The organism is Diplocloster hominis, assembly GCF_032380655.1.
Taxonomy (GTDB): domain Bacteria; phylum Bacillota; class Clostridia; order Lachnospirales; family Lachnospiraceae; genus Diplocloster; species Diplocloster hominis.
Window position 1 is genome coordinate 1 of sequence record NZ_JAWDIY010000015.1, and the last position, 57,671, is coordinate 57,671.

Sequence of the window (57,671 nt, forward strand, 5' to 3'; positions counted from 1 at the left end):
ATAAGCCAACATCCGGGGACAGGCCCCTTTCTCCACGCAGTTACTTAAAAATTTAGCTTTCCTACCGAAAGGTGCCAGTCCCCTCTCAAAATCCCCATTTACCAAAGTTGGCCGTGAATAGTAACATATAAAAGTGTTAAATAATAAACGATACTTGACAGAATATACAATTGTGGATATACTCTTAGTTAGAAAGTACATAGAGGTTATTTATAAATCGTTACGAGACACGGGACTCGTAAATAATGGATGCAAGGTGGAATTAACCATGACGTTAAAAGAGCTTGCATTGGAGATCGGGTGCTCTCGGGCTACACTGGACCGGGTGATTAATAATCGGGAAGGCGTAGGCGAGGAGAGAAGAAAAGAGATACTGAAGCAGATCGAGGAACGCGGATACAGACCGAATGTAGTGGGCAAGATGCTGGCGATACAGCACAGGACCGTGATCGGAGTTATTTTATGTGCAGATATTACTCCGGTTGAAAATCCTTTATTTCATGAGATCTACGCAGGAATGCTGAGGGCAGTGGGAATTCTGGAGAAGACAGGTGTTTCCTTTATGTTCCGCCATATGAAGAGCGGGAAGGCGTCAGAGCAGATCGCGGTGATCAACGAGCTGGTTGAGGAACACCGGGTGTCCGGTATCGCCATCTCCCTGGAAGAAAAATCAGAGGATCTGTTTGAGACGATCCGTGTTCATATGAATAATGGAGTAAAATTCATTTCTTATTTTAATATAAACGGAGCTCAGAATACGGAGTTTCAATTCCCTTACGAGATCGGCATTAATCAGAAAAGAGAAGGTAACGTGGCCGCCGGTTTGATGGGAAAATTCTTAAGAGGAAAAGGAAAGGTTGCATTGCTCAGCGGCCTGGAGAAGAATCTGGTCCACCAGATCAGAATCGACTCGGCGAAAGAGCATCTGGAAGAAGCATATCCTGGTGTCCAGGTGGTGGAAGTGGGACGTAATACCTATCCGGAAGACATCGCGATGGCCAAAGTGGAACGGCTGTTGAAGGAGTATCCGGATCTGGACGGTATTATCGTGAGCTGTGGTTCCGCCGGGTATATCGTGGAGATGGTGCAGAAGCTGCAGAAAAAAGATCAGCTTTCTATTATTGCATTTGATTTTACCAGACAGATGGAAAAGGATCTGCGGCTGGGATATTTTGATGCGCTGATCGGCGTGAATTTGGAACGGCTGGGATACACGACCATTTACGCGATTTACGATTATGTTTTCCAGAATGAGATTACGGACGATACTTTATACGTGGCTTTACAGATAAAATTAAAAGAGACGGTTACACCTTTGTAACCAGGTTTCGGCGATAGTTCAGGGGTGTTTTTTTAGGATTTACGAGGCACGTACCTCGTAACATTTTTGATATCATTTACGAGGCACGTGACTCGTATAAGATAAATAAAAAAAAGAGAGGGTATGTTATGAGAAAGCATGTAGCAATGGTATTGGGTTTGATTCTTTTGGCATCCACGTTGTACGGCTGTGGTCAAAAAACGGAGGAATCCGCACCGGCTTCTGATTCCGGTAAAGCAAAGGCCCCCGCACAGACAGAGGAAAAAGGGACAGATGACAGCGCGCAAGCGGTGGATAAGCCCTATGAGGGAACCGAGATCAGGGTAATCTTTGCCAACCACAACTGGACAGATGCCGTGACTGCGCATTTGGACGAATTTACCGAGAAAACCGGAATTGTCGTCAAAGCTGAGAATTACGCGGAAGATCAGTTAAGTGAAAAACTGGCGATCGAATTGACCTCCGGATCTTCGGGACTGGATGTCATGATGACAAGGCCCTTACAGGAAATCAAAATGTTTATCCAGAACGGCTGGGTCTATGACTTAAGCGCCCTGAAAGACGACCCGGAGGTAGATGCGGCTGATTTTATCCCGTCCGCTCTTGCGTCCTATGAGGATACATCCGGTGCCTGTTATGGGTTACCGCTGGTAACTGAGCGGCAGATTCTGTACTACCGGACAGATTTATTTGAAAAAGCGGGACTCGAGGTCCCGAAGACGATGGATGAACTGATGGCTGCCGCGGAGAAGTTAAATGATCCCGACAACGAAGTCTATGGAATCGTGTCCCGCGGCCTGACAGCAGCGGCGGTCACTCAGTTTTCCGGTTACCTGTATGGCTGCGGCGGCAATTGGGTGGACAATGACGGCAATGCCGCGTTAAATACGCCGGAAGCGGTGAAGGCCTTTACCTTCTATGGCGATATGCTGAGAAAATACGGCCCTCCCGGAGTCCTGAACATGCACTGGCAGCAGGCGGCGGCTCTGTATTCCCAGGGCAATGCGGCGATGTATACGGATGCGGATTCCCTGTATAATTCCGCATGCGGTCCGGACAGCACGGTATCGGATGTGACAGGATACGCGGTTATGCCTACAGGCGCTGTCTACAATATCTGTTCCTGGGGAATGTCCATAGCTGCAAACACGAAGAATCCGGAAGCGTCCATGGAATTCGTGAAGTGGGCTACCAGCAAAGAAGTGTCTACTATGGCCCAGAGTGCCGGAAATTCCGGAGCCCGTACTTCCGTGTGGGATGACCCGGATGCCAATAAGAACTTCCCGCCGGAACTGGTCAAGGTGATCCTGGCGTCCGGTGATATCGGAGTGGAGACTGACAGACCGCAGGTGATCTCGGTAGGGCGCGCAAGGGACGCCATCGGGGAAGTGATCGTAACGGCCATCAATGGTGGGGACGTACAGGCAGCTGCGGATAAGGCAAATGCCACATTCCAGTCCATCATTGACGAAGATTTCGGAACCAAGTGAGAATCCCCGCCCGGAAGGTAATGAGAAGGCAATGAGGTGAAAAACAGGGCTGTTGTTAAAAAACAGCCCTTTGTGTTCAAAAAAGTTCCTTCTTTAAACTAACAGGCATCTTTTGATGGAGAAGGGAGACATAGTAAGAAATGTCAAAATGGATTGATAAACATTTAAAAGTTATTTTCATGGCTCCGGTCATCATCTTCGTACTGGTTATGATCGTAGCACCGATGTTATATACCATTGGGCTTAGTTTTTGTGACTGGAGTATGTCCAACATTAAACCGCCGGAATTCGTGGGCGTTTCCAACTATATCGATTTGTTCCACGATGACCGGTTCTGGGGAGCGGTGCTTCGCACCTTTTTATTTGTAATCGGCGCCATTGTGGTTGAGACCTTGCTGGGAATCGGGATCGCGGTGCTGATCAACCGGAAGTTTTTTGCCACAAATGTCGTCAAAACCGTCTTTATCCTGCCGGTGGTAGCCACTCCGGTAGCGGTGGGGATGGTGTGGAAGCTGATCCTGGAGCCTACGATCGGGTATGCGAATGTACTGGTCAGCGCGTTTGGGCTGCCGAAACAGCAGTTTTTGGCTTCCGCGTCCCAGGTTCTGCCGTCCCTCATTATGATTGACGTCTGGGAATGGACGCCTATGGTTATGCTGATGGTCCTGGCCGGTTTGATGACCATACCGGGGGAAATGTATGAGTCGGCCAAAGTAGACGGGGCTTCCCCGGTACAGCGGTTCTTCCACATTACGATCCCGCTGGCCAGCCCGGCTATATTATCAGCCATCCTGCTGAGGCTGATTGACGTCATTAAGACCTTTGACATTATTTACGCCACCACCCAGGGCGGACCGGGCTACGCATCGGAAACCATCAATATTCTGGCCACAGTGACCAGTTTCCAGTACTTCCAGTTCGGAGATGCCTCTGCGATCACGGTCATGTTCTTCCTGGTGGTTATTCTGATCGCCTGTATCTTCATGTTCATTAAAAAGAAGGTGGAGGTGGATTATTAGTGAATAAAAAAATTACACGGTTTGTCTCGGCATTTGGAAAGTACATCCTCATATACGGTCTGGCGTTTATTTCATTTTTCCCTATGCTTTGGATGGTTCTGGCATCATTGCAGCAGCAAAAGGATATTCTGAATGCCAGCAAAGGATTATTCTCCTTTTTGCCGACCCTGATGAACTATTCCAATGTGATTTATCAATATGACTTTATAAAACCGATGATCAACAGTTTTATCATAGCGCTGGTATCCACTGTTTTTGCATTGGTCCTGTCGCTGCCGGCAGCCTATGCGATCGCCAGATATAAGCTGCGGAAAATGAGCCTGATCATCCTGGTGGTGCGTATGATACCCGGTATTTCGTTTCTGGTTCCCTGGTTTACGATTTTTGCGAAGATGCAGCTGACGGATTCCTATACGGCACTGATCCTGACCCATATGCTGGTTGCGCTGCCGCTCATCGTCTGGATTATGACGCCGTTTTTTGAATCGATTCCCATGGAATTGGAGATGGCGGCCTGGGTGGACGGTTCCACTAAGTTCCGGACCTTTTTCGGGATCGTGCTGCCCTTGTGCAGGGCCGGTATTTTGACGGCGTCTTTGCTGGCATTCATCTTTTCCTGGAATAACTTTATGTTTGCCCTTGTCTTAAGCGGCAGAAAGACGATCACGCTGCCGGTGGCGATCTTCAGCTTTGTGTCTTATGCTGCGGTGGACTGGGGCGGACTGATGGCGGCGTCCGTACTGATCACGCTTCCCATCTGTATTATTTCCATCTTTTTACAGAAATACATTATAGGCGGCCTGACGGCAGGAGCCGTAAAGGGCTGAGAAGGAGAGCGCAATGAAAGTAGCTGTGTTGAAAGAACCCGAAGTCATTCAACTGGAAAACATTAAAAAACCGGAGGCGGATAACGACTACCTGGTCGTGGAGGTCAAGGCCTGCGGTATCTGCGGCAGCGATGTCCGATATTATAAGGGGGAAAATCCCTGGGCCTTACATACACTGGGCAAGAACCTGCCGAACCCGCCGAATATCATATTAGGCCACGAGTGGGGCGGGATCGTACATGAGGTGAAGAATCCGGAATTCAAGCATCTGCTGGGAAAACGGGTGGCGGTTCTGGCATATAACACCTGCGGTGTCTGTGAATATTGCAGAAACGGGAATTATAACCTGTGCAAAAAGACGATGCATATCGGCCACGGGGCCGGCTGGGGCACTATGGATTATTATCCGGGCGGAATGGCCGAATATTGCCAGATCTGGAACACCCATGTGTGCGAAATCCCGGATTCCATGTCCTTCGAGGAAGCCACACTGTTAGACCCTGTCTCCGTGGGCATCCATGCGATCACAAAATCGGATATCAGGCCCGGTGAGGATGTGGTAGTGCTGGGAACAGGAGCGGTGGGCTTAAGTATCGTACAGGCGGTGAAGGCGTTCGGGGCTGACCGGGTTATCTGTACAGACGTCTATGAGGGAGCGCTTGAGATCGCCAGGGATGTGGGTGTGACCAGGGCTGTGAATGTCCGGCAGGAATCCCTGGAAGACGCCATGGGGGAGATCGGGATGAACGGTGCGAACGTTGTCTTTGACACGGTGGGAACCGCCGACACCCAGAAGCAGGCGCTGCACATCTTAAGAGAGAGCGGCACCCTTGTGAACCTGGTGGCGAATATGACGCAGGCTTCCTATGAGCTGATGGACCTGGCCGGTGAAAAAAGGTTAATCACTTCGGCCAACAACAACAGTTCGGATTTCCTGCTGGGAATCAAACTCATAGAGAATGGGACGATCCAGGCGAAAAAAATGATTACCCATGTGCTGCCCCTTGACGAAGTGCAGACCGGGTTTGACATCATGCTGAATAAAGAACAGGAAAAAGTTATGAAAGTGGTGTTGGTGCCTTAAAAGCTGAAAACATGCTGAGAAAGGCATCATGCATTTCCTTTGAGAGGTGGCAGTATATGAAAGAATACAGGATGAACACAGGAACTCACGAGATATCGTTTCAGCTGGATGAGAGGCAGGTAATATACTATGCGGCTCTGGCGGAGCTTCCGAAGAAGCAGGAGGAAGCGCGTCTGATCGAGGAAGCGCTGGATCATCCCTACGGGGCTGAAAAACTGGAGGACGCGGTGCCAAAAGACGGGAAAGTAGTGATTATCGTGGATGACGCTACCAGACCTACACCCTGCGCCAGGATTCTTCCCCATCTTCTGGCACGGATCGAACAAAAGACAAAAGATATCTGCATCATGACAGCGCCGGGAACGCACAGGCCCATGAGCGAAAAAGAGCTGGACGAGAAGATCGGCAGAGAGATACTGGACCGGTATCCGCTGTTAAATGTGGACTATACCAAAGAAGAGGATTACGAATATGTCCTCACTACCGAATTAGGGACTCCGGTGGATTTACATAAAGAAGTGCTCAAAGCGGACTTCGTACTGGCGGTCGGCAATATCGTTCCCCATGTGGTGGTGGGCTGGAGCGGCGGCGCGAAAACGATCCAGCCGGGAGTCAGCGCCAGGAGAACCACGGACTACACCCACTGGATCGGAGCGGTCAGGGCCAACACGATGGATATCGTGGGGACACTGGATAATATATGCAGGAAGGAAATCGACTATATCGGCACCCAGGTCAATTTATCTTATATCGTAAACACCGTGCTGAATGAAAAAAAGGAAATCCAGGGCCTGTTCTGCGGCCATTTTATCGAGGCACACCGGGCGGGGGTGAAGCTGGCCGAACAGCTGCTGTGTCCGGTCATCGATCACCGGGCGGATATCGTGATCGCCAATGCGGCCCCCTGCTGCTTTGATTTCTGGCAGGCGTTCAAACCCTATGCCTTCGCGCAGTTCGGGGTGAAGGAGGGCGGCACCATCATCTTTCTCTTCGAGGCATCGGAGGGATTGTGCGGGAATGCGCCGTTCCATCTTCCGGCACTGAAAAAATACATGCCCATGACCCTGGATGAAATCCTGAAAGAAGCGGAAGAGGGAAAGATCGAAGACGAGGTGGGAGCGACCAACGCCATCAATCACCACAAGCTGATCAACCACGCGGAAATCATCTGTGTATCCGACGGTTTGGCGGACGAGGACTATGAGCTCCTGCAGTTCCAAAAAGCGTCCACGGTGGAAGAGGCGGTGGAAATGGCAAAGGCCCGTTTGGGAGAAAATGCCGAAATCGGTATGATCCCGTTCTGCGGAGAAACGCTGGTCAAGGTGAAAGATGAAAAATAACAGGCGGTTAGAGGAGGAAAACACGTGAAAGCAGTAGTACTGAAAACGGACAATCAGATTCATTACATGGATGCGCCGAAACCGGCTCTATGCTCCGGCGAAGTCCTGGTACGGGTAAAAGCCTGCGGTATCTGCGGAAGTGATATCAGATATCTGGAAGGTGAGAATCCGTGGTCCCAGCAGACTTTAGGCTATGTCACCCAGAACCCCGACAATATGATCCTGGGGCATGAATTTGCAGGTGAAGTCGTGGAGGTAAAGGACAAAAAAGATGAGTATCTGCTGGGGAAAAAAGTGGGAATTATCGTTTACAACACCTGCAAAAGCTGTGAGTTCTGCCGCACCGGCCGGATGAACCTCTGTAAGAATACGAAACATATCGGGCACGGGGCCGGATGGGGGGAGATGGAATTCTACCCCGGCGGCATGGCGGAGTACTGCCAGGTGTGGAGTGACCACGTATATCCGTTCGAAAACGCCACCTTTGAGGAAGTCTCCACCCTGGATTTTGTGGCCGTCGGACTGGCCGCGGTGTCGAAGATTAAGAAAGTATTCGCGGAGGACGCCGTAATCATCGGAACCGGTCCGGTGGGCCTGTCCATCATCCAGCTGTTGAAATTAAAGGGCGCCAGAAGGGTATATTGTGTGGATATCCTGGACTATGCCTTCGAGGTGGCCAAAGAAGTGGGAGCGGATGATGTGTTTAATTCCGCAGAGGCGGATGTGGCGCCCGAGATCCTGAACAGAACAGACGGACTGGGGGCCGCCATGGTGTTCGATACGGTGGGAACGGAAGAAACCCAGAAGTTGGCGCTGGCAGTCTGCAAGGGGGAAGGAACGGTCGTGAATCTGGTCTGCAACACAACGAAGGTGCAGTACCAGTTAAAAGATTTCAGCAGTGAGAGAAGTATCGTATCTATAGCAAACGCCAGCGACGACTTATATTATGACTGTCTGAAGATGCTGGAAGCTGGAAGATTAAACGTAAAACCGCTGATCACGGATGTTCTGCCGCTGGAGAAGGCCCGGGAAGGCTTCGAGCGGCTGATGAACCGGGAAGAGACAGGAGCGATCAAAGTGATCCTGAAGCCATGAGTCTAATGAGAGAAAGTCTTAACAGGAACGGCAAAAAGGATAACAGGTATGACAAAAGTAATAACAGAAAAGACAAGGTGTGAACAATCAGGAACAGATAAGACATAATTGGATAGCGCAGAAACTGCGATATTGGAGGAAATAAATGAAAGCGGTTGTAAAATATGAGGAAAAACCAAAGGCAACCAGATTAATGGAGATCGACAAGCCGGTATGCGGGGAGGACCAGGTTCTGTTAAAAGTGATGGCAGCCGGCGTCTGCGGAAGTGATGTGGATATATGGAACCAGAACATCGGCTTTAAGATCAAGCCGCCGGTGGTACAGGGGCATGAATTTTGCGGCGTTATCGTGGAAAAAGGGGAACGGGTGAAACATTTTCAGGTAAACGACCGGGTCGTCTGTGAGACGGCGGCACAGATCTGCGGTGAATGTGTCTACTGCAGAACCGGCAATTATAACCAATGTCCGAGCAGATGCGGCTATGGCGCGCTGATCGACGGCGCCTTCTCGGAATACGTGGCGGTGCCGGAGCGAATCCTGCACCACATGCCGGATACCCTCTCATTCGAGCGGGCCGCCCTTACGGAACCCTGCTGCGTCGCGTACAACGCCATGATCGTGAAGACACAGATACAACCGGGCAAGCCGGCTGTTATCATAGGGCCGGGAACCATCGGGCTCTTATGTATAATCATGGCAAAACTGGCCGGCGCGTATCCGGTCATCGCTGTAGGCAGAAGTTCCTCCGAGAACCGGATGGAGATCGCCGGGCAGCTGGGAGCGGATGTTCTGATCTATTCGGACAGAGAAGAACCACGGGATGTGATCCGTGAACTGACAGGCGGGATCGGTGCTCCGGTCGTCTGCGACTGCGCGGGCAGCACTTCCACTTTTAAGCTGTCCATGGACATCGTGGCGCCCAACGGACAGATCACTAAGGTTGGCTGGGGGCCGGCGCCCATCGACGTTTCCATCGATCCGATTGTACAGAAAGGGGCCTGCATCCAGGGGTCTTTCAGCCACACCTGGGATACCTGGGAGACCGTGATCCGTCTGATCGACGGGGGCAGGATTAACCTGGAGCCATTTTCCAGATTCATCTTCGGTATCGATGAATGGGAAAAGGCGTTCGAAGCGATGGACAGCCGCCAGGCGGTAAAATCGGTCATTCTGCCGAATGCATAGGGGAGGGAAGAAGAAAATGAAGGCGCTGGTATATTACGGACCGTCCGATATGAAGCTTGCGGAGTATGAGAAGCCGGTCCCGAAAAAAGGGGAAGTATTATTAAAATCAAAAGCGGTAGGAATCTGCGGTTCCGATGTCCACGGATATCTGGGACTGACCGGACGGAGAATCCCGCCGATGATCATGGGCCATGAGGTGGTGGCCCTGGTGGAGGAAACCACGCTGGAGAACAGCCGTTACCAAAAGGGGGATCTGGTATTTGTGGATCCGATCATAACCTGTAAGACCTGTGAAAACTGTCAGGAGGGCTATTACAGCATCTGCCTGAATAAGAGCAACATCGGCGTTCTGGAGGTGGACGGAGCGTTCTGCGAATACTTTACCATGGTGGAAGAAAACCTGATCCCCATGCCGGACGGAGTAAGGGCGGAGGTTGGCGTCCTGGCGGAACCTTTTTCCGTGGCGCTGCACGCGGTAAAGCAGCTTACCATGCCGGCCGGTAAAGTGAAAACCATAGCGGTCATCGGAGCCGGCGTGATCGGTATGTGTACGGCCGCCGTGGCAAAAGACATCTATCGGGATGCAAAGATCGTGATTATGGATGTTGCGAAAAAACGCCTGGACCGCTGCCAAAAGATTCTGGGAGCTGCGGTCGAAACACAAGACCTGACGGCGAAGAGCTACGAAGACATCCGGGAAGCATACACACCCAGCGGATTTGACGTCGTACTGGAGGCGGTCGGTGTCGGCCCCACCGTAAACGGAAGTCTCACGCTGGTAAAAAGCAAGGGAGAAGTAGTTCTGATCGGAAATAACCAGAAGGATATCAACCTGTACTACCAGCAGATCGTGACCAGAGAGCTGCGGGTTTACGGGACTTACGGATTCACGCACCGGGATCTGGAAGAATCCATTCTGAAATTCAAAGACCGTCCTTACGCTGCTTCTATGGTAGACAAAATCGTTCCGCTGGAGGAAGCGGTCTCGTACTTTGATGAGCTGGCCAATCCGGACAACGACTATCTGAAAATCATCGTGGACCCGACGCTGTAAGGCAGGAGGAGAAACCAATATGGAGCTTAAATCAAATGGTAAATACGATTTGGTCGTGGTAAGCAGCATGGGTGTCAGAATCACGCCTGCAAACCGTCAGCCCGTCGGTATGAGCAGCCTGTATGAGATGCAGGCGACCAGCGCCGAGAGCAATGTGGGAAATATCAGCGCAGCCCTTGGAAAGCGGGTCAAGGTACTGACCAAATTCGTAAAGGACAGCGCGATCGCGGAGTTCATAAAGGCAGAGCTCCGCAAAAGGAACCTGGAGTATGAGGGCCCTGAGATCCCTCAGGGCGGGCCTTTCGGCTACCGGCACCAATTCAACATCGCCGACAGCGGATACGGAAGAAGAAGGCCGGTGGTTCAGAACGACCGGGCGGGGGAGGTGGCCTGCACCCTTTCTGCGCAGGATTTTGACCTGGAACGGATCTTTCACGAGGAAGGCTGCCGTATCCTGCATTTCTCCGGGCTGGTCGCGTCCCTCTCCAAAGAAAGCGGCCGGTGCTGCCTTGAGATAGCCAGAACGGCTAAAAAATATGGCACGGTCATCTCCTTTGATATGAACTACCGGGCCAGTTTCTGGAAAGGGCGGGAAGAGGAACTGCGTCCGGTATTCCGGGAACTGGCGGGGCTGTCCGACATCCTGATCGGGAATGAAGAAGATTTCCAGCTGGCATTGGGAATACAGGGACCAAAAGCCGGAGGCCTTGAGGTCTCGGAAAAGACAGACGGATTCAAAGAGATGATCGGGCGGCTCAGGGAGAGCTATCCCGGGGCATCCGTCTTTGCCACCACCCTGCGCACGGTCATCGACGCGAATTCCCATCTGTGGGGAGCGATCCTGTACGCAGAGGATCAGTGGTTCGTGGAAGAACAGCGGGAAATCGCCGTGTATGACCGGATCGGAGGCGGAGACAGCTTCGTGGGAGGCATGCTCTATGCGATGCTGTCCGGATATCCGCCGGCAGAATGGATCCGATACGGCTGGGCCTGCGGCGCTTTAACTGCGACCCTGGCCACCGATTACGGCCAGCCGGTGAGCGAAGAAGAGATCCGAAGCATCTATGAAGGCAATGCGAGAGTAAAAAGATAGGAGGAAGCGAAATGGGAATATCCGATATCGGTCTGATCGGCCTGGCCGTCATGGGGGAAAATCTGGTGGTCAACATGGAAAACCACGGATTTACGGTAAGTGTCTATAACCGGACCACCCAAAGAGTTACAGATTTTACGGAAGGGAGGGCGAAGGGGAAACATATTATCCCCGCCTATTCCCTGGAAGAATTCATAAGCCAGCTGAAACCCCCGAGAAAAGTCATGCTGATGGTAAAAGCCGGAGCGCCGGTCGACAGCTTCATTGACGCGCTGATCCCCCTGCTGGAGCCCGGGGATATCATTATCGACGGCGGCAACTCCCATTTCCCGGATACCATCAAAAGAACCGCCTACGTGGAAAGCAAAGGCCTTCTCTATATCGGATGCGGGGTCTCAGGCGGGGAAGAAGGGGCCTTGCACGGCCCGTCCATGATGCCCGGCGGCTCCCGTAAAGCATGGGAGAGCGTAAAGCCCATCTTCCAGGCCATCGCCGCCAAAGCAGACGGTGTCCCCTGCTGTGAGTGGATCGGGGACAACGGAGCCGGCCATTTCGTGAAAATGGTCCATAACGGCATTGAATACGGAGACATGCAGCTCATCTGCGAAGCCTACCAGATCATGAGGGATTATCTGAACATGAGCGCAGACGAGATGCAGGAAGTCTTCGGCAAATGGCAGACAGAAGAGCTGGACAGCTATCTGATCGAAATCACAAGAGACATCCTAAAGGTCCAGGATACGGACGGCGCCCCCATCCTGGACAAAATCCTGGACACCGCGGGACAGAAAGGAACCGGCAAATGGACCGGCATCGCCGCCCTGGATGAGGGGGTGCCTCTGACCCTGATCGCGGAAGCCGTATTCAGCCGCTGCCTCTCCGCTTCCAAAGAAGAGCGGGTCCACGCCTCCCGTATCCTCACAGGCCCCGCCGTCGTATTCGAGGACGGCCGGGAAGCCTTCCTGGAGGACTTAAAATCCGCCCTCTACGCCTCAAAAATCGTATCCTACGCCCAGGGCTATGCCCTCATGAAATCAGCGGCCAAAACCTACGGCTGGGACTTAAACTACGGAGAGATTGCCATGATCTGGCGGGGAGGCTGCATCATCCGAAGCGTTTTCCTGGAAAATATCAAAGAAGCCTACGACCGGAACCCGGATCTGGAAAACCTGATGTTAGACGGCTACTTCAGAGAAGTCATGTCAAACAGCCAGCAGGGTTGGAGATACATCTGCGCCTCCGCCCTTTTAAACGGAATCCCGGCCCCGGCCATGACCAGCGCCCTGTCCTACTACGACGGTTACCGCTGTGCCCGGCTTCCGGCCAATCTCCTTCAGGCCCAGAGAGACTACTTCGGCGCCCACACCTACGAGCGCACCGACCGTCCCCGGGGGGAATTCTTCCACACCAACTGGACCGGCGAAGGCGGCAGCACTGTATCAGGAACCTACAACGCTTAGGCATCAAATCAGAAAAATTCCTTGCCAACCCACTCCAAAGAGGTTACAATAAAACCGACAATTGCATAATGGGAGAATCTTAAAAGGAAAGAGGATTCATTTTATGAACAGGAAAAGCTTACTCAGGCACCTTACCGTGCTTGGCGTACTGACCCTCACTATTGCACTGGGCGGATGCTCAGGCGATAAGACCGAGAAAGGAAGCGAAGCGGTTCCCGGCAAAGAATCCAGCCAAGTTTCTTCCGGTGAGCCTTCTATGGGAGGCTCCATCGTAGTAGGAATTCCTCAGGATCTGGAGGATAGTCTTGACCCTCACAAAATGGTAGCGGCAGGAACGAAAGAAGTCCTATTTAACATTTATGAAGGCTTAGTAAAGCCTGATTCAGATGGTAATTTAATCGAAGCTGTCGCCAGCCATTATGATATTTCAGAGGATGGAAAGACCTATACCTTCACGCTGAGGGATGGGGTGAAGTTCCACAATGGGAACCCGGTGACAGTGGATGATGTGATCTATTCAATCGAACGCTGCGCCGATGCCACGGGAGGAGAACCGCTGGTACCGGCGTATTCTAATATTGAGAGCATCCAGGCTGACGGGAACCAAGTGGTGATTACATTAAAAGAACCCAACACGGAGTTTTTGGCCTACATGACTACTGCGATCATACCGAAGGACTATGCTGAGCTGGATACACAGCCGGTAGGTACCGGACCGTTCCGGTACGTGTCCAGATCCCCCCAGGAAAATATCGTGATCGAAAAGTTCGCGGATTATTGGGGAGAACCGGCATATCTGGATAAAGTCGAATTCAAGATCGTGGCGGATGCCGACACCATCGTCATGAGCTTAAAGGGCGGTTCCATCGACATGTACGCGAGACTCACGTCCTCGCAGGCGGCGGAACTGAAGGATGACTTTAATATCGAGGAGGGAACCATGAACCTGGTGCAGGCGCTGTATCTGAACCACGCGGCAGCCCCCTTTGACAACAAGCTGGTCCGCCAGGCCATGTGCTACGCTGTGGACCCCCAGGAGGTCATGATGATGATCGCCGACGGCAAGGGAACCGAGATCGGCAGCAGTATGTTCCCGGCTTTTGGGAAATACTATGTGGATGACCTGAAGAACATGTACACGCAGGATGTGAATAAGGCTAAGGAGCTGCTTACCGAGGCCGGATATCCGGATGGATTTGATATGACCATCACGGTGCCGTCCAACTATCAGCCCCATATCGACACGGCCCAGGTGCTGGTCGAGCAGTTAAAGCAGGTGGGCATCAACGCCACGATCCAGATGATCGAATGGGACAGCTGGCTGTCGGATGTCTATGCAGACCACAATTACCAGAGTACGGTCGTCGGAGTGGATGCGTCGGCGCTGACGGCAAGGGCATTGCTGGAACGGTTTACCACCGGGAATTCCGGCAACTTTATCAATTACAGCAACCCCGAATACGACAGCCTGTTCCAGCAGGCGGCCTCCACAGCGGATGACGCCAAACAGGTGGAGCTCTATAAGCAGATGGAGACCCTGCTGGCCGAGGACGCGGCCAACGTGTATATCCAGGATCTGGCCGATCTGGTAGCGCTGAATAAGAAGTACGGCGGCTATACATTCTACCCGCTGTATGTACAGGATATGAGCAAAATATATCTGATCGGGCAGTAAAGCAGACAGCACTATGTACAGAAGTTCAGCACAGTTGGATAAAGAGTAAAGAGGCCGCAGGGAGGTGTGGAAATGAAATTTTATATAAAAAAAATAATCACTCTCATGATTACATTGCTAATTGTCTCATTTCTGACCTTCCTGGCCTTTGACCTGATATCCGGGGACCCGGCTACCTCAAAGCTGGGAACCCAGGCAACGCCCGAAAAAGTGGAAGCACTGCGGGAAGAGATGGGACTGAACGATCCTCTGCCCATCCGCTATGCCCGCTGGATCGCAGGATTCGCCACCGGGGATCTGGGAGAATCCTACAGCTATCATCTGCCGGTTGGGCAGATGCTGTTGGAAAAATTACCGGTCACCCTGACTATGATGGGGATGTCCTTCGTCATGATCCTGCTGCTTGGAATCCCCCTGGGGATTCTGTGCGCCAGACATGAAAATGGCATAGTGGATCACATCCTGAGCGTACTGAATCAGATCGCCATGTCGATACCGCCTTTTTTCCTGGGTGTTTTGCTCACCTTTTTCTTTGGGCTGGTATTAAAGCTGTTCACTCCGGGAGGCTATGTGCCGTACCAGGACAGTGCCGCCGGATTCCTGGGATATCTGATTCTGCCTTCCTTTGCCATCGCCCTGCCAAAGAGCGCCATGACGGTGAAGCTGCTTCGAAGCTCTGTGCTGGGTCAGCTCAGGCAGGACTATGTAAAGACGGCTCACAGCCGGGGAAATACGAAAAACGGCGTGCTGTACCGGCACGTACTGCGCAACGCCTGTATTCCCGTTCTGACTTTCCTGGGAATGGCCCTGGCCGATATGCTGGCGTCCAGTATTATCATCGAGCAGGTATTCGGTATCCCTGGCCTTGGACGGATGCTGGTCAGTTCCATATCGGGACGGGATTATCCGGTGGTGCAGGCCATTATCACATTCCTGGCAGCTTTTGTTGTGATTGTAAATTTTCTGGTGGATATGGGATACCGGTGGCTGGATCCCAGAGTCCGGCTGGGCGGGGGCGGGAACGAATGAAAAAAGACGGACGGAACCTGAACTTCATACTGGGCTGTGTGATATGCGCCGTTATGGTAATCCTGATTATCGCCGGTTTCTTTTATACGCCCTACGGGCCGGATACCATGAGCGGGCCGGATAAATTTGCCGCCCCTTCCCTTCGCCATCTGATGGGGGCAGATCAGTTCGGGCGGGATATTTTCAGCCGGGTCTTAAAAGGCCTGGGCACGACAGGCTGGATCTCTTTGGTGACTGTGGTCATAGGCGGACTGACCGGAACACTGGTGGGTGCCCTGACCGGGTATTGCGGAGGAATCCTGGATGAAATATTGATGAGAATAAACGACATTGTGACGGCATTTCCGAGCTTTTTGCTGGCGCTTGTTTTCATCAGTGTTTTAGGACCGGGAACAGGGAATCTGATCCTGGCGCTGTCCATCGCCTTTATCCCAAGCTTCGCCCGGGTGGTGAGAGGGGAATTCCTCCTCTATAGGGACCGGGATTATGTGAAAAGTGCGAGACTGTGGGGAGCTTCAGGCGCCCGCATCATGTTCGTTCATATCCTTCCCAATGCGCTTCCTGTAATCTTGTCCAGTGCCGCCATTGGCTTTAACAATGCAGTGCTGGCGGAAGCCAGCTTAAGTTATCTGGGAATCGGTGTACAGCCCCCGGACGCCAGCCTGGGACGCATGATATCAGAGGCTTCGACCTATCTGTTCTCAGCACCCTGGTGCGCGGTATTTCCCGGCGTCATGATTATCCTGCTGATCCTGGGCTTTGGGATGATCAGCGACGGATTGAAACGGTAGGAGGGAATCATATGCTGGAAGTTAAGAATCTTTCCATAGAATTTCTGGACCGGTCGTCACCGGAACGGGTGCTCAATCATTTTAACCTGCGTATGGAGCAAGCACAGATCGTGGGCCTGGTAGGAGAATCCGGTTCCGGCAAGACCATGACAGCCCAGGCCATCGCGGGCCTGCTTCCTGGCCATGCCGTGATAAAAAGCGGGGAGATCCGGCTGGACGGTCAGGATCTGCTCCACTGCACCAGCAGGGAACTGCGTACTCTCCAGGGAAAAGAGATTTCCATGATATTCCAGGAACCCATGACCTCCCTGAATCCGGTCATGAAGATCGGCAGGCAGGTGGAAGAAAGCCTGCGGCTTCACACGGATCTGCCGGCAGCCGAACGAAAAGAACGGGCTGTAAAGGCCATGCTGGACGCCGAACTCCCAAACCCGGAGGAACTGTATCACAAATATCCCCATCAGCTGTCCGGAGGCATGAGGCAGCGGGTGATGATCGCTTCCGCCATTATCTGCCATCCCAAACTGCTGATCGCGGACGAACCAACCACAGCGCTGGACGTGACCATCCAGGCGCAGATCGTGCGTCTCCTCCAAAAAATCAACCGCAAATACGGGACGGCCATCCTGTTCATATCCCATGATCTGGGGCTGGTGCGCAAGCTGTGCAGCCGGGTCATCGTGCTATGCGACGGTGATATGATAGAAGAGGGAAGTATGGAAGACATCTTCCGGAATCCAAAACAGGACTATACCAGACAACTGATCGCATCGGTTCCGTCCAGGACCGGAATTCCTTTAAGGAGGCAGCTGCATGAGTGACAGAAAAAAAGTTTTGGAAGTCCGGGGAGTCAACGCCTATTATGAAAAACAAGTATTATATGGCATCAATTTCTGTGTCTATGAAAATGAGATCATGGGATTAGTCGGCGAGAGCGGCTGCGGCAAATCCACCCTGTCCAGAGCAATCCTGGGCCTGGGAGAGCACACCGAGGGACAAATTGTCCACCACACCAGCCGCCCCCAAATGATCTTCCAGGACCCTTACGCCTCCTTAAACCCGGTAAAAAAGGTAGGCTGGATACTGGAAGAGCCCTTAAGACTAAAAGGCGGCACGTCCAAAAGCCAGCGCCGGGAAGCCGTCCTGGACATATTAAAGAAAGTGGGCCTTGAAGAAAAAATCGCCTCCAGGCTGCCCAGGGAGCTAAGCGGCGGGCAGCGGCAGCGGGTCAGCATCGCCGCCTCCTTAATTGGCGGCTCCCGGTTTATCATCGCCGACGAACCAGTCTCCGCGCTGGACGTCACAGTTCAGGCCCAGATCATGGAACTCCTCCTGAAGCTGGCAGATGAGTTCAAACTATCCTACCTCTTCATCTCCCACGACCTAAACGTCATCTACCAAATGTGCGACCGTCTGATCGTCATGAAAGAAGGACGAATCGTAGAAGAAGGCACCATAGACCAGGTATTCACCCACCCCCAAAACCCATATACAAGACAACTATTAGAGCTCGAAAAATAAAACCTAACCTGCATAATCAGCCTGATACAAAAGCAGGAACAAAAAAAGGAGTATCAAAAAATGAATTACAAAATGACACTGGAATATGACGGCACTTCCTATAACGGCTGGCAGAGACAGGGGAATACCGAACGCACGATACAGGGGAAGCTGGAAGAACTGCTGAAGAAAATGACAGGGGAGGACACGGAGGTGTCAGGCTCGGGGCGCACCGATGCCGGTGTGCACGCGCTGGGACAGGTGGCAAATTTCCGGCTGACCAAGTACCGGGAGCCGGAGGAACTCTTAGAAGAGATGAACCGGTACCTTCCGCAGGATATCCGTGTGCTTGAGCTTAAGACGGCTTCGGACCGGTTCCACAGCAGATGGAATGCGCTTAAGAAGACATATGTATATCGGATCGACCGGGGGGACAAGCCATCTGTCTTTTACCGGAAATACCGGCTTTCTTACAGCGGGCCGCTTAATGTGGAGCGCATGAGAGAGGCGGCGTCCTGCCTTTTGGGTACCCATGATTTTAAGAGCTTTTGCGCAAATAAACGGATGAAAAAGTCCACGGTGCGCTGTATTCATGATATACGGATCGAAGAGCAGCAGGAGGTAATGTCTGTCTATATTACCGGAAATGGATTTTTGCATCATATGGTCCGCATTATTGTGGGGACGCTGCTGGAGGTGGGGAGCGCTGAGAGGCCCGCAGCGTCCATGCGGGACGTGCTGGAAAAATGCGACCGGTCGGCTGCCGGACAGACCGCTCCTCCGCATGGCTTGTTCCTTCTTGGGGTAGAATATTAAACCCGAATATTAAATCTTTATAAACTCATTGTTTTGTACGAATAAAACTGATATGATGTATACTGTTAAAACTTTGACGGGAACAAAGGAGGAGCTACTATGAAAAAGCCAACAAAAGTGATTCTGGCAGTGCTGGCACTTTTGATCATCGGTTTTCTTTACTATTATGTGTCATTACCTGCGATTAATATCCATGCCGGAGGATTCTGGACATTCCTGATCGTGCTGCTGGCAGTTTTGGTCGGATTTTACCTTTTATCCAGGCTGAAAAAGGGAGAAAATATTAAAGATGTAAAGAAAAATAAAATATTCAAAGTCGGAATCGGAGCGATTCTGCTGGTTGTTGTTGTTTATCTGGTAGGGAGCCTTCTGTCCTCTCCGATTGTCAACGCCAAGAAGTATCAGCAGCTGCTGACGGTGAAGGACGGGGAATTTACCGAGGATATCGATCAGGTATCCTTCGACCAGATTCCGCTGCTGGACCGGGATTCCGCCACACTGTTGGGGAACCGGAAGATGGGAAGCCTGGTGGAGATGGTCTCTCAGTTCGAGGTGAGCCCCCTGTATACGCAGATTAATTACAAAGGACGGCCGGTTCGGGTATCCCCGCTTCAGTACGCAAGCCCGATCAAATGGCTGACGAACCAGAAAGAGGGAATACCGGCCTACATGATGATAGATATGGCCAATCAGGATACGGAATGTGTGAAGCTTAGCCAGGGGATCAAGTACAGCCCTTCCGAATACTTTAACCGGAACATCTACCGGCATCTGCGGTTTAACTATCCGACTTATATTTTTGATGAGATCAGTTTTGAGCTGGATGAAGAGGGAACCCCCTACTGGGTATGTCCGGTGAAAAAATACAGCATCGGCCTTTTCGGCGGGCAGGTGATCGGCAGAGTTGTACTTTGTAATGCGATCACAGGTGAAACCATGGATTATCCCATCGAGGACGTGCCGTCCTGGATCGACCGGGCCTATTCGGCGGATCTGCTGGTACAGCTGTTCGATTACTACGGAACGTTAAAGCACGGTTATTTCAACAGCATTCTGGGACAAAAGGACTGCCTGCAGACCACCAACGGATATAATTTTATTGCCCAGGATGATGATGTGTGGGTCTATACCGGTGTGACCAGCGTGACTGCGGATCAGTCAAACGTCGGTTTTGTGCTGATGAACCAGAGGACGATGGAAACGAAATTTTATAAGATAGAGGGCGCGGTGGAGGTCTCCGCTATGTCATCCGCCGAAGGACAGGTGCAGAACCTGGGATACCGGGCTACCTTCCCGCTTCTTTTGAATATAGCCAACGAACCCACCTATTTTATCGCATTAAAGGACGATGCCGGTTTGGTTAAAAAATATGCCATGGTAAATGTCCAGAAATACCAGCTGGTAGCCATCGGCGATACGGTCCAGCAATGCGAGAAGCAGTATATCGCACTCCTGAATACGAGCGGTATCTCCGCGGACGCGACAGCTGCCGCTACCCAGAGCAAGACAGGAGTCATAGCCAAGATTGCCCAGGGGGTTGTAGAGGGAAATTCCCATTACTATCTGATGTTAGAAGGTTCCGACGAGATCTTCGACATATCCGTGGTGGAGTTTTTAGATATTATCCGCTATAATGTCGGAGACCGCATTACGATTGAATACACGCCGGGCGCTAACGCGAATGTCGCGCTTGGTATCAGCAAAGAATAGCAGGATGGATTGACCTGTTCCCAAAAGGTGGATCGGGCAGTTGTGAGGGACAGACTCCAAAGACGGAGGCTGTCCTTTCCTCTGTCCGTTCTTTTTATAAACTGATGGACAAACGAAAACAAAAAATTATATAATAGAATAAGATGAGTACGCATTTTTGGGTTTGCGGGTTCGCAGACGGGAGGGTATGATGAAAACACACAGAAGGAAAGCGATACTTTTTTGGATATGTACAGGCCTGCTGGTAATCCTGCTGTGCGGCAGTGTATGGGCGGATGAAGGACAGCCGCCCTGCATTGCCAGCACGAATCCAGGGTCCGGCGATGTGATCGGAGCGCAGGACACGGTTACCGTGGTATTTTCGGAGCCGGTATCCGGCGATGCTTCCGTATCCTTTTCTCCGGCACACGGAGGAGAGCATGTGGATACACAGCTGTCAGGAGACGGAAAGTCTCTGAGCATGTCGCTGTCGGGGTTTCAGGAAGGCGAGAGCTATGGATTTACGATACAGGGCCTGGCGGACGCCTACGGTCACCCTCTGGATTCCGGATTGATCGGGTTTACCGTGCGGCAGACGTCGGATGGCAGCACAGATGGTGATGTGACTTATGTCTATGAGACGGTGGTCGAGACGGCGGAACCAAATGTGATATACAGAGGATCTACGGTAACAAACGGGACGCAGAATGCGGCAGGCACACAAAAGGATTCGGCTTCTGGTACGGCAGGGCAGGCGGAAGAAACACCGGGTCCCAGCCCAACTCCTGACGCAAGCCCGGAACCTGCGGCGACGCCGGACACCTCCGGTGACGAAAAAGATGGGAATCCACAGCTTCTGAAACCGGAAGAGAAATCCTCTGACGGTGTAAAAACTGCCGGTTCCCAACAGAATCAACTGGTCTGGATCATTGTATGTGCGGTTGGCGGAGCCGCTGTACTGGCAGAGATTATTTATCTGGCCGTCCACACCATAAGGAAGAAAAAACGCCAAAAAGAGGAACAGCTATAATTACTGGATCAGCTTGCTTTCGATCTCCATCTCCACATTCGTATGTTTGTGCTGCTGATAATAGCGGTCACAAATGCGGTTGATGGCGATCCGGCTGCCGTTCTCGTTGGCTACAGTCAGAATCAGAGAAAACTGCGCGGGGCTGGATTGGGTGAATACGTCATTGCTGCGCAGGTTTTTGGCCAGAATCTGATGAAGCGTTTCCATGTCTGCCTTGATATCGGTGGTGACTATATCGGGAAAGTTACGGTCAGTAAGGGTAAATAAGGTCAGGTACCGCTTGCTCTGTGAGCGCCTGACGGACCTGAGGTTAATCTGGTAGATGTTTTTGAATATGTCAAAATTGCAGTAGAAGGTACCGGTGTCATTTTTCTTCGTCCGGAGATTCTCTTCCAATTTGGCGATATTCAGCTGATGGTTTGGCAGACGCTTTACGATTTCCCCATAGATATCGTGCATGGAACTGCTTAGGTCTACCCCATATTTCTGGGAGAAGAGATCCGAGACGGAATAGTAGTAGTCCAGGGCCTGGGATACGGCATCACTGTTTAGGTAGGCATTTATTTTTTCTTTGTGGAGATCCTCGTTTAACTGGTCTCCCATACTGGAGGCATTGCACAGGGCGATCACTTCCTCATACCGGCCCATAGAGTTCAGATAGCGGCACATTTCCACGGTACAGCTGGTGTAAAGGTTTTTATAATAGACACTACGAAAAACCACCCATTCCTCCGAGGACTGTGCGCTCAGGAAATCTCCCACATAAAGATCATGCATTTTCTCAAAGTATTCAAACTGTACCCCGGGATCGGATTCCTTTTTTGCCAGATTCGAATACTGTTCGAACTGATAAATATCAATTTCACAGGGAATGTCGGGATTCCACAGATAAGCGTTGTTTGTGAAAAGAATGCACTCCGGCCTGGGTGTGTCCGCAGGATAAAAATCAGCTAATACCTGTCTTGCCCGGTAGACCAGATTACGGAGCGCTCCGGCAGGATTATGGCAATCTTCATTTTCGCTCCAGAGGATATCTGTGAGCTTATCTTTGGATACGGGAATTTCTTTATTGGCCAGCAGATAGGTGATCAGACGGGTCACCTGAAGGCTGCGGTTATTCGTGGGCGTGAATTTGTAATATTCATTGGAAATGGTAAAAGTACCGAACATTTTGATATGTAGTGTTAGGTCCATGTGGTTTTCCTCCCTGCTTTTGTAAAATGCATGTTTCATTCCTATTATATTTTATTATAACAGAGAAATAAATCATTATTTGAATTTTTTTTACAATTATCCTGCAATATATCAGAAATTATGTGACAACTGTGTGACTATGCTGTGGTATCATTATCTATTCGGACAGGATTCAAAAACGGAGCGTCCGCTTTATGAATAAATCAGACTGATGACGGGAGGTCGGGATTATGAGATATAAACATGACAAGAAAGGATACGGAATCAGCTATTGGAAGCGGATTTTGGCTCTTGTACTGGTGGCGGTTCTATGGGTAACGGCGAGCAATTACACGCTGGCTGTGGAACCGGAGACAGGAAAGACCCAGACGGATACGCAGGAGAGCGCTGGTGATGCGGATGCGGGTATTGATCCGGATACGGGTGCAAGCACACCCATCCCCACAGCAGAGCCAATGGTGACACCCATAGCTGTGCCGGAGGCGGGTCCTGATGCGGAGGCTTCCGGGGAGCCGGGAGCAGAGCCCACGCAGGAGCCGGAGCCTACACAGGAGCCGGAGCCCGTGCCAACGCCGGAACCTTCCGAGTCGCAAGAAGGAGAGCCTTCCGGCGGGAACGATCAGAATACGCTTCCCACGCAGGAGCCGGCGGCTCCTGCAGCGGATACGGATTCCCAGAACCAGGCAGGTGCAGATCAGGAAGCGCAGACGTTCGACACGGTTCCGGAAGTCACCTTTGAATTCTCAGCCGCGATCAGCGAGACAGAAGTCACCGCAGGAGATACGGTAAACTACACAGTTTCCTATAATGTACCGGGCGGCGGCAAATATACCAGCTCCACCATCAAGGTAACGCTGCCGGAGGGCATCAATCCTGTGGCCTGGAGCGGAGATGATGTAAGCAGCCAGCGTACGATCCGGAACGCGGACGGCACCACCACCTGGTTTTTCCAGTTAAAGCAGGGACTGGTAACCGGCACCGGGCGGACGATCGCCATGACGCTAAAGACAGAAAACTTCGATTTTGCCGATGGCTCTAAGCTCGAGATACCGGCTAATTTCAGCAGTTATTTTACGCAGGATGGCAGTACCGGGTCTATCCGGCTGGACCGGGACGCAAGCCCGAATGCGGATGGGACGGATCTGGTCATACGCGCGGATGACGGCTGGGATGTGCAGAAGACCCGGGGGGATGTGGTAACGGTTGAAGAGGGTGACCGGGAGTACTATGATGTCACCTATGAGCTGACTGTATATAACCAGAGCAGCACGGCTTCGGAAAATGCTCAGGGGCTGCGGGAAAGCGAATGGAACCGGTTCGGCCGCCTGGATATGCAGTCCTTTTCACTGACGGATATATTGCCGTCTTCCGGACTGCCCTTTGGCGGAGGCGCTGTGTCTGTCCGTTCTGTAACAGCCAGGTCCGCCGTGAACACCACGCCGCAGGATCTGAATCCGGGTACGGACTATACGATCGGGAAGAACCCGGATCATACGATTAAAACGCTGGAGATCAGTTACATAGATAAGCTGACGCAGGAACAGGCCGCCCAGTATCCCAATGTCCGGGAGAATACGCCGGTGAAAACCATCTATACAATCGTCGTCCGCTATCCAAAGGCCCCTTATCTGACGCCGTCCAATGAGCCGGAGGCGGTGATTTACGATCTGGTCAATACGGCCCGTCTGAATTACCAGCTTCTGGGGCAGGGCCCGGCACAAAAGGAGAGCCAGGCGTCTTTAAAACTGGGGGAAAAAGAACCGGAGGGCGGCAGCACTTCGATTACGGTAGAAAAATATGCCGGTTTGGCAGGCCAGTCCTGGCTTCTGGACGCTTCGGCCCAAAAGACCTACGGTACGGCCAGGTTTGCGCTGTATAAAGATAAAGACTGCACGGTTCTGGCAAATAATATCAGCGGAACCGCAGCAGCCGGCGCGGAAACTCCGGTCGATGAAAATGGCAGGGTAACTTTTTCGAGACTGAAGCCCGGCGTGTATTATCTGAAGGAAACGGCCGCGCCAGACGGATTTTCGCTCCTGGCGAACGGTACGGGGCTGAAAGTGGAAGCAGCTCTTGACGGTACGTTAATAATCGATAAGACAGAACATGCGGTGGTGGAAGGGAATAATCTCAAAGTAACGGATATGGCGGAAACTGTGGGAGCCGTTGAATTCTGGAAACAGGGCCTCAATGCGGCGGGAAATACCCAGGCGCTTTCGGGAGCCGTCTTTACCCTGACGGAAAAAACAGGCGGAAAATCCTATCAGGCGGTCAGCGGCAGTGACGGAAAAGTCAGGTTTGATTGTGTTCCCGCCGGGGATTACCTGCTAAAGGAAACCGGCCTGTCCGAAGAGCTGAACAAGGAATATCAGATCGATAACCGGGTGCTCGATGTGACAGTGACCGGCAACCGCGTGACATATCCGGCTGTCCATGATCCGGGAAGCACCAGCACACATCCGGTATTCCAGAATATATCCTCAAAAGGAAAGCTTAAAATAATTAAAACGGATGAAAAAGATCCCAATAAAAAGCTTGACGGTGCCAGGTTCCTTTTGTACGGGCCTTATGATGCGGCGGTTACGACCCTTCCGGCCGGAGCCGTGCCGGTTCAGAATGCGGACGGAAGTGATTACGTCATGGAAACAGGCGGCGCAGACGGTACCGCACTGTCCATGCCTTTGGAAGCGGGGAAATATTTTATCCGTGAAACCGGGGCGCCGGAAAACTATGTGCTGTCTGCGGACGTCACGGCTTTTGGCGTATCGGCAAACACAGTAAACAGCATAACGCTTACCAACCGGAAGAAAATAGCGGTGACTATCAGCAAAAAGGGGGATGTCGCCGGATTATATAAGGAAGATCTGGCCGGCGTCGTATTTGAAATATACGATGCCCCTGCCGGAGGCGTGCTGTTAGGCACCCTGACCACCAAACTGGATTCTTCCATGCACTCCACCTCCAATGAGATCTATCTGGAGAACGGAAAACAGTACTGGTATGAGGAAAAGAACGCGCCGGAAGGGTATCAGCAGATACAGGGAAGGCAGCCATTTACAGTGGGCTCGGAAGATTCGGTCCATTTTGAGCTGGAGATCGTGAACACGGCAGTGTATGGACAGATCAAAATCCAGAAACAGGATGCCACGGATACAGGGAAGGCATTGGCCGGGGCCAAATTCCAGATATTTAAAGATCCGGCGTGTACGCAGGCTGCCGGTGATGTGCTGATCACAGGCGCGGACGGAACGGTGCTGTCCGGGCTGCTGGAGCCGGGGAATTACTATGTGAAGGAGCTTGAGGCGCCTGCGGGTTATGCCATTACGATCGAAGTGATCCGGGGGGTCGACGGCGGAGGCAATGCCGCGGCCGATGGGTCCGGTATCGCGGTAAGCCGGAATGTGCAGACACTGGTGAAGGTAAAGGACGAACCGCTGGCCAGCCTGAAGATCCTGAAGAAAGACCAGGTAACCAATACCATGCTTTCGGGAGCCGGATTTACCCTGTACCAGGATGAGGCGTGTACACAGCCGGCCGGCACAGAGGTCCTGACCGACAGGAACGGCATCGGTGTGTGGAAAGACCTGGAACCCGGAAAGACCTATTATCTGAAGGAAACCACAACACCGGCAGGTTATCAGGCGATTCAGGACCCGGTAACCGTTATGATCCCGGCCAGTGGCAGCGGCAGCTGGCAGGCGGATCTGACCTATGAAAAAGAGGTTGAAAATATACCAAACGGGACCCTAAAGATCTATAAGACCTCGAATATGGATTGTGAAGGTTCTGAACGGGTAGCCTTACAGGGAGCGCAGTTTGAATTGTACCGGGCGGTATCGGCCGACGGCGCAGCGGATTGCTCCGACCCGGCGAATCTGGCCGGATCGCGCACAACCGGAGAAAACGGCCAGGCGGCCTGGGAGAACCTGGAGGCCGGCAGTTATTGGCTGAAGGAAATCCGGGCGGACGGCCACGCGGTGCCGGCAGACCCTGTAAAAGTCGAGGTATCCCCGGGGGAAAATGTAGAAGGCTACGGGATAACCGATATAGAGCAGATCGACAACAGTGCGGATAAAGGGAAAGTCCGGATTCTGAAGACCGATGAGAACGATCCGGCGAAAAGACTGGAGAATGTTACGTTCCTGATCTACGCAAAGCGTGGGGATAACGATTATACCGCGGCCGATGCGCTGGGTACGCTGACTACCGATGCAGAGGGCCAGGCGGTGTCGGGATGGCTTGAGCCCGGAGAGTATGTGTTGATCGAGCAGGAGACAGCCGTCAGTCCAAAGGGATATGAGGTGGATGCCACGCCTCATCCGTTTACGATAGCAGCCGGGAAAACCGATAAAACCTATGTGAATCATCCGCTTACAAACCGGTTGATGGGAAAACTCTATCTGTACAAATACGGTACATTCCCGATTGCCGGGGAGGACGGCACCGTCACCAGCGGGGAGAGTAGATATCCGCTGGCCGGAGCAGCCATAGAGATCTACAGAAAATTAACCGATGATGCGTTAACCGACACAGCAAAGCCCAATCTCCCCATATGGAGTATGGAACAGATGCCGTCCAAACAGGAGACGGGATGGCTGCCGGAGGGCGATTACTGGGTAAAAGAAACAGCTGCGCCGGATCAATATATCGCTTCCGCACAAATATATCTGGCCCATGTTACAAGCGGACAGTCGGAGGAGATAGCAGGCTCCAATCAGGTGAATATAGACAACCGTTCGGAAAAAGGCAGGCTGCGGCTGTTTAAACGCAGCCATGGGACCAATGCTCTGTTAAACGGAGCGGAATTCCTCCTCTATCAGCAGGTGCCGGAGGGAACATTGGGCGCGCAGAAGTTCAACGTGGGCGGCAGCGACATCTGGCTGTCTAAAGTCAGGGTATCCGCCTCCTCCGATGATACCGGATATCTGATGCAGAGCGGTACCGACGGAACCGGATCGGCAGTGACGATCGAGATCGGTCCCGGCACGTATTACCTGTATGAACAGAAAGCGCCGGACGGTTACTTTGTGGAGGAACGGTGGACCGGGCCGATTACCGTGACAGCAGGGAATGAATCCACCGTAACGGTGGTCAATTACCCGGAAACGACGATAGACGGAAGTAAAGTGGATGCGGACACCAATATGGGTGTGGCCGGCGCTTACTTCGGTCTGTTCCGCACGCAGGCGGATGCACAGGCCGTGGTTCAGTATCTGTGGGATAACGGGGCGGGGACCAACACGGCATTCCGAAATGCGCTGGCCGCGAAGCTGACCGCAGGGACCTATGTGGATGATCCGGATCTGAAACAGATCGTACAGTGGGCAGTTACCGATGCCGGCGGCCGTTTTTCCTTCCGTGATCTGAAGGAGGGAACTTATTACGCTGCAGAACTGGTACCTCCGGCCGGTTACGATTATGATGAGACCGTGATCCGGACGCTCACGGTTGACCAGGACGGCCATGCCACATCCGAACTGGTATTCTCGGATTATAAGCTGGGCCAGCTTCAGGTCTCCAAAGTGACCAGTCTTGACCAGGGAACCGCAGGTGAGCAGGAATACCGGGTAAACGGTGTGAAATATAATGTCTACCAGGCGGTCGAAGATGCAAACGGCGCTTATGAGCGAAACGGTATGAAATACCGGAAGGCGGAAAAAGTGTCGGCTTCCGGTTACACCAATGCCAACGGGATCTATACCAGCATTCTGCTGCCGAAAGGCATTTATATAATAGAAGAAGAAAAGGATGAGACGAAATACGAAGGAGGGAAAGCACCGGATATCGTAGATATTACAGTTTCCTCTCCGGACTACCGGGTCCTGGAGATCCGGGCCGGCCAGATCAATGGGGCCACAGATAACGGGAAGGATAACGGGAATCTGCTGGAGGACCATAAGTTCCAAAACCCTGCCAAAGTAGGTAAATTCGCGTTAAAGAAACTGAATGATCTGGGAAATCCGGTAGCCAATGCGTCCGCAACCTTTAAGGTACAATGGTTTAACGGCAAAGACTATGAGGATTACCGGGTGGGCGGAAAGACTTATACCTTCCAGTCCAAGCGTACCGGTGATTATACTTACCTGTCCGATTACCTGCCTGTCGGGGATTACAGGCTGGTGGAAGTAAGCTGTCCCGGTTATACACTGGCGGCGGATGTGGAATTCTCCATAGTAGCCGGCAAAATCACGGGAGCGGCAGGCGCTGCCGCGGGCGGCGGACTGGCAGATCCGATCCTGGTTACGAACAACAGGCAGGGCATATTAAGCCTGGAAAAATCAGGCGTGTTCGGGGAGAAGAGTGACGCCTGGTATGCGCAGAAACTTCTGCCGGACGTTACATTCCGAATATATAAAAATGTAAACGGCGACAGGACTGCGGACTGCACCGACGCCAACTATATCGGATACAGGACTACGGGCACCGCCGGGAAGATCACAAGCTGGAAGCTGGATGCCGGAGACTACTGGCTCGTGGAGACGAAGCTTGGCAAGAACAACAGCCAGTATCCGGAATATGAGCCGTTGGGCACACTGGCGGAGCAGATCAAAAAAGCGATTCCGGTAACCATAGCCATAGGTCAGACCACTTATCTGCGGAATGCGGACGGTACGGCGGTCGAAAATAAAGTGATCTATGGGAAATTCAAGATCAGGAAAACAGACGCCAACAATACCGATCAAGTCCTTGCCGGAGCCGAGTTCGATATTTACCGGAAGGGAACCGGCGGCGCATGGGAGCGGGTAAAGGATTCCGAAGGCAAGTGGGCGGTCCTTAAAACCGGCGCAGACGGCACTGCCGTATCCGGATATCTGCCGGCCGGCGAGTATTATGTAAAAGAGACGAAAGCGCCGGCGGGATACCTTAAGGAAGATACGTATACCGGGCCTTATGCAGCAGAACAGGGGAAACTGACGGACTACACAACCAGTGTGCCGAGCTATGTGACGAACCGGAAGGAATTTAAGATCCAGATCTTCAAGACAGACGGCAAGACCAACAGTCCGCTTGGCGGGGTTACCTTCGGGCTCTACGAATCCGAACAGGACGCGCTGGACGATGTGAACCGGCTGGCTTCGGGCAGCACCAATACCGCAGGCAGCTATCTGTTTACCGGCCTTCATGTGGAAAGCTCGGGAACAAAGACTTATTATCTTCGTGAGATATCCACAGTGGATAATTACCAGATGAATGATACGGTATATCCGGTCACTCTTACCTACACGGACAGTGATCAGGTGACCGTGACGGCAGAACCGAATCCGATCCCCAATATGCCTTACGGAAACTTTGCCGTTACAAAGACGGCTACGTGGAACGGAGTAACCGTGTCCCTGCCGGGAGTGGAATTCAAGGTATACCGTGTGGCTGCGGAAAACGTGGAGCATAGTGATGGGGACACACCGGTGGATACCATCAAAACGGTGCTGGATGTAGCGACCAATTTTGCGACAGCCGTCAGTAAGCCTCTTCCCTCCGGATGGTATGAGGTGGTGGAGGCACTGCCCGACGGATTCGCGCCGGAAAGCGGAAAGACAGCGTCCGTCTGGGTGCAGGTGGAGGACGGCAAAACAAATACAAAATATAAAGATACGCCGGTGGTGAATGTCCCCAATAAAGGGAGATTCCTGCTGAAGAAATACGACGGCGAGCATGGAACCGATCCTGCGTCTTTGCACGGCCTGACCGGAGCACAGTTTGAGTTATATAAACAACAGGCAGATCATACCTATCAGCTCCAGATTATTGACGGGGAAGAAAAACTGACTATGACCAGCCCTGTCTATGAATCTGGTATGCTGGAGCCCGGCAGCTACCGGTTAAAGGAGATCAAGGCTCCCTCTTACCAAAAAGCGGACGGTACCTGGGTGCAGTTCCAGCTGCCGGAACAAACGGAATTCGATTTTACCATCGTTGAGGGGGTTACGAAAGAGGTCGTGTTCCACAACAGCCCCAAGGGCACGATTCAGGTGTCAAAACAGGGGGTTTCGTACGACGAGAACGGGCAGCCCATCGAATCGGCCAGAACCATGCTGAGCGGAGTTGTCTTCCGGCTGTATACAGGTTCCTATGCGGATGGCGTGATGAACTACGTGGAAGTGCCCGACAGCGAGAGAACCACAGACGGCAGCGGTACCTGTAGCTGGACGGATGTATCCCCCGGCACCTACTATATCCATGAGATCAGTGCCCCGGACGGCTATGAAGTGCGGGAAGATGATTTCTATCAAGTGACAGTGGAGGACGGCCGGCTCGTCACGGATGAGCTGCTGTACCGGCCCTTAAAGGCAGACAATCCGGGCTTGCAGGCGGACGGTGTGATCGGAAATGACGCGGTCAAAGGTGCTGTCCTGATCAGTAAGACGGATGGGGACACGGGTAATCCTCTGACCGGGGCCATATTTAAAGTATACGCGAAGGATGCAGACGGAAACTATACCCGGGAAGTGGACCGTGTCGAGGTAACCAGAGGGGACGGCATGGTAAAGACCAGGCTGTTAAATGCGGCGAAAACGGGGACCACCTATCTTGTCAAAGAGGTGAAGGCGCCTGATTCCTATACGCTGGATGATACCTATTTTCCGACGGAGCAGGAAGTCACGGTGTATCCGTTCTTTGAACCGGTGGTTGGCCAAACTTCCAACTACGTATCATTTAAGAACAAGAAGATCACGAAGGATATGGGAAATTTCGTGAGTTCGGTCACGAAGAGCATTGCCGATGAGGATGAAACCGTACCCTCCGCGCAGGTGCAGGCAGAACACAGCCTGATGTTTGAAGATTACACAGCGGACTTCACCCTGGGGGGCTATGCTGACGGCGCGAATATTCTGGGTGCCCGGGAATTCACGGTTACTGATAACCGGGTCACCCTGCAGTATCTGCAGAAACTAAATGACGGCAGCCAGATCTATACCGATCTGCCTCGGACGAACCGGGAAGATTATCAGTATAATTCCGTTACGATACATGCGGCCTATCATGCGGACCCTGACGTCAGGGCAGGTGCGGTGCTGGAATACCAGTTCTACGGGGAAACCGTATGGAGGTCTTATAACAATGGCCAGGTGTATCCGCTGACGGCAGATCAGACTCTTGCGCTGGATTCCCTGGGAGGAACGGTGACAGGAATCCGTGTCCATTACCAGAATGTGAAGAGAGGGTTCCAACTGGCGGACGCCGAAAAAGGAATCACCATCAACGCCACATTCCACAGCCGGGAGGCCGTGGCTTGTGCAGATTTGCCGGAAGTGCGCAGGATCGTGAACAGTGCGGACCTGCACTGGACGGAAGAAGTGTACAACAGCGAAGGCGTAAGTGAAAACGGCAGCACAGCGGATATCAGAAGCAATCAGGTGACGGCGCTGATACCGAAGGCAGAAGAGGTAATGCCCACGGTGAAGCTGACAAATATGATCACCAACGGAAGCGCCAGCGGGAATCAGTTCGCAGCCGGGTCCACGGTGGCCTACCGGGTGACGGCGGAGAATATCAGTACGAACGACGCGGTATTCAGACAGCCGGTCCTCACCTTTGACCTGGCCGCTTACACCAGTCTGCATCAGAACTTTGGGTCTGCCGGAAATGGCTTCAAGGTAATTAAAAAATCCCTGGATGCCCACGGTACTCCCAGCTATACGGAGATTCCCGTGGACCAGTATACCCTGAAGGAAACCACGGTAAAGGCTGTCGCAGGTACCGGCAGTGACGGTTCGCCGGTCACCGGAGAAGTGGATACCACCAGATATATTTTCGAATTCGGCCCTGGCGTGGAACTTACGCCCGGGGAAAGCATTATGCTGGAGCTGGAGGCTATCATTGACTACAATAAGCCCCAGGGGGCGATCAAGTTCACCTCGCCGGCCCATTTGAGCAGCAATTATACGATTCCGGCTTCCGCGGAAAATAAACTGGGAACCAGCTTCCTGTCCCCGGACAATATGCAGGAAAATCCGGATATCGATGACACCATCGGCCAGACAGAACAGGGGAACAGGGAATACCTGTATGAGCCGGTTATCGTCCAGACCACGGACAGCAGCGGCACACAGCTGGTGAAGGAGATCAGCGCGGACAACAGGAACTGGAGTTATACCAAACCGGTCACCGTAAACCCCACGGATGAGGTTTATTACCGGATGACGATCTACAATTTTTCGCCTAACCCGGCCAAGACCATCCGTCTGGTGGATATTCTGCCATTTACCGGAGACAGTTATCTGTTCAATGCCTTTGTCAGCCGGAATACGGATATCCCGTCCGGAGCCGGATTTGAGGAAATGCTGTTCGAGAGCATGGATATTCCCGACAAAGCCAATGTTGAGAATTACAAATTTTACTATTATGTGGAAGACACCGCTGCCGCTAACAGCTGGGAGACCAGAACAGGCAATCTGTACGCGGAGATGCCGTTCTTTTATGATACGCTGGATGCCGGAAACGGCAGATATGAGAACTGGGGCGGAAAATGGACCACAGGCATGCCTTCAGATCCCGGAAGAATTACCGCCATCGGGATGGAGATCACATTCAAAGACAGTGCACTGTTGGAATACGGCGACTCCTTCCAGATGACCCTGACGATGAAAACACCGGGATACACGGCGGATGAGATCGAGGACTATGCCACGAAACAGATGGTAAATACTGCTGCAGTGGCGGTGATCCGGCAGGCCGAGACAGGGATCGCGGACAGTATCGGCAACGAGGACCGTGTGGAATCCAACGATGTGGCAGCCAAACTTCAGCTGCCTACAGGATCGATCGGTGACTACGCATGGTATGACAATAACAATGACGGGCTTCAGGACGATACGGACACACCGGTACCGAACCTGAAGGTATCCCTGTATCAGACGGTTACAAGCGCCAAAACCGGAACCAGCATGGAAAAACTTTATGCCACCACAACCACGGATGGTGTTGGAAAATATCTGTTTACGGATCTGCCCTGCAGTTATCTGAAAAAAGGTGCCGCCGCGGGCTCAGAAGACCCGAACGATTATGTGGGCGGAGAATTTTACCGATACCGCGTAGTTTTCGCCATGATGGATGACTTCTCCAACACAACCAGATATGAAGGCGCAGACAGGGCCAAAGATTCCGATATCGATGAAAAAGGGGCCACGGATTATGTTCAGCTGTCGGTGCAGATCAGAGACGGTAAATTATACGGAGAAGAGAATATGACTCTGGACGCGGGCTTTATCCGCCCGTTCCGGCTGGGAAATCAGGTCTGGCTGGACTGGAACCGGGACGGTATGCAGGGTACCTATATCGATGTGGATGGTGTGGAGAAGCCGGAACCCGGCGTAAATAATGTAGGTGTCAAGCTTTATAAGGTGGATGGGCCGGATGGCAGCATCGACGGGCTTTCGCCTTACGCAACCGCCGTTACCTCTTCGGTAAACGGGGAGGACGGGATCTACTGGTTTAACAACCTGCCGGAGGGCTATTATGTAGTGGTGTTTGATACGACCACGCTGGTGAAGGAGGACGGTTATACTTATCGTTACATGTTTACCGAAGATAATGTGGTTACGTCCCGGGATGCCTATGATTCGGATGCGGTGGTTTCACCCGGGCTCCACGCAGATGACAGGATCAGAAAGACGCAGGTGATCCATCTGTGGCCCGGCACTTCCCCGGAGCTGCTGGCTGACCCCCACGTGGATGACCGCTGGGATGCCGGACTGACGGTATACAGCGCTCTGGGCGGTTTCTGCTTTGATGATGAGAATTATACGGATATGCAGGACATCTACAAACCGCTGCCAGGAACCAGGGTGGATCTGTATCAGGTGGTGAACGGCATACGGGAAGGCAGCCCGATCCGCACGGCGACGGTGGGCGAAGACGGCAAGTATTACTTTGACCAGCTGACGGAAGGAGATTACCAGATTCATTTCACCTATCCGAAAGGATATACCGCTGTCAAACCGAATGTGGGCACCAAGACCACGGATTCGGATACTAAGATATTTGCGGAAGGGGATATGAGCCAGGGGTTCACGGAAGTGATCCATCTGCCGAGGGATGCGGCGGACACTACCTGGGACGCCGGAGCCTATAAGCTCAGCACGATCGGAGATTATGTCTGGTATGACCTGAATAAAAACGGACTTCAGGATTCCAATGAACGGGGAGTTGCCGGAGTGAAAGTGATACTCCAAAGCAGGATGGATGGAGGAGAGTGGAGCAGCTACGCGTCCACCGCCACGGATCAAAACGGCAGATACCTGTTTACGGATCTGAAGAGCAGTACGCGGTATGGAATCCAGTACCGGGTAGTATTTGACTTCGCAGACGGTGTAAAGGTAACGATCCCTGGAGAGGGTGAGGATGCGGCTGTCGATTCCGACGCCATGTTCAAAATCGAAGGATTGGGTTATGTGACCATGCCGATCCCGACACTGGAATACGGGGCTGAAGACCTGACCTGGGATGCGGGCATTATATCGACCAAAGGGACGATCGGTGATTTCGTCTGGTATGACAAGAATCAAAATGGCATCCAGGACGAAGGGGAGTTCGGAGTGGCGAACATACCGGTGGCTCTGGAGATCTGTCCAAGCGCGGAGGTAGACAATGAGAATGCCTGGTATGTGTATGCGCAGACCCGGACCAATGCCAACGGCTATTACCGGTTCTATGATCTGGATGAAAATTATTACAGGGTGCGGTTCCAGATCCCTGAGAAATACAACGTCACGCTTGCCAACCGGGGCAGCGGGGACAACGCCCATGAGCTGGATTCCGATGCTTCCAGGGAGGCCACGCAGCGCTGGTTCTACAGCAGAAGCTTCTATCTGGATGTGGAGACAAAACCGGAGGACCTGTCCTGGGATGCGGGTGTCTATCTGAAGACTGAGGCGCGCAAGGATACCAGGATCGTGATCAAGCGTACGATTGTGAAACATCCCACGGTATACCGGTATCTTCCTGCTGTCCGGACCGGGGACCCTACGCCGCTATGGCTTTATGTCGGATTGTTCGCGGGGATGGGGATTTTGGCTGCAGGGCTGTTCTTGAGCTGGCGCAGAAGAAGAGGCGGTACTGAATAACGGAATGACTTTTGTATACTGGGGAGGGGACTAAGGGCCGGAGAAGGCCGGCACGGGGAGCGATGACGGCTGAGGCGGACTGTCCCGAAAACCAGGGCGCAGCCCACCAGCGGTCCGCTCAGTACGGGCTTGCCCTATGGGGACCCGGCAGGGAGAGCGGTGTCTGTGATCCCCTGTCTCACTTAAGGCTGTTACCCGGTGAAATCTAAATGAAATCGGCCCGGCAGGTTTGCGGTACGTGGCTGATTCACCGTGAATGCTTGATGCATTCGCGGTTCAGCAGCCACCGAAAGACTGCACGGAACGCAGTCTTTCGCCACAAACCTGCCGATCCGATTTCATTAAGATTTCACACGGGCGCCTTATGTGAGACAGGGGATCACAGACACCGCTCTTCCTGCCGGGTCCCCATAGGGCAAGTCCGTACTGAGCGGACCGCTGGTGGGCTGCGCCCTGGTTTTCGGACAGTCCCCTCAGCCGTCATCGCTCCCCGTGCCGGCCTTCTCCTGCTTTGGTGATATTTTATATGCATTGGGAGGTCAAATAATCGACGAAGTTACCATATATTTCTTGGTTTTGTGACAATGGTGTGATTCTGGAGCATTATGATCATAAGTGAAAAGGGAAGATGGCTTTCTTGATCTTTGTAGTAAGGCATTTAGAAGAAAGCATTTAGAAGTATAAAGGATGTGAGTGTAATGAAAAAACAAATTATGATGTTAGCTGCCAGTTTATTTATTATATTAGGAACCGTAGGGTTAAGTGGAACGACAGCCAAAGCGGCGGGGTTTACTATAACAGGTGAGACTGCGCCGGGGCCTGGAGAGCAGGTTTTTACGGTATCCAATTATGGTGAAGCCGATAATTTTTCCTGGTCGGCGGACGGCGGTTTCAGCGGACAGTTCTGGCTGGAGAGCGGAGGCAGTACCAGGTTTTCCGTGCCGACGGATGATTATATCGTTGTACAGGTCAGCTCTGCAAAGAATGGGTCTGATTTTGCCGTAAGCCGGAATGAATATCCGGTGGCCGTATATGCCAATTACGGGGGAAGCAAAACTCAGCTGACAACACTTCTCTTCAATATGAATCAGGGAAGCATTGATTATACGGTGGATGCCAATGTGACGGTGAACGGTGTCACTTATACCTGTACCAACGGAACGACCCAGTATCTGTACTATGGGGAAGGCAGCAGCATGGAATTTATATATGAACAGGTGCAGCAGCCGGATAAATATATAGATGTATATTTTACTGATACAAACGGCTATATGCTGGGCAGTGACAGCTTTGCTGTTTCCTATGGAAGCAGCGTTAATTATACGGCTCCGGCAGAATATCAGGCCAACAACCGTAACTATAGCGCGGTTTCCGGACAGAGCATGACTGTATCCCACCGGTATGACAGCACCAGAACTTCTTACAGCTTTACCTATGCGGCACAGACAGCGGCTCCGGATAAGCCTTATTCCGTAGCCATCCGTCTGGTGGATGCATCCAGCAATGAGGTTTTTGCTGCGGAATCTATGACCATCCCCGCAGGCGGCTCCAATACCTTCCCGGTTCCCGGCACTTATGTGGCAGGTACCACTTCTTACAGACTGGCTGCAAACCAGCCGGCCTCCATTACACACAGCGCGGATAATGCGCAGAGAAGCTACGATGTATTATACGATGTAGTAAGTACAAAAGTGGAATATCAGATCAATATCCGTTTTACGGACGCGGTAACCGGCGAAACTCTGCGGACCGAGACCATTACCGTTCCGGTAGATTCTGTGGCTGCCTATGATTTACCCTCCACAGTGGAAGCCAACGGTCATAAATACCTGCTGGCCTCCGGCCAGGCATCCAGGCTGACCCATGATTATAATAAGACGGCCAGAAATTATACTATTTATTACAATGAAGTAAACAACGAGCAGACAGCTTCCTATAATATCGGAATCCAGTATGTGGATGTAAAGACAAATGCCGTATTATTCCGGGATACCAGGCAGGTAAATGCCGGAGGCAGTGTAAACATTAGCGCTCCCGCTTCTTATCAGAGCGCTGGAAACAGCTACGTAATGCTTGCCGGACAGTCCGGTGATGTAACCCACAGCTATTCGAACACCAGACGAAACTATATCATCTACTACAGGAATGTCAATGACACGGAGAATGAAAATACCGTCGTTACCGAACAGGTAGTCAACGAAATCATCAATGAAGACGGTGAGACAGTTGTAATACCCAGCGCCGTAACCACCATCACCAATCCGGCCGGCACCCAGACTACAGTCGACCAGAACGGCAATCTGGTGACGATTCCGGACGAAGCTGTTCCGCTGTCAGACGGTACCCAGCCGGATACCACGGCAGAGCAGTCTGCGAAGACGGATGAAAATGAGAAGCAGGATCTGGTAAATATAGAAGATGAACCGGTCCCGCTGGCAGCAGGCGCTCCCGAACAGTCATCCCCCAATGTACTGATGATCACCGGGATCAGCCTCGCAGCGTTGGCGTTACTTGGCGCTGCAGGAATCCTGATTCTGAAGAGAAGAAAAAAAGCCTGAGAGCTTAAAGAAGATTGCTTATGAAACCGCTGACCGCATATCCTGCGGCTGGCGGTTTTCGGTTGTGGTTATCGTAACTATAGAGGCAGTGCGAACGAATCAAAACCTTGACAAATGATGACCGTATGATAGAATGAAAACTAGTGTAAATAGTAGGAAGTCCGCATTGGGACTTCCTGTTATATCATAAAGAATGGAATGTGATACATTAGGAGGAAGAGAAATGGCAGTACCTTACAACCATAGGGCCATTGAGCAGAAATGGCGGAAAAATTGGGAAGAGCACCCGGTAAATGTGAATGATGGAAAGAAACCCAAATATTATTGTCTGGATATGTTTCCGTATCCCTCGGGAAGCGGACTGCATGTGGGGCATTGGAGAGGGTATGTCATCTCGGATGTGTGGAGCCGTTATAAGATGCTGCAGGGGTATTATCTGATTCATCCCATGGGGTGGGACGCATTCGGACTGCCGGCGGAGAATTACGCGATTAAGATGGGCGTTCATCCGGCCAAGTCTACGGCGGAGAATATTTCGAATATTAAAAGACAGATTAATGAGATCGCTGCGATCTATGACTGGGATATGGAAGTGAATACCACGGACCCGGATTTTTATAAGTGGACCCAGTGGATTTTCGTGAAGATGTTTAAAGAGGGGCTGGCTTATGAAAAGGAGATGCCGATTAACTGGTGTCCTTCCTGTAAGACCGGCCTGGCCAATGAGGAAGTGGTGAATGGCTGCTGTGAACGCTGCGGGGCTGCCGTGACGAAGAAGAATCTGAAACAGTGGATGCTGCGCATTACCAAATATGCGGAGCGGCTGCTGAATGATCTGGATAAGCTGGATTGGCCGGAAAAAGTGAAGAAGATGCAGACCGACTGGATCGGCAAGAGCTATGGGGCTGAGATCGATTTTGAGGTAGAGGGCCGGGAGGATAAGATTAAGGTGTATACGACCAGGCCGGATACGCTGTACGGCGCTACGTTTATGGTCCTGGCACCGGAACATGCGATGGCCGCTTCCCTGGCTGCTGACGAGTATAAGGAGCAGGTGGAGAAGTATATCTTTGACTCTTCCATGAAGTCCAATGTGGACCGGCTCCAGGATAAGGAAAAGACCGGTGTGTTTACCGGCAGCTACGCAGTCAATCCGCTGAATCAGGCAAAGATTCCGATCTGGCTGTCGGATTATGTGCTGGCTGATTATGGTACCGGTGCGATCATGTGTGTGCCTGCCCATGATGACCGTGACTTTGAATTCGCGAAGAAGTTTGATATTCCGATCGTTCAGGTTATTGCCAAAGACGGGGTGGAGAATCCGGATTTGACGCAGGCTTATACGGAACCTGGCATTATGATTCATTCTGAGAAATTTAACGGCATGAATTCTGAGGATGCGAAGCGGGACGTGCCCGGTATGCTGGAAGAGCAGGGGATTGGCAAGAAGACCGTGAATTATAAGCTGCGTGACTGGGTATTCTCCAGACAGCGTTACTGGGGCGAGCCGATTCCGATTATCCACTGTGAGCACTGCGGCGCTGTGCCGGTGCCGGAGGATCAGCTGCCGTTACTGCTTCCGGAGGTAGAGTCTTATCAGCCCACCGGAACCGGGGAATCTCCGCTGGCAGACATCGAGGAATGGGTGAATACCACGTGTCCGGTGTGCGGACAGCCGGCGAAGAGGGAGACGAATACCATGCCCCAGTGGGCGGGGTCGTCCTGGTATTTCCTGCGCTATGTGGACAGCCATAATCAGGAAGAACTGGTATCCAGAGAGAAGGCGGATAAGTACCTGCCGGTGGATATGTATATCGGCGGTGTGGAGCATGCGGTCCTGCATCTGTTGTACTCCCGGTTCTATACAAAGTTCCTGTATGACATGGGCGTGATTGATTTTGACGAGCCCTTTAAGAAGCTGTTTAACCAGGGTATGATTACCGGTAAGAACGGGATTAAGATGAGTAAGTCCAAGGGAAATGTGGTGTCGCCGGATGATCTGGTTCGGGATTACGGCTGCGATTCCTTAAGGCTGTATGAATTGTTCGTAGGACCTCCCGATCTGGATTCCGAGTGGGATGAGAGAGGTATCGACGGTGTCTACCGCTATATCAACCGGTTCTGGAATCTGGTGATGGATTATAAGGATGGTAATGTAAAGGCGACGAAGGAGATGATCAAACTTCGTCATAAGATGGTCTATGATATAACGAACCGTCTGGATAACTTCAGTCTGAATACGGTTATTTCCGGTTTCATGGAATATAATAATAAATTTATCGAGCTGGCCAAGAAAGAGGGCGGAATCGATAAAGAAAGCCTGGAGACCATGGTACTTCTGCTGGCGCCGTTTGCTCCGCATATCACGGAGGAGCTGTGGGAAGCGCTGGGACATGCGGATTCCGTATTCCACAATACCTGGCCGGCTTATGAAGAGGACGCCATGAAGGATGACGAGAAGGAAGTGGCGGTACAGATCAACGGCAAGACAAAAGCAGTGATCAGCCTTCCCGTTGACGTGACCAAGGAAGCGGCACTGGAGGCCGGAAAAGCGGCGATCGCACAGAAGCTGACCGGGACAATAGTGAAAGAGATTTATGTGCCGGGACGGATTATAAATATTGTGCAGAAATAAGTATTTCTGTTTCATCATGTAATGATATTGCTGGAAGGGGCTGCCGGGAAATAAAATTTGCATACCAGGGATTGATGTGAAACCTGCAATCATGTTCCATATCTGGTATGACTAATTTATTTCCGACAGCCCTTCCTATAAATAGTAACCTGTTTAGGTTCTTGACAAAAAGGGAACAGTAAAATACAGAAGTACAGTGAATCATATCGGTAAATAGTATATGGATTTCATTGTGCCGGATGTCTGCATGCTGAAAGGAGAACAAAAGTTGCTCGAATACAAATATGATACCCAGTTATTGATCGAAGGGGAAGCCCTTGATGAGGATGTCATCAGTGAATATTTTACGGAACATTTTAAAGGGGACTGCCTTCTGGCCGTAGGTGATGAGGAATTAATCAAGATTCACTACCACACCAATGAGCCGTGGGATGTTCTTTCGTACTGCGCTTCCCTGGGGGAGATCTATGATATCGTGATCGAAGATATGGAACGGCAGGCCAGGGGATTAAAAGGCTGATAGATCAAATAGAAAAAGAGGCGGATGTGTTTTTGCTGTCAGCAAAAGCGCATCCGCCATTAGTCTGCATACTTTCTAATTGTAACTTAATTCCCATTTGTACAGAAGTATGCTTCCGCCTTCGTCCTGCAGATAAAACATCTGAGAATCTGATAGACAAAATCCAAGGGAACGGAATCCCTGATCAAGTAAATCGTAACTATAATATGGTATTGTTTCATACACGGAATCAACGGTATCAAAAATATAGAAATAAAATGGTGTATACAAAACAATATATCTGTTTGCCTCACCGGCATGTTTTGCGCCTATTATATTGTTGCCCTGAATGATTTGCGAAATGGTACTTGGATAGATATCATTACCGATTCTTTTATAAATTTTACCGGATTCTCTTGAGCCATCATAAAAATCATATTCAGATTGTATAATATGATGGGAATCTCCCGACAGAAAAAGGGATTTTCGTTCCGGTTGAAGGACAAATGATTTGTTTTGGTCTTTCAAGCTATAATAATAGATCGATGAGCTGCCTCCGGTATCCAGTAATTCGTGATCCAAAGTTAAAACTTCATAATAAAATCCGTCCTTATCCATAGAACCCGCTCCGATAATAAAGCTGCCACTTGCCATCGAGGTTTCCTGATCAAAGGAACATGCTGTTTCTTCAATCAAACTCACCAGACCGTCGTCCATACATATAGTTTTCAAAAAACAATGGCTATCTGTTTCGTATGAAAGCAGCAGATACCCAGGCATAGCTGTAAGATGATACGCATAAACAGGTTCCTCATGTGAGGATTGATAGAGAGTCTTATTTCCACTTTTCGAAAGTTCCATAATCTTAATATCTGTCCCTTTTTCTACGGTATTGGAACCTATTAGACCCAGATATACTTTTTGATTCTCTACACCACAATATTTCCAATAAGAGTATCCATTGAATGAAAACAGAATATTTGAGCCGGGGGATTCTGCTGTATAATTATCTATTAAACATATCTCAATATCACCTGTGCCGGTTTCCGGATCAATTTTCCCATGGTTCTCATAATATAAACAGTCACCATCCACACCGATTAGACTAGTATTATCATTTAGAATACCTGTCAAATTGAAGGACGATTTATTCAACTGATAGGATAGTTTGAAATTTTCCAATTCTGTTGAATTTGCAGTAATGTCTTCATAAACAGGTTTCTTACTGATAGAAATGCTTTTTTGTGTACAACCTCCGCAACTGGAAATAAGTAATATGGATATCAGCAAACAGATACTATCTTTTCTCACATGATCAACTCCTTAATATATCATTGCATGTCGGAAGTGATCCGCATTTGCTTTATATAATCCGTTTCTGCTATACCAATAATGTCCAAAGTATGATGGATGTGGATCCGCTATACGCACTTGATTCTCAGCAACCCTGAAGCCACTTGTACAAATATAATGTCCACTAGTCTTATAAGGAAATTCAGATACGCTGTTCGTATTAATATCCAAAACTGTCGGATAATGCGCACTAATCCCGGTACGTATCCGATTGAACCATGTTAGCGAATCGCCAGGTATCTCAGCCATAACATAATAAGAACTTCCGATACAACTATTAATAACGGGTGCGATTCTAGTCATATCTGTACCACGGTTATCCCCTGTCTCAACTGTATTTAACAATCCAGCATAATATGATTGTATATTAGAATTTCCATTTTTATACTGTACAACTTGTTTTACTGTAGCAGGGCCGCAATAATAATTATTTTCTTGCCGATAACATATCATGCTTAAAAGTTCTTCATTTGTTTTTGCCTGTTGATAAATAGATCTATCTTTTTGAGCTATTTTATTTAAATCCGCTTGGGTAGGATTATAAGGTTGGGCACCTTCTTCGATAGTTAGATCACCATTGATAGAATCAGATTCAGTAGCATAAATATTTATGTTAAATGCTAAAGTTAAAACTACAGATATAAGTAATAGGATTGATTTTTTTATCATATGTATTCCTCCCTCTTGAATCGGATACCTTAAGATAAAATGGATAACGTCCATTCATATTTTTTAACTAGTCCAACATAGTTTTGCTTAATTCACAACCAAAACATTGGAATCACCTCTTACTAGTTTTTATAAGTGTATATAGTATCCATAAATCAAGAATATTGTACATAGGTAAACTTTTGGAAATTTAATATCATATAATTAATTATAATATATAACAAAATTGATCCGAAGTGCGTGTTTGTCCTATATTTAATCAAATCTGCCCTTAATATAATTAAGAAACCGATTGAAAGTTGTGTCTAGAAAAAATGGGTTTTATTACTATCTAAAACCAAAATCCAATTAAAAAAACCATCTGAATGAGATGGTTCTTTGCCTTACGGTAAAGTGATAATATTAAGTTTTCCTAAGAACCCATTCATGAAATGCCTGGATACTGTCTGTAATACCTGGATACTGCCTGTTTTAGAGACAACGTATCATAGGATTATCCAGATGCAGATCCGGCGTTACAGGGACTGGCAGCGGCAGGGCAGCGGGCAGCGGCTCCTGTGTGTGTTCACAGCTCTGCCAGCAAAGTTCCCATGCGCAGCTGATCTCCGCAGCCGCATCGTTCTGCCGCGCCCCAAGCAGCATCCGGGCAAACACCGGACCAGTGATCAGACAGCGCAAAGACTTCACCGAGAGCTTATATACCACATCCGTACCGTGCAGCCACAGAGTCATTTCCCGGTCGAACCAGAGGGAATGTACCAGGCCCCGGCCGAGGGCCGTGTGCTCATCGGCCAGTCCCAGAAGCAATGTGGAGCCATTACCTGTGAGAAGAGAGGGGCAGGCGAACGTCACCGGGCCGGATGGTTGGACCGGACAGGGAACCTGGAGGTATCCCGCGCAGTTACCCGGTTCCAGCAGTTTTAGTATCTCACGTGGAAGTTCCTTTTTCTCATACAACTGAAACATAGTCATCCAACCTTTCCAGATCACTGTCGGGATGATTTCCGCAGTGCTTATAATCATCATTGGTACAGTACAGACCGTATTCCCTTCGGATATCGTGGAGCCCTCTGGCGAGTCGGATGTAGTAGTCAAGCGGGGGCATTTTCTGATATCCCAGTCTGGAATACCTGTGGGGCCGCCAGATGGTACTCAGGAAAATGACTCCGTTCTCAGCGAAGAACTCACAAGCCTGGAAATTGGATTCCAGGGCTTCCTCTACGGTTTTAAATCCATTTGGGGAAGCCAGCTCGGCGCCGGCCACCACCTGCGTGCATACCTTACCTTTTCCGAAGATTTCCACGGCATCCACCGTACGGCGGATCCATTCGTTCCGGCCAACATATTTTTCCTTGCCGGGACACAGGAGGGGGAAGAGCGTCTCATCCCAGATTTCAATATTCGGACAATATGCAGTCAGTCCGGTCTGTCCGTACAGGCGGCGCAGCTGTGTTTTCGTGTAGGCCGGCGCCATCAGCTGACTGGAAAAGCGTCCGCTGAAATTACGGCCGATCGCCTGTAAGATCCGGATATAACGGTCTACCTCATCATCGAAAGGATGCCCGCCGCCAAAATCTGAGCCGCCGGATAAGAAAATTTCAGAAAAACGGCCGGGCTCCCGGATCGCTTCCCTTACTGTTTCATAAATATCTTCACAGTCCGCCTCCCCGTGGTTGTCCCCGCCTGTAAAAAACGCGCAGAACCCGCACTGATGGCCTCCCTCCCAGAAGCGGCAGCGCTCGTATGCAGTCAGAATCAGCTTCTGGGCGCGGATGTCCACCAAGGATTCCATCGGTGTTCCGCGGCTGGTTACTTTTCCAAAAAAAGCGGGCCTGGGAACAAAGTCTACCGTATCCAGGACATCTTCCCCGTCTTTTAACAGGAATTCCTCCCGGTCGGGGTCCCAATCCACGAGATAGGGCGCGTCGAAGGTTTCACCATAATTAATATACACATTACTGGCATCCCGCAATAGAATCGCACCGGGCATCGCTTTGTCCGCCGGCCGGCCCTGAAAATGAATACCGAAGGATTCTACCTTACCGAAATTGTAAAGCGGGGTCTGCAGTTGATCCAGCGCCCGGTCACTGAGCAGAACACCGTCGCAGAGCATACTCAGTTTGAGAATTACGAAGGGAGACAGATTCGGATAAGCCGCACAGGTGTCCTCCAAAAGCTCCCGTTTTGTTTTATACATAAAAGCTCCTTTTAGATTGAATTTAAATAAAGAGTGTGTAAATAAAGAGTGTGTAAATAAAGAGTGTGCTTCACTTATAAGAAAACCAACCCTGCGGTCAGAAATCCTGTTGTACCAAGAAGGAAAAGGATGTCCACGGCCCGTAGCGGCACGCAAAACGCGACTGCCCGGGGAACGCCTCCCTCGAAGCCGCGGGACTCCATAGCCATAGCCAGACTTTCTGAGCGTTCCAGGGCATGGACCAGCATGGGGAAAATCCTTTTTGGAGAAAATGCGGAAGCCTTGATCCCCCGTACCTTCAGCGCGGCGCCAACTGTGGCGTATTCACTTCGAATCGTGGGAAAGAAATGATAAGCCGCAAGAATGCCATACGCAAATTTGGGCGGCAGGTGAAACTGCTGCATCAGGCTCATAACCAGTTCCATGGAATTCGTAGTGAAGGCAAAAAGCATACCCAGCCCTCCAAAGGCCATAATACGTGACGCCAGTTTCAAGGCCGTAGACCAGGAAGTGGCGTAAAGAGTCCGCTGATCGACCATGCGCACGGCAATCTCTGCCTCCTCAGAGGAGGAAAAAAACAATCCTGTCATGAACATACCGGCAGCAGTCAGCAGAAAAGGCAGAAGAGCAAGCAGCAGACGCCGGCGGTTTACTCCTGGGGTAAGGAAAGTAACCGTCAGGGCAGTGAGCGCGACCAGAATGTTCAGCGTGGTACAATAGGTCAATGACAGCAGCAGGGAGGCAATGATCAGGGTCAGCAGTTTAAAACCCGGATTTAGTTTCGTCATAGTGAATTCCCCTTTCAGCGGCGTAATGATCCAGATCATCGGTTGACATCGGTGTGAGCCTGCCGTCCTCCAGCAGCAGGATCTGATTGGCGAACGCCCGGGCCAAAGCCAGATCGTGGGTGGCGATGACAGCGGTCAGGCCCTGCCTGACCCGCTGGTTCAAAAGCTTCAGAATCTTGCGGCTGGAACGTTCATCCTGGGCGTAAGTGGGTTCATCCAGCAGCAGCAACGGCCGGTCCCCGGCCAGCATAGACAAAAGGGCCAGCCGGCGCTGCTGTCCCTGGCTTAAGGAATAGGGAGATACTTCCTTAAGAGACAGCAGCCCGAATTCATCCAGCAGATCCTCCGCCCGTTTCTGAAGAACGGCAGCGTCAGCGCCAGGATCGATTACACGCAGGGTAGTCAGCACCTCTTCCTGAACCGATAGTGTGAGAAACTGAAACCTGGGATTCTGGAATACCAGTCCCGCCCGGCCGTCTACCAGCAGTTCTCCTTTGTATTTGCCCACTCCGGCCAGTGCGCATAAGAGGGTGGTTTTTCCGCTGCCATTCTGCCCAATCAGAGCCGTAACGCTGCCTTTTTTCAGCTGGAAGGTGAGGCCGTCGATTACAGTTTCCTTTTCATACTTAAGAGCCAGGTCTTTGGCACGGACGATAGCGGGAGAGCAGGGGGCGGTCTCAGGCGGTGTAATGCCGGTAAGCCAGTGATTATCCAGAAACAGTCCGTGTCTGTCGAACAGTTCGCGATAGGATTCCAACTGATCCGGCAGAAGATTATCATTTACCAGTGTTCCCTGCCCGTCCATCAGAGCGATCCGGCTGATAAAAGAGCGCCAGCAGCCGGGATTATGGTCCACGATCAAAAGGGTAAGCCCCTGCTGGTTCAACTCTTTTAGTTTTTCTGCCAGATGAACACAGGCGGCAGGGTCCAGATTGGCAAACGGTTCGTCCAGCACGAGAATCCGGGCGCCGGTGGCCAGAGAGGTGGCCAGGGCCAGCTTCTGTTTGGTTCCGCCGGATAAGGTATGGATGGGGGCTGCGCCGATTGCTTCTAGCCCTGAGAAATGAAGCAGTTCCCGCATCCGCTCCTGCAGATCGCCCTCATAATTCATATTCTCCAGTGCGAACAGAATCTCATGATCCGGCCGCCCCATACAGAACTGGTTATCTGGATTTTGAAACAGGATGGAAATCTCCTGAGCCCGTTTGCTGGGCGGCATCTGTGAGACGGGACGGCCATCGATCAGGATCTCTCCTTCCAGACTGCCCGCGTACTCCGGGTACAGGCCCGCCAGACAATAGGCCAGGGTACTCTTACCGCAGCCGGAAGGTCCCATGAGAAGGACCGCCTCACCCTGATCCACATGAAAAGACAGACTCTCGAACACAGGCCCGGCCTGGGCCCCATAGCGGAAAGTCAGATTCCGGCAGGAGAGGATCGGACGGCTGCTATGCATGTGCTCTTCCCAGCGCATAGCTCTTAAGCAGCCCTGTTTTCGCCAGACCATCACCCATCAGTTTGCACAGGATACCGGCGAAGAGGACAGAGCTGACCAGACGGATCAGGAACATTACGATCAGCAGCTTCACAGACAGCAGCCCATATCCGGAGCGGACAAAGCTCCACAAAAAGCTGGTGATACAACAGCCTGCAGCGGCCAGATTCATAGTAAGGGCGTCAAATTTTTTATAACGCCAACCCGCAAAGACAAGTTCGCCGCCTGCGCCCTGGATTATTCCGGCCACGATTACCATAGGTCCGTACATATTTCCCATCAGCACTTCGATCAGAGCGGCAAGAACCTCAGAGACGATGGCAACGCCGGGTTTCTGAAGGATATAAGCGGCCAGGGTGGAAGCCATGAACCAGACGCCAAAGACAATCTCATTGGCCAGAGGCGCCAGGCCAAAAGGGGTCAGGGCAGTGCTTAAGAAAGAGGCCAGATACACCCCGGCCAGATAGACGACACCGAATACAATGCAGAGCATTGCGACAAAAATTACTTCGTGAAGCTTCCATTTAAATTTACTCATGTTTCCATTCCTCCTAAAGATATACCAAAATTTTATAAATCTTCTTCCAAATCTTCTTCCTTTGTGGGACTGTTGACCGAAATCGTAAAGTGCAGAATATAGTGCGGTACCGCCTGTTCCATCCGATGACAGACATTTTCCAGAAAATCAAAAATCTGATGGATATCCCCGGAAATCCTGGTCGCATAATGAATCGACTGCGGATGCAGCCCCGCGTCTTCCGCCATATGATAGACACCGGCGATATGATCGATATAATCACTGACGCCCATGGGATAAAGAGCCAGCTTACAAAGCGCCGGAAACCCTTTCTCCCTGACCTGCGAGTTAGGAGCTGGGCCGTCAAAGCTCAGCAGGCTGTCGCCATCGCAGTCACCGGGACATCCTTTGGAAAATTGCCCTTCCATCGCCATATGGATGCCGGGCTTAAATGCATGGACAAAAAGCCCCCGCACAGCGTCCACTACATAGGGCAGGCGCCCCCGATATACCGTAGACAGGGCATCCGACTCACTCCATACTGCGGAAGTGTCGGTGTATGTAAGCGCCCCCAGAATAATCGGCACAAAATCACGATCCATCGGATACAGGGAAAAACGGCAGCCCGAAATATCCAGACCGGTTCCCCTCCCGGACCACGGCAGATCCTGCCCGCCACAACAGCAAGATTGTTGCATCACACATCATCCTTTCCCAATTAAATTAAGTTCTAAAGGTAAAAAAATATAAAATAAAAAAGGATGGCATTTTCCGCAAGAAAACACCATCCTTTAATATCAAGGTATAATAATACGATGTTTTAGAATTGCTTCCCTACGCTGGTACTAACCAAATCAGGTTCAAAGGGTCAGAATTAAATCTTCTCAGCTCCGAAGAGTTCCCCTAGAATTCTAATTAAAATTATAAAATTGTATGGCAACAAATATACGCTGTTCTCCACATGTTGTCAAGAACTAAAAAAAGTACAAGAATGATACGGTCCGCTTATTTTACATGATAAACATAGGAACTTTTCCTGGGCTTAGCTGCCGGCTCGGCACCATCCACATATCCAACAATACAATGCCCGATTCCCTCATAATCGCCCTCAATCCCCCAGTCCTTCAGCAATGCCTTTCCCTCCGGACTGTCGAACTCCTCCTTAGCCCTGTGAATCCAGCAGCTGCCAAGCCCCAGATCATGAGCCGCCAGCATCATATTTCCCATCACGAGGCTGCCGTCATATAGATAAGTCGAACGTTTCCGGTCTGCCAATACGACCAGAACTGCAGGCGCTCCATAGAAAGGGTCCGTCCCGGTCCCCATAATACCTGCATTCATACGGGACAGCCGGTCCCGGATATTTTTATTCGTCACTGCAACAATAATCGGGGACTGGGCACCCATACCGGTAGCCGCATAAGTCCCGGCTTCCACAATCTGATCCAGCAGTTCATCCGGAACTATATCCGGCTTATAAGAGCGAATACTTCTTCTGGTTAAAATAGCATCCATAACCTGACTCATGGCAATACCTCCTGATTCGAATCCATGTATGATAGAAACAACGGTGTAAAACAACAGTGGGAGAATTCTCACTTATTTCGTTAAAATTCAATATCTTAATTATAATACAATCTCACATATTTTCAAGATGATCATAGCAGAAAGGACTGGAGTAAGCATAGCTGAAAATATTAGAACAAAAAGAAGGAAACGAAAGGATTATAGTTTCCCCTGGGATTCACTGATAAAAAATAGTAGCGCTCGAAAATACCTCGCTGACTATTTTTCATGCATCGCACATAAGCGGCTATAATACAGCCGCAAGTGCTCATAGCAATAAAAAATAGTAGCGCTCGAAAATACCTCGCTGACTATTTTTCATACATCGTACATAAGCGGCTATAATACAGCCGCTAAGTGCTCACAGCTATAAAAAATTGCGGAGGTGATTACACAAATAGGAAGTATGGGATGTAAGGAAATATAAAATAGTAATAATTACTATTACTGTGATTAAGTCACAGAACTATGAGATGCAAGATGGTAAAATAAAACAAAAAGGAGGTAAGAGATAATGAAAACGTATGTATGTACAATCTGCGGCTTCATCTATGAAGAGGCCGGAGGCATCCCGAATGCAGGAATAGCACCGGGAACCAGGTGGGATGAGTTGCCGGCGGACTGGGTATGCCCGTTGTGTGGAGCGGCAAAATCAGAATTCAGGGAACAGGGAGCCGTCCCTACCGCAGCAAAACCAGCTACTGTGATAGAGATGGACCAAGACAGGAAAGAGCTTTCCCCATTAGAAATGAGTGCGTTGTGTTCCAATCTGGCAAAAGGATGCGAAAAGCAGTATAAAGCCCGGGAAGCAGCCTTGTTTACGGAGCTCGCCCAATACTTTAAGGCTGGTTCTGCCCCTGCAGAGGAAGCGCAGACGAAGAATCTAATATCCCTCATTGAAAAAGATCTGGAGGAAAGATTCCCTTTGGCTAATGCAGCATCTGCCGATGCAGAAGACCGTGGCGCATTGCGTGCGCTGGTATGGAGCGAAAAAGTGACCCGTATCCTAAAATCCCTTTTGGCCCGATATGAAAAAGAGGGGGATGCCATGCTGGAGAACACAGGCGTGTATGTATGCACGATCTGTGGGTTTGTATACATTGGGGATACTCCCCCGCAGATATGCCCGGTATGTAAAGTTCCGAATTGGAAATTTGAAAAAGTAGAAGGGAGGGCATCCTGATGACGAAACAATACGCAGTTAGAAATATACGGTTATGCACCAAGGATTGTCTGTGCCTCTATGTCTGTCCGACCGGTGCAACAGATACGGAGAACAGCATCATAGATGTCAATAAATGTATTGGATGTGGAATATGCAGGGATGCCTGCCCATCCGGCGCTATTTCTATGGTACCGGTGGAACTTCCGCCCCAGCAGGGTCATGCCGAGGCGGTTACAACGGCGCTCCGGGCCATTATGCACAGCAAATCAGAGCAGGAAAGTATTGCGGCGTCACTTCCGGGGCGGCTGGCAGCCGCTATAGAGCAGTCCAACCGCATTATGGCGGAGGATATTATCCGTGAATCCGGATATATGCTGCCCCAAAGTGCCAATGCCCGCATTTTCCTGGAAAAGCTCCTGGACACACAGCATAGGGAAGGATTCCCGCGTTCCGCCGCAGAAGAACTATTATCCATGCTTAAGACAAATGAAGAGATCGAAAGCGTCAAAACAGAAAAATGGAAATGCAGTGTTTGCGGCTATATTCACGAAGGACCTATGCCGGAGAATTTTACCTGTCCCCGCTGTAAGCAGCCTTCCAGTGTATTTGTAAAGCTTAAGGAAGAAAACGCATAATATACTGCTGCCGAATGAAATGTACATAAGTTTCGTCCTTTATAGATAATTTATACAGCCAAAAATAGTTTATATCCAAAATAACCATAACAGGCCTGCGTCAAACAAGGAAACACCGAAGGCGTTTTTGAGCGGGCGGCGGACTGGACGCTGGGCAGGGAAGGGCTGGCTGGTTTCCTGTCCGGGCTGGCTTAAGTCTTACGATGGCAGCAGTTTAGGAAAATACAAAGCCGGATTCAGTATGCCTGGCGGATTTCATGTCCGACAGGCAAAAACCTCTTAGCCGGGAGCACAACAGGTGTTCCCGGCTAAGAGGCTTGGTTCCTGAATCCGGCTTCCGTAATTTCCTTAACTGCTGCCATCGTAAGACTTAAGCCGGCCCGGACAGGAAACCAGCCAGCCCTTCCCTGCCCAACACCCAGTCCGCCGCCCGCCCAAAAGCGCCGCTGGTGTTTTCGCCCCTTATTCGCAGTGATTCCCCTCAATACTTGTTGGATTGTGTTGGATTTGTGTGGAAATTTCTTTGTTTTGTGTTGACATTTCAGTTGGTATTTTATATAATTGTACTAACAGAAAACTCGGAGAAGTATCCTCTTTTCCAAGTAAAAATAGGATTTACGGATACCTGGTATACAGGTCAAAATTCCGGGTATACCTTATGGAGCAGCGAAAGCTGCGACCCCGCCCGCAGGGCATGCGTTATGGTATGCTGTAAAGTATACCTTATGGAGCAGCGAAAGCTGCGACCCCGCCCGGAGGGCATGCGTTATGGTATGCTGTAAAGTATACCTTATGGAGCAGCGAAAGCTGCGACCCCGCCCGGAGGGCATGCATTATGGTATGCTGTAAAGTATACCTTATGGAGCAGCGGAGGCTGCGACCCCGCCCGGAGGGCGTGCGTTATGGTATGCTGTAAAGTATACATAAGAATCAGAGAAATGAATCTAAAATAAAGGTGAAATCTATGAGCAGATCAAAGAGAATCAATGTTTTGAATGCAAGGCCGGTGAATCAGGACGGATTTATCGACGAATGGCCGGAAAAAGGATTTATCGCTATGAAAAGCCCCTACGATCCCAAGCCTTCCATAACCATCCGGGACGGAGTGATCGTAGAATTAGACGGAAAGAAACGGGAAGACTTCGACTTTATCGACCAGTTCATCGCGGACTACGCGATCCGGATCGACCGTGCCGAGGCCTCTATGGAGATTTCCTCCCTGGAAATCGCACGGATGCTGGTAGATATCCGGGTTTCCCGAAAAGAGATATTGAAAGTGGTGTCCGGTATCACTCCTGCCAAGATGGTGGAAGTGATCAATGAATTGAATGTAGTGGAAATGATGATGGCTATGCAGAAGATGCGGGCCAGAAAGACGCCTGCGAACCAGGCGCACATCACGAACCTGAAGGATGATCCGGCTCAGATCGCGGCGGACGCGGCGGAAGGAGCCTTAAGAGGTTTCCGGGAAGAGGAGACCACCATGAGTACCGCCAGATACGCTCCGTTTAATGCCATCGCCCTGCTGATCGGCGCGCAGGCCGGCAGAAGGGGTGTGCTCACCCAGTGTTCTTCGGAGGAAGCGACGGAGCTGGAGCTGGGAATCCGCGGATTCACCACCTATGCCGAGACGATCTCTGTGTATGGAACCGAGCAGGTATTTGTGGACGGGGATGACACCCCTTATTCCAAGGCGTTTTTGAACGCCGCTTACGCATCCAGAGGATTAAAGACCCGGTTTACATCCGGGGCGGGTTCCGAAGTGCTGATGGGAAATGCGGAACAAAAGTCCATGCTGTATCTGGAATGCAGATGCCTGTATGTGACCAAAGGCGGCGGTTCCCAGGGAATCCAGAACGGATCGGTCAGCTGTATCGGCATACCGGCCAGCGTGCCTTCCGGTATCCGGGAAGTGTTGGGAGAGAATCTGGTGGCTTCCATGCTGGGATTGGAGTGCGCATCCTCCAACGACCAGAGCTTTTCCCATTCCGATATGCGGCGTACGGCGAGAACCATGCTGCAGTTTATGCCGGGAACTGATTTTATATTCTCCGGTTACGCGGGGGAACCCAACTATGACAATATGTTCGCGGGCTCAAACTTTGACGCCGAGGACTTTGACGATTATAATGTATTACAGAGGGACATGCAGGTGGACGGCGGCCTTCGTCCGGTGAAGGAAGAAGAAGTGATTGCCGTCAGGAACAAAGCGGCCAGAGCGGTTCAGGCGGTGTTCCGTTACCTTGGTCTGACAGAGATCACCGATGAACAGGTGGAAGCCGTCACTTATGCCCATGGCAGTAAGGATACGCTGTCCCGGGACGCAGCTGCGGATCTGATCGCTGTGGAAGAGATGATGAACCGGGGTGTCACCGGTATCGATATTGTAAAAGCGCTGGACGAGAGCGGATTTTCCGATGTGGCGGAAAGCATCCTGAGTATGTTAAAGCAGCGTGTGGTCGGAGATTACATGCAGACGTCGGCGATCCTGGATACGGATTTCCATGTGATGTCCGGAGTAAACCTGCCGAATGATTATCTGGGGCCGGGTACCGGATACCGGGTCAGCGGTGATCGCTGGGAAGAGATCAAGGCGATTCCCCACAGAATCGACCCGAATCAATTTTAGGAGGTGTATCCATGGAAATCAACGAGCAGCTGATCAAACAGATTACGGAAATCGTAGTAAAACAAATCAACGGTCAGGGGAGCGAAAATCAGCATCCCCAGACTCCGAAAACCTCCTATGAAGGATATCCGGTGGCCCGTAAAGGTACCGATCCCAAGGAAGTGGTGATCGGCGTAGGGCCGGCTTTTCAACGGGAAATCAATTATACCATCAACGGTCTTGATCTAAAGGAAGTGCTGAAAAATATCGAGGCGGGAATCGAGGAAGAAGGGATGGTGCCCAGAGTGGTGAAGATCCTGAAAACCTCTGATGTCTGCTTTATGGGGCTGGAAGCCGCCAAACTGAGTGGTTCCGGTGTGGGAATCGGCCTGCAGTCCAAAGGCACGGCCGTCATCCACCAGAAAGACCTGTATCCGTTGTCCAATCTGGAGCTTTTCCCTCAGGCGCCGTTAATGACCCTTGAAAGCTACCGGATGATCGGGGCGAACGCGGCCAAGTACGGAAAAGGGGAGAAAGTTACTCCGATGGAAGGACGAAACGATCCCATGGTCCGGGCTTCCTATCAGGTAAAGGCAGCGCTGATGCATATCAAGGAGACGGAACAGGTAGATAAGAATATTCCTTATATCGAATGGGCGGAGGTATAGAGCATGAGATATCCGTTAGGAGAATATGAAGCGGATTCGATCCGCTCCAAAACAGGAAAAAAATTAGACGAAATCACTTTGGATGAGATCCGCAAAGGGCATGTCTCACCGGAGGATATTAAAATATCCAAGGAAATGTTGTATAATCAGGGGCAGGTAGCAAAGGACAGCGACAATCCTGCTCTGGCAGCGAATTTTGAACGGGCATCGGAACTGGTGGATGTACCGGATGATGTGATTTTACACATGTATGACAAGCTGCGGCCGAACCGCTCCACGAAGTTAGAGCTGGTGACGATCGCAAAGGATCTTCTGGAAAAATATCACGCGCCGAATTGTGCGAAGCTGGTGCTGGAGGCGGCGGATATCTACGAAAAGAGAGGGATTCTTCTTTGAACTATATCGCAGGCGTAGACATTGGCAATTCCACAACAGAAGTCTGTATCGCAGCTTTCGAAGACGGCAGGCTTCATTTCCTGGGAAGCGCATCGAAGATGACGACCGGAACCAAGGGGACCCAGGCCAATGTCGCAGGAATTCTGGCCGCTTTAAAAGAGGCCTGTGAAAAACTGAATATGTCTGCCGGTGAGATATCGCTGATTCGTATCAATGAGGCGGCCCCGGTAATCGGGGACACCGCTATGGAGACGATCACGGAGACGATTATTACGGAATCCTCCATGATCGGGCATAACCCATCCACCCCGGCAGGTGAGGGGCAGGCGGTGGGACGCACGATTTCCCTCAGACATCTGAAACAGGGCAATTCCTACACGCCTTATATTGTCATGGCGGATAAAAGCCACTCCTATGAAGAAGTGGCGGATACGATGAACCGCTATGCGCAGGCCAGAAATGTGACCGGGATGATTCTGCAGGCGGACGAGGCGGTGCTGGTGGAAAACCGTCTGGAACGCAAGATCCCTATCGTGGATGAAGTCCGGTATATGGAAAAGATCCCGGAAGGGAAGCTGGCGGCACTGGAGGTGGCTATGGCCGGTTCCAGCGTGCATATGCTGTCGAACCCATACGGAATCGCGACGCTACTGGAGCTTGACGCCCAGGAGACAAAAATGGTCACACCCATAGCCAAAAGCCTGATCGGCAAACGTAGCGCTGTGGTGATAAAGACACCTCACGGCAATGTCCGGGAACAGATCCTGCCGGCAGGTGAGATCTACATAGAGGCAGAGAATGACCAGACCGTGAATATCGACGCGGGAGCGGACGCCATCATGCAGGCGCTGTCACAGGCCGGCGAGATCAGGGATATTCACGGGCAGGAGCAGACAAATGTAGGAAACATGCTGGTCCGGATCAAAAAGGGGATGAGCACGGTTTCTGATGAGGATCAGGAAGAAATCCGCATCACGGATCTGCTGGCTGTGGATACGCTGGCGCCGGTGGTCATATCAGGTGCCCTGGCAGGGGAAACCTGTCTGGAGAAAGCGGTGGGAATCGCCGCCATGGTAAAAACCAGGCAGCTTCCCATGGAAAAGATCGCGGATGAACTGCGAAGACAGCTTAAGACGAAGGTAAAGGTAGCGGGTGTGGAGGCGGTAATGGCTTCGCTTGGCGCTATGACAACGCCGGGAACCAGGCTTCCGCTTGCGATTTTGGATCTGGGCGGCGGTTCTACGGACGCGGCGGTAATGACCTCTAAAGGAACCGTGCGGATGGTACATCAGGCAGGAGCCGGCGAGCTGGTCACCATGCTCATTCAGACCGAGCTGGGGCTTCACAGCAAAAATACAGCGGAACAGATGAAACGGTACCCGCTGGCTAAGGTAGAGAGCCTGTTCCATATGCGGTTGGAAAGCGGAGCGATCGAGTTTTTTCCGGATGCGATTGAACCAAAATATTTCGGCAGTGTGGTGCTGCTGACCGGAAAAGAAATGATCCGGATAGACGAAGATATCCCGATGGAAAAGATCGTCGCGGTGCGGCGGGAAGCCAAACGGAAAGTATTCGTGACCAATGCTGTCAGAGCGCTTAAGGCAGTGGCGCCGGAACAGGATCTTAGGAATATACCGAACGTCGTATTGGTCGGCGGATCGGCGGAGGATTTTGAGATACCGGAAATGCTGATGGAAAAATTTGCCGAATACCGGATCGTCTGCGGCCGGGGCAATATCCGCCGGACGGAGGGCCCCAGGAATGCGGTGGCCACCGGACTGGTTTTGTCTTATCTGGGTGATAGCCATGTTGATGATGAATAAACCAAGTATTTTTATCTATATATCCGATGCCAGGATGGATCTGCTTTTGGAGATCTGCGCTGGAATCGAAGAAGAGGGTGTGCCCTACGAGGTGCGGGAAATGCCGATGCAGGATGTGGACGCGTTGGCATATGCCGCGGCGGAGGAGTCGGTTCTCGGTTCCGGAATCGGAATCGCAGGGGATACGGCTGCGATGCAGCTTCGGAAGATTCCGAAAGGGCAGAATATATTTAAGATCGTACATCCCGGCATGGAACAGTGCCGCGCATTAGGGGCAAACAGTGCCAGGGCGGTCAAACGCCAGAAATTTAAGGGGAATGACGTATGAGCATTTATACTAGA

At 51.1% G+C, this 57,671-nt stretch carries 41 protein-coding genes and 1 riboswitch (1 of these 42 running past the window's edge); of the genes, 31 read left to right on the top strand and 10 right to left on the bottom strand.

Annotation, left to right across the window (positions count from 1 at the left end):
* Nucleotides 1–268 precede the first annotated feature (268 nt).
* From ABC831_RS14525 to ABC831_RS14615, 19 genes are all read left to right on the top strand, one after another.
* Nucleotides 269–1,321 carry a substrate-binding domain-containing protein gene (locus ABC831_RS14525; RefSeq protein ID WP_343248828.1) on the top strand — a complete coding sequence of 351 codons (1,053 nt, stop codon included), beginning with the start codon at nt 269–271 and terminating at the stop codon, nt 1,319–1,321.
* 128 nt (nt 1,322–1,449) lie between these two features.
* The gene (locus tag ABC831_RS14530; protein WP_343248829.1) at nt 1,450–2,811 is read left to right on the top strand and encodes an ABC transporter substrate-binding protein; all 1,362 of its coding nucleotides are present in this window, start codon (nt 1,450–1,452) and stop codon (nt 2,809–2,811) included.
* Nucleotides 2,812–2,951: 140 nt separating this feature from the next.
* Nucleotides 2,952–3,830 (top strand): carbohydrate ABC transporter permease, encoded by an 879-nt coding sequence (locus ABC831_RS14535; protein ID WP_343248830.1) that lies wholly within the window; start codon nt 2,952–2,954, stop codon nt 3,828–3,830.
* On the top strand, nt 3,830–4,657 hold the full coding sequence (locus ABC831_RS14540) for a carbohydrate ABC transporter permease (protein ID WP_343248831.1): 828 nt from the start codon (nt 3,830–3,832) through the stop codon (nt 4,655–4,657). The genes ABC831_RS14535 and ABC831_RS14540 overlap by 1 nt, the downstream gene beginning before the upstream one ends.
* 13 nt (nt 4,658–4,670) lie before the next feature.
* Nucleotides 4,671–5,741 (top strand): zinc-dependent alcohol dehydrogenase, encoded by a 1,071-nt coding sequence (locus tag ABC831_RS14545; RefSeq protein ID WP_343248832.1) that lies wholly within the window; start codon nt 4,671–4,673, stop codon nt 5,739–5,741.
* 56 nt (nt 5,742–5,797) lie between these two features.
* The gene (locus ABC831_RS14550) at nt 5,798–7,081 is read left to right on the top strand and encodes a lactate racemase domain-containing protein (RefSeq protein WP_343248833.1); all 1,284 of its coding nucleotides are present in this window, start codon (nt 5,798–5,800) and stop codon (nt 7,079–7,081) included.
* A 24-nt stretch (nt 7,082–7,105) separates the two neighbouring features.
* The gene (locus ABC831_RS14555) at nt 7,106–8,176 is read left to right on the top strand and encodes a zinc-dependent alcohol dehydrogenase (RefSeq protein ID WP_343248834.1); all 1,071 of its coding nucleotides are present in this window, start codon (nt 7,106–7,108) and stop codon (nt 8,174–8,176) included.
* A 145-nt stretch (nt 8,177–8,321) separates the two neighbouring features.
* Nucleotides 8,322–9,362 carry a zinc-dependent alcohol dehydrogenase gene (locus ABC831_RS14560; protein ID WP_343248835.1) on the top strand — a complete coding sequence of 347 codons (1,041 nt, stop codon included), beginning with the start codon at nt 8,322–8,324 and terminating at the stop codon, nt 9,360–9,362.
* Nucleotides 9,363–9,378: 16 nt separating this feature from the next.
* The gene (locus tag ABC831_RS14565; RefSeq protein WP_343248836.1) at nt 9,379–10,416 is read left to right on the top strand and encodes a zinc-dependent alcohol dehydrogenase; all 1,038 of its coding nucleotides are present in this window, start codon (nt 9,379–9,381) and stop codon (nt 10,414–10,416) included.
* A 19-nt stretch (nt 10,417–10,435) separates the two neighbouring features.
* A complete protein-coding gene (locus tag ABC831_RS14570; RefSeq protein ID WP_343248837.1) occupies nt 10,436–11,509 on the top strand; it encodes a sugar kinase in 1,074 nt (357 codons plus the stop codon).
* An 11-nt stretch (nt 11,510–11,520) separates the two neighbouring features.
* Nucleotides 11,521–12,969, top strand: coding sequence for a decarboxylating NADP(+)-dependent phosphogluconate dehydrogenase (gnd, locus tag ABC831_RS14575; RefSeq protein WP_343248838.1), 1,449 nt, complete (start codon nt 11,521–11,523; stop codon nt 12,967–12,969).
* 103 nt (nt 12,970–13,072) lie between these two features.
* Nucleotides 13,073–14,644 (top strand): ABC transporter substrate-binding protein, encoded by a 1,572-nt coding sequence (locus tag ABC831_RS14580; protein WP_343248839.1) that lies wholly within the window; start codon nt 13,073–13,075, stop codon nt 14,642–14,644.
* A gap of 72 nt (nt 14,645–14,716) precedes the next feature.
* Entirely contained in the window at nt 14,717–15,673 is a 957-nt protein-coding gene (locus ABC831_RS14585; RefSeq protein ID WP_343248840.1) for an ABC transporter permease, read from the top strand.
* Entirely contained in the window at nt 15,670–16,464 is a 795-nt protein-coding gene (locus ABC831_RS14590; protein ID WP_343248841.1) for an ABC transporter permease, read from the top strand. The genes ABC831_RS14585 and ABC831_RS14590 overlap by 4 nt, the downstream gene beginning before the upstream one ends.
* 11 nt (nt 16,465–16,475) lie before the next feature.
* A complete protein-coding gene (locus tag ABC831_RS14595; RefSeq protein ID WP_343248842.1) occupies nt 16,476–17,285 on the top strand; it encodes an ABC transporter ATP-binding protein in 810 nt (269 codons plus the stop codon).
* The gene (locus ABC831_RS14600; RefSeq protein WP_343248843.1) at nt 17,278–17,985 is read left to right on the top strand and encodes an ABC transporter ATP-binding protein; all 708 of its coding nucleotides are present in this window, start codon (nt 17,278–17,280) and stop codon (nt 17,983–17,985) included. Before ABC831_RS14595 ends, ABC831_RS14600 begins: the two co-directional genes overlap by 8 nt.
* Nucleotides 17,986–18,045: 60 nt before the next feature.
* Complete coding sequence (truA, locus tag ABC831_RS14605) at nt 18,046–18,780, top strand: tRNA pseudouridine(38-40) synthase TruA (RefSeq protein ID WP_343248844.1); 735 nt, start codon at nt 18,046–18,048, stop codon at nt 18,778–18,780.
* A 99-nt stretch (nt 18,781–18,879) separates the two neighbouring features.
* Entirely contained in the window at nt 18,880–20,490 is a 1,611-nt protein-coding gene (locus ABC831_RS14610; RefSeq protein WP_343248845.1) for a CvpA family protein, read from the top strand.
* Nucleotides 20,491–20,680: 190 nt separating this feature from the next.
* On the top strand, nt 20,681–21,499 hold the full coding sequence (locus tag ABC831_RS14615; protein WP_343248846.1) for an Ig-like domain-containing domain: 819 nt from the start codon (nt 20,681–20,683) through the stop codon (nt 21,497–21,499).
* On the opposite strand, the gene ABC831_RS14620 is transcribed toward ABC831_RS14615, so the two are convergent.
* Nucleotides 21,500–22,693, bottom strand: a complete 1,194-nt coding sequence (locus tag ABC831_RS14620) for an AfsR/SARP family transcriptional regulator (protein ID WP_343248847.1) — start codon at nt 22,691–22,693, stop codon at nt 21,500–21,502. It lies immediately after the preceding gene.
* A 230-nt stretch (nt 22,694–22,923) separates the two neighbouring features.
* Between ABC831_RS14620 and ABC831_RS14625 the strand changes: the two genes are divergently transcribed.
* From ABC831_RS14625 to ABC831_RS14640, 4 genes are all read left to right on the top strand, one after another.
* The gene (locus ABC831_RS14625) at nt 22,924–35,757 is read left to right on the top strand and encodes a SpaA isopeptide-forming pilin-related protein (RefSeq protein WP_343248848.1); all 12,834 of its coding nucleotides are present in this window, start codon (nt 22,924–22,926) and stop codon (nt 35,755–35,757) included.
* Between the two features lie 698 nt (nt 35,758–36,455).
* Complete coding sequence (locus ABC831_RS14630; RefSeq protein WP_343248849.1) at nt 36,456–38,315, top strand: hypothetical protein; 1,860 nt, start codon at nt 36,456–36,458, stop codon at nt 38,313–38,315.
* Nucleotides 38,316–38,538: 223 nt separating this feature from the next.
* On the top strand, nt 38,539–40,950 hold the full coding sequence (gene leuS / locus ABC831_RS14635; RefSeq protein ID WP_343248850.1) for a leucine--tRNA ligase: 2,412 nt from the start codon (nt 38,539–38,541) through the stop codon (nt 40,948–40,950).
* 268 nt (nt 40,951–41,218) lie between these two features.
* Nucleotides 41,219–41,470, top strand: a complete 252-nt coding sequence (locus ABC831_RS14640; protein ID WP_343248851.1) for a kinase to dihydroxyacetone kinase — start codon at nt 41,219–41,221, stop codon at nt 41,468–41,470.
* A 75-nt stretch (nt 41,471–41,545) separates the two neighbouring features.
* Here the strand turns inward: ABC831_RS14640 and ABC831_RS14645 are convergent, their stop codons facing one another.
* The 9 genes from ABC831_RS14645 to ABC831_RS14685 all read right to left on the bottom strand — a co-directional run bounded on the left by ABC831_RS14645 (nt 41,546) and on the right by ABC831_RS14685 (nt 49,995).
* The gene (locus ABC831_RS14645) at nt 41,546–42,760 is read right to left on the bottom strand and encodes a hypothetical protein (RefSeq protein ID WP_343248852.1); all 1,215 of its coding nucleotides are present in this window, start codon (nt 42,758–42,760) and stop codon (nt 41,546–41,548) included.
* 12 nt (nt 42,761–42,772) lie between these two features.
* Nucleotides 42,773–43,471, bottom strand: a complete 699-nt coding sequence (locus tag ABC831_RS14650; protein WP_343248853.1) for a C39 family peptidase — start codon at nt 43,469–43,471, stop codon at nt 42,773–42,775.
* Between the two features lie 471 nt (nt 43,472–43,942).
* Nucleotides 43,943–44,437: a hypothetical protein gene (locus ABC831_RS14655; RefSeq protein ID WP_343248854.1), complete on the bottom strand. Its 495-nt coding sequence runs from the start codon at nt 44,435–44,437 to the stop codon at nt 43,943–43,945.
* Nucleotides 44,421–45,668 (bottom strand): radical SAM protein, encoded by a 1,248-nt coding sequence (locus tag ABC831_RS14660; protein WP_343248855.1) that lies wholly within the window; start codon nt 45,666–45,668, stop codon nt 44,421–44,423. The genes ABC831_RS14655 and ABC831_RS14660 overlap by 17 nt, the downstream gene beginning before the upstream one ends.
* Before the next feature lie 74 nt (nt 45,669–45,742).
* Nucleotides 45,743–46,456: an energy-coupling factor transporter transmembrane component T family protein gene (locus ABC831_RS14665; RefSeq protein WP_343248856.1), complete on the bottom strand. Its 714-nt coding sequence runs from the start codon at nt 46,454–46,456 to the stop codon at nt 45,743–45,745.
* Nucleotides 46,431–47,912: an ABC transporter ATP-binding protein gene (locus tag ABC831_RS14670; RefSeq protein ID WP_343248857.1), complete on the bottom strand. Its 1,482-nt coding sequence runs from the start codon at nt 47,910–47,912 to the stop codon at nt 46,431–46,433. The genes ABC831_RS14665 and ABC831_RS14670 overlap by 26 nt, the downstream gene beginning before the upstream one ends.
* The gene (locus ABC831_RS14675; protein ID WP_343248858.1) at nt 47,905–48,489 is read right to left on the bottom strand and encodes an ECF transporter S component; all 585 of its coding nucleotides are present in this window, start codon (nt 48,487–48,489) and stop codon (nt 47,905–47,907) included. Before ABC831_RS14675 ends, ABC831_RS14670 begins: the two co-directional genes overlap by 8 nt.
* 32 nt (nt 48,490–48,521) lie before the next feature.
* Nucleotides 48,522–49,166, bottom strand: coding sequence for a YkoF family thiamine/hydroxymethylpyrimidine-binding protein (locus ABC831_RS14680; RefSeq protein WP_343248859.1), 645 nt, complete (start codon nt 49,164–49,166; stop codon nt 48,522–48,524).
* Between the two features lie 116 nt (nt 49,167–49,282).
* Nucleotides 49,283–49,383, bottom strand: a riboswitch (TPP riboswitch).
* 90 nt (nt 49,384–49,473) lie between these two features.
* Nucleotides 49,474–49,995 (bottom strand): nitroreductase, encoded by a 522-nt coding sequence (locus ABC831_RS14685; RefSeq protein WP_343248860.1) that lies wholly within the window; start codon nt 49,993–49,995, stop codon nt 49,474–49,476.
* Nucleotides 49,996–50,548: 553 nt separating this feature from the next.
* Here ABC831_RS14685 and ABC831_RS26545 point away from each other — a divergent pair.
* The 8 genes from ABC831_RS26545 to ABC831_RS14730 all read left to right on the top strand — a co-directional run.
* Nucleotides 50,549–51,217, top strand: coding sequence for a rubredoxin (locus ABC831_RS26545; protein ID WP_425524592.1), 669 nt, complete (start codon nt 50,549–50,551; stop codon nt 51,215–51,217).
* On the top strand, nt 51,217–51,834 hold the full coding sequence (locus ABC831_RS14700) for a rubredoxin-like domain-containing protein (RefSeq protein WP_343248861.1): 618 nt from the start codon (nt 51,217–51,219) through the stop codon (nt 51,832–51,834). Before ABC831_RS26545 ends, ABC831_RS14700 begins: the two co-directional genes overlap by 1 nt.
* A gap of 964 nt (nt 51,835–52,798) precedes the next feature.
* Nucleotides 52,799–54,463 (top strand): propanediol/glycerol family dehydratase large subunit, encoded by a 1,665-nt coding sequence (locus ABC831_RS14705; RefSeq protein ID WP_343248862.1) that lies wholly within the window; start codon nt 52,799–52,801, stop codon nt 54,461–54,463.
* An 11-nt stretch (nt 54,464–54,474) separates the two neighbouring features.
* Entirely contained in the window at nt 54,475–55,110 is a 636-nt protein-coding gene (locus tag ABC831_RS14710; protein ID WP_343248863.1) for a propanediol/glycerol family dehydratase medium subunit, read from the top strand.
* A gap of 3 nt (nt 55,111–55,113) precedes the next feature.
* Nucleotides 55,114–55,506: a diol dehydratase small subunit gene (locus ABC831_RS14715; protein ID WP_158355686.1), complete on the top strand. Its 393-nt coding sequence runs from the start codon at nt 55,114–55,116 to the stop codon at nt 55,504–55,506.
* Nucleotides 55,503–57,329, top strand: a complete 1,827-nt coding sequence (locus tag ABC831_RS14720) for a diol dehydratase reactivase subunit alpha (RefSeq protein ID WP_343248864.1) — start codon at nt 55,503–55,505, stop codon at nt 57,327–57,329. The genes ABC831_RS14715 and ABC831_RS14720 overlap by 4 nt, the downstream gene beginning before the upstream one ends.
* Nucleotides 57,313–57,657, top strand: coding sequence for a glycerol dehydratase reactivase beta/small subunit family protein (locus ABC831_RS14725; protein ID WP_343248865.1), 345 nt, complete (start codon nt 57,313–57,315; stop codon nt 57,655–57,657). Before ABC831_RS14720 ends, ABC831_RS14725 begins: the two co-directional genes overlap by 17 nt.
* Nucleotides 57,654–57,671 carry the 5' portion of a cob(I)yrinic acid a,c-diamide adenosyltransferase gene (locus tag ABC831_RS14730; RefSeq protein WP_343248866.1) on the top strand. 1,080 nt of this gene lie beyond the right edge of the window, so only the first 18 of its 1,098 coding nucleotides appear in the window; the start codon lies at nt 57,654–57,656; the stop codon falls past the right edge of the window. Before ABC831_RS14725 ends, ABC831_RS14730 begins: the two co-directional genes overlap by 4 nt.

Coding starts and splice junctions, on each gene's coding strand:
- ABC831_RS14525 (WP_343248828.1), top strand. CDS start 269: ATGACGTTAAAAGAGCTTGCATTGGAGATCGGGTGCTCTCGGGCTACA.
- ABC831_RS14530 (WP_343248829.1), top strand. CDS start 1,450: ATGAGAAAGCATGTAGCAATGGTATTGGGTTTGATTCTTTTGGCATCC.
- ABC831_RS14535 (WP_343248830.1), top strand. CDS start 2,952: ATGTCAAAATGGATTGATAAACATTTAAAAGTTATTTTCATGGCTCCG.
- ABC831_RS14545 (WP_343248832.1), top strand. CDS start 4,671: ATGAAAGTAGCTGTGTTGAAAGAACCCGAAGTCATTCAACTGGAAAAC.
- ABC831_RS14550 (WP_343248833.1), top strand. CDS start 5,798: ATGAAAGAATACAGGATGAACACAGGAACTCACGAGATATCGTTTCAG.
- ABC831_RS14560 (WP_343248835.1), top strand. CDS start 8,322: ATGAAAGCGGTTGTAAAATATGAGGAAAAACCAAAGGCAACCAGATTA.
- ABC831_RS14565 (WP_343248836.1), top strand. CDS start 9,379: ATGAAGGCGCTGGTATATTACGGACCGTCCGATATGAAGCTTGCGGAG.
- ABC831_RS14570 (WP_343248837.1), top strand. CDS start 10,436: ATGGAGCTTAAATCAAATGGTAAATACGATTTGGTCGTGGTAAGCAGC.
- gnd (WP_343248838.1), top strand. CDS start 11,521: ATGGGAATATCCGATATCGGTCTGATCGGCCTGGCCGTCATGGGGGAA.
- ABC831_RS14580 (WP_343248839.1), top strand. CDS start 13,073: ATGAACAGGAAAAGCTTACTCAGGCACCTTACCGTGCTTGGCGTACTG.
- ABC831_RS14585 (WP_343248840.1), top strand. CDS start 14,717: ATGAAATTTTATATAAAAAAAATAATCACTCTCATGATTACATTGCTA.
- ABC831_RS14590 (WP_343248841.1), top strand. CDS start 15,670: ATGAAAAAAGACGGACGGAACCTGAACTTCATACTGGGCTGTGTGATA.
- ABC831_RS14595 (WP_343248842.1), top strand. CDS start 16,476: ATGCTGGAAGTTAAGAATCTTTCCATAGAATTTCTGGACCGGTCGTCA.
- ABC831_RS14600 (WP_343248843.1), top strand. CDS start 17,278: ATGAGTGACAGAAAAAAAGTTTTGGAAGTCCGGGGAGTCAACGCCTAT.
- truA (WP_343248844.1), top strand. CDS start 18,046: ATGAATTACAAAATGACACTGGAATATGACGGCACTTCCTATAACGGC.
- ABC831_RS14610 (WP_343248845.1), top strand. CDS start 18,880: ATGAAAAAGCCAACAAAAGTGATTCTGGCAGTGCTGGCACTTTTGATC.
- ABC831_RS14615 (WP_343248846.1), top strand. CDS start 20,681: ATGAAAACACACAGAAGGAAAGCGATACTTTTTTGGATATGTACAGGC.
- ABC831_RS14620 (WP_343248847.1), bottom strand. CDS start 22,693: ATGGACCTAACACTACATATCAAAATGTTCGGTACTTTTACCATTTCC.
- ABC831_RS14625 (WP_343248848.1), top strand. CDS start 22,924: ATGAGATATAAACATGACAAGAAAGGATACGGAATCAGCTATTGGAAG.
- ABC831_RS14630 (WP_343248849.1), top strand. CDS start 36,456: ATGAAAAAACAAATTATGATGTTAGCTGCCAGTTTATTTATTATATTA.
- leuS (WP_343248850.1), top strand. CDS start 38,539: ATGGCAGTACCTTACAACCATAGGGCCATTGAGCAGAAATGGCGGAAA.
- ABC831_RS14650 (WP_343248853.1), bottom strand. CDS start 43,471: ATGATAAAAAAATCAATCCTATTACTTATATCTGTAGTTTTAACTTTA.
- ABC831_RS14655 (WP_343248854.1), bottom strand. CDS start 44,437: ATGTTTCAGTTGTATGAGAAAAAGGAACTTCCACGTGAGATACTAAAA.
- ABC831_RS14660 (WP_343248855.1), bottom strand. CDS start 45,668: ATGTATAAAACAAAACGGGAGCTTTTGGAGGACACCTGTGCGGCTTAT.
- ABC831_RS14665 (WP_343248856.1), bottom strand. CDS start 46,456: ATGACGAAACTAAATCCGGGTTTTAAACTGCTGACCCTGATCATTGCC.
- ABC831_RS14670 (WP_343248857.1), bottom strand. CDS start 47,912: ATGCATAGCAGCCGTCCGATCCTCTCCTGCCGGAATCTGACTTTCCGC.
- ABC831_RS14675 (WP_343248858.1), bottom strand. CDS start 48,489: ATGAGTAAATTTAAATGGAAGCTTCACGAAGTAATTTTTGTCGCAATG.
- ABC831_RS14680 (WP_343248859.1), bottom strand. CDS start 49,166: ATGCAACAATCTTGCTGTTGTGGCGGGCAGGATCTGCCGTGGTCCGGG.
- ABC831_RS14685 (WP_343248860.1), bottom strand. CDS start 49,995: ATGAGTCAGGTTATGGATGCTATTTTAACCAGAAGAAGTATTCGCTCT.
- ABC831_RS26545 (WP_425524592.1), top strand. CDS start 50,549: ATGAAAACGTATGTATGTACAATCTGCGGCTTCATCTATGAAGAGGCC.
- ABC831_RS14700 (WP_343248861.1), top strand. CDS start 51,217: ATGACGAAACAATACGCAGTTAGAAATATACGGTTATGCACCAAGGAT.
- ABC831_RS14705 (WP_343248862.1), top strand. CDS start 52,799: ATGAGCAGATCAAAGAGAATCAATGTTTTGAATGCAAGGCCGGTGAAT.
- ABC831_RS14710 (WP_343248863.1), top strand. CDS start 54,475: ATGGAAATCAACGAGCAGCTGATCAAACAGATTACGGAAATCGTAGTA.
- ABC831_RS14715 (WP_158355686.1), top strand. CDS start 55,114: ATGAGATATCCGTTAGGAGAATATGAAGCGGATTCGATCCGCTCCAAA.
- ABC831_RS14725 (WP_343248865.1), top strand. CDS start 57,313: ATGTTGATGATGAATAAACCAAGTATTTTTATCTATATATCCGATGCC.